Genomic DNA, 56,856 nt, shown 5'->3' with positions numbered 1-56,856 from the left:
AAATCCGCGTTCCTGATTGTCACTGAAATCAACAGATTCGCATACCCAAGTTTTTCTTTCCATTCCTGGAGTCGCTCACACGCTACCTCCGCCCAAACCGGATCTATCTCGTATCCACGAAGATCGATATGTTTTAGGTCAGTACCCCACTTCGCGATAGCTGCCTCAGCGGTCCACCGCAATAGTCGGCCATCTCCGCAAAACGGATCAACGATGGAGATTCGCCCATCCGTCAATGCGTATCCATCTATAAGCCCACGGGCAACCCGCTCCCCCATTTCATCCGGAGTAAAAAACTGACCCAACCGCTTTTGTTTTAGCCGATCAGCGTCATTTTCACCTCCCAAAACTCGCTGATGGTAGGCGGTACTCGCCCGCCCTATGACACCCTTCAAGGAGATATTCAAGGCCGCTGACTCACCCACGCTTACAACACCACCCACGAAGAAACTCCGGATTCCATTTTGCTTCTAGCCATATCCGGTAAATTTAACTTTAAAGCCGACGCGATCGGCAAAGCGTAGAACATAATTGCGAAGGATATGGAGTGGCAAGCACCTCACAGCCTCAAACGAGTACGAATCAAACTTCGCTTGTCGAATCAGCGTTTCAGAACTACATGGAGGCCATGGCAAATCACCCCGCCTACGCAGGCATGCCTGATTTGCGCAATGTCGATGGTTCCATACAATGGGAGGCCCCTTCTAATCGAAAAAGCGGGGCAAACATTCACACTCACTCAAAACGAACCGAGTGGTGGGAGAAAAAAGCAGTTGAGATTGGCATTGTTCCCGGCCAAGCAAGATGGATCTCACGAACCGCGAAAGCAATTCACCCAACCGGGAAGAAGCCCTGCAAAACCTGTGGTCAAACCATGCTGATTTCGTATGCTTACCCAAGCAAGACAACCCTGAAGAAAATCAGAGCCTTTCCTGAGCTGCGCGAAATTGCAGACGACCGCTTCGCCGACATTTATACAATCACTCAGCTGATATTCACCAACTCGGCCGCCCCGAACACGACGCTCAATACGCTTCTCAAGAATTCAAAATTCCTGTCGCTGCCTGAATTTTCGGATGCCGAAGAAGCAATAAAGTGGATCAAGGACATCTACGTCCCCTCGGAGCCGCGAAGTTTAAGCCCCGGAGCCATGTCAAACGCACCTGATCGTTTTGACGGGTTCCATTCAATAAACCTTTGTTGTAGGGAGAAGTCAGATTCCGGACGCTCTAGGAAGAACCTCGCTTCATACGCTACCGATAGGCGGGTATATGAGAACTGGAGCGACGGCAATTGGGTAGCTGCAAACGCCCTTATGGGTGAGGTCCGCCGAAACGACGAAATACAATCTCAGCATTGTTCAAACCGCATGAGAGTCGCCCATTCCGGGGTCATAACAGCTGACCATATCGGCCCAATTTCCCTGGGGTTTGCCCATCAACCGGTCTTCCGCCTTCTGTGCGATTCTTGCAATAGTGCGAAGAACAACCGTATTACTTTCGAAGATGTCCAAAACCTCCGTATTGAGGTTGACGCAGGTCACGATGTAACCAGTTGGTATAACTCTCGGCTTTGGCATGACTTCGAAAAGAGGATTGAGGGCCCCAAGGAAGCGCAGGTCTTCTATGCTCTTCTCCGTGACAATCGGTCTATCGCTTTCGACCTTCTCGGCGAAATACTCGACGCTGGCTTTCCTTTTTCTCTGTCAACCTTGCTCAACCCTGAGGTTGCCAATAGGAAATGGAGTCTTTCGGGATTTGATATCGCGAATGGGATTATCAGAGGTCACTTTTCATCCACAACGTCGAATGCAAAATATCGTCTAACCCAGCAAGAACGAATGATCCGAGTCTCGTTTACATCGCTGGTTGAGTACAAGGCAAAATCCAACCGCCACAGAGCTTCCCAGAACTCGCCGATCGAACTTCCGAGTTCGTCAAGAGTTTTGCGAAACGCGGAAAAGCTAGAAATGGCGTATCCAAACGGTTCGGCTTCACTCACCCGCCTACTAAATCCTGTCGATGCGAGTTCAGATCTGAGCGGTTATGAACCAATAGACACCCAGACGATTGTCGAAGAGCAGGCTGCTGCGAAAAAGTCGATTCCATATAGAGATTTCAAATCGAGCCTTGACGAATACATGGATACAGTCGCCTTACGCTTAATCGAAGTCTCTTCGATGAACCGATACACCCGCAAATTACCAGATGAAGGCCTTCTCCCCTAGTGCAGCCCGCGAAGACTGAATCAAGAAATCAATTACTCAAAAGTCCGGGCATGAAGGCAACTTCATGCCGGCTGTACTCCCCTACCTCCCCGGCGAAGGAGGTGTCGTGGCAGGTGAAGATCACGGCCTGGCCGGAACTAAGTCCCTCGGCGATGAGGGCGTGGGCGCGGTCGCGGGAGAGGGCGTCGAGGCCGACGTCCGGTTCGTCGAGAAGCACGAGCGGCCGGTTCTGAGCGAAGACCTGGGCGAGCTGAGCCAAGCGCAGGTGCGCGGCCGAGAGGTCGAGCGGGTGGGTTTCCGGGGCGAGGCCGAGCGCGGCGGCGGCGTCCGGGTCGCCGACGAACTCCCCCACCGTGGATTCGGCGAGTTGGTCGGCGGCGCGCTGCCGCGCGAGCGAGACGCCAAGGCCGTGGGTCGTCTCAAGCCCGGGGTTGCCGTCGAGGCCGGCCATCGCGCGCAGCAGCGTGGTCTTGCCGGCGCCGTTGTCGCCGCGCAGCCACACGGCCTGGCCGGGGCGCACGGTCAGGTGCATCGGGCCAGCGGTGAACTCCGGATCCTCGTTTGCGCGGAATTGCCACCACTTGCGGGTGGTACCGCCGCGGGTGGCGGTGATCTCGCCGAGTTCGATCGGCTCGCCGGTGGGCTCCACGCGCGGGGGCAGGCTGTTTTCGTGGGTGGGATGGGGTGAGGGAGACAGGATGCCGTCGATAAGCGAAAGCTTTGCTGCATCGAGTCGGGGGCGGTTGCCGAGGACCACGATGCGCGACGGCAAGGCTTCGAGTAGGCGGATGATGTGGGTGGCGGAGGTGGGGTCGAGGCCGGCGAAGGGGTCGTCGAGAAGCAAAAGCTCCGGCTCGAGGACCGCGACCGCCGCGATGGCCAGGCGGCGTGTTTGGCCGCCGGAGAGTTGTGCGGGGTAGCGCTCGGCGAGCTCGGTCAGGCCCGCGGCGCTGAGGACGCGCTCGCAGCGGCGCCGCATCTCGGGGATGGGAGTGCCGCGCTGCTCGAGGCCGAGGGCGACCTCCTCAACGACCGTGTCGCGCAGGTAGGACACGTGTGCGGTGGCGTCCTGCTGGACCACGGCCGCGCCCGGCCACTCGCGGTGGGCTTGGGTGGCGAGAGTGGTCAGGCCCGCGCCTGAGTTGCCGATGACCTGGACGGTGCGGTGCTGCTCGAGGGCATGCGCGAGTGGCGTTAGATCCATGCGACCACCACCACGCAGGCCAGCGGGATCAGGATGCGCGCGACTCGTTGCGCTGTGCTGTCGTGGACGGGGCGCAGGACGGTGCGGCGCCCGGTGAGGTCGTACCCCGCGGTCTCCAACGCCTGGCCGCGGGCGCCAGCTTGGGTGAGCAGCTCGGTGAGCACGGGCATGACGAGGTTGGGCACGACGGTTTTCAGCGTGATGGGGCGCTGTTTCAGGCGGTTGGCGTCGCGGACAGCGCGGATGCGTTGCGCGCCCTGGGGTCCGAGCTGCAGCGTAGTGCCCGCGATATAGCCGAGGCGGTTGCCGCCGGGCGCGGCCTGGAGGGCCTTGGCCAAGTCGGGCGTGCGTGTCCAGGCCACGGCCGCGAGCAGGCAGGCGATCAGCGCGGTGAAGCGGGCGGCGAGGTGGGCAGCGTCCGCGAGCCCGTCGGATGTCAGCAGCGGGGCGATACGGTGCTCCCCGTAGGGCGCGTGGATGAGCAGCATCGATACCGCGACGGGTGCGGCGAGCACTGCGGTGGCTGCCACGAGGGAGGGGTTGCGCGTGCGCCAGGTGCCGGCGATGAGCGCGATCGCGATGATGGCGAGCGAGGCCGCCGGGGAGTTGAGCCCCAACACGAGAATCCAGCCGGACGCCCCGGTGACCAGCGCGGTCAGCGGGTTGAGTCGTGGCTGGGTGGTCAACACGGCCTACGCGTGCTGCGGGGCGAATGCGGCGACGGTGCGCTTCGGCAACGCCTTGACGGTGGCGTACGCGACAAGCATGACGATGACCTTGTCCACTGGGTCGGAGATGAACGCCTGGGTGGTCACGGACGCGATGAGCGAGCCTCCCATCTCACGGAACAGGCTGACCAGCGCACCGGTGCCCACACCGGCGGTGCCGCCGTAGACGTAGGCCGCGACCGGGGCCGCCACCATGCCGCCGACGATGCCCAGGACGATGCCGAAACCGATCACCGTGCCGAGGTTGCGGAAGGCGTTGAAGCGGTGGATGAACACGCCCGCCAGCCAACCGACGAGCGCCGCCCCCGCCGCGAACGGGAGCGCCGCCGGGTTGAGCAGGCCCCACACCACGTTGTTCAACGCGCCGGTGGCCATACCTGCGACCGGGCCGGCAAGTGCTGCGACGAGCACAGTGCCCACCGAGTCCAGGTAGAGCGGTAAGCCGATAGAGCCGACGATCTCGCCGACCACCGAGTTGATGATGATGGCGATGGGGATCAAGCCCAGCGTGCGCGCGGGCAGCACCGGGATGACGGCGGCAAGCAGGAGGACGGTGCCGAGGCCGTAGCCAGCCAGCAACGCGATGCCTGTGCCGGAGCCGGTGACTTGATCCCAGTCCGACGGACGGACGAGCACGAAGTAGAGCCAGGTGGCGGCGATAATGGCGGCGCCGACGATGACCAGTGCGCGGCGGGCGGGGGTCCATTCGGCCTTGTGCTGGTCCGAGCTGGTTGCGTGTGACATGAAAACTCCGAGTGGTGTGCGGGGAGATGCGGCAAGGTCAGCCCGTCTCGCCTATGTCACCTCGGCGGGGCTACCGGTTCGGGAGTGTAGCAGGGCGTACGCGGGGCGCCGGTTAGTCGTCGGCGCGCTGGTGGCGCAGTTCGGCGATCTCGGCGTCGCCGGCCGCGACCTTCGCGTGGACCCCGCAGGCCCAGGCGAAGCGCTCCCACGCGGCGTCGACGTCTGCGCCGGTGACCAGGCGCACGTTGGGCTCGCGCTCCCAGATGCCGCGCAGGTCGGCCACGGACGTGCCGCGCATGAGCTCGGAGTCCGCCTCCACGTCAACGGTGGTCTCCTCGACGGCGGCGTCTACCAGGTCCAGGGCGATGAGCGCGGTGAGCAAGTCGTGGATTTGGGCCTGGTAGCCCTCCCCCACCTCGTCGTGGAACTCAAAGTAGAACCGGGTGATGTCCTCCAGGTACTCGGCGAGCGGCGAGCCGCCAAGCTTCTCGACGAGCTCCGCCAGCGCTGCCGGGGTAAGCAGCATCCGCTCCGTCACACCGAGCGAGCACAGGGTGATCGGGGTGGGCGTCATGGCGAAGACGTCGGCGGCGGCGTGCGGGTCCACCCAGAAGTTCCACTCCGCACTCGGCGTAGTGTTACCCGGGTAGTGCACCGCCCCGCCCATCACGGTGATGTGCCTGAGCTTGGCAAAGTGCTCCGGGTGGGCGTGGGCGAAGGCAGCCAGGTTGGTCAATGGGCCGGTAACAATCAGGTGGAGGTCGTCGGTGCCGCGCTCGATGGAGTCGATCCACAGCGTGTCCCAGTCGTGCTCCACATGGCGCGCGGGCGCCTCCGCGTAACCGAGGCCGGTGGCGCCGTGGGTTTCCGGCGTGGTGGTCAGCTCCACCTCGAGCGGTGCGGGCAAGCCGGCGGCGAGCGGAATGATGGGCAGGCCGCACAGCCCGAGGATCCACCCCGCGTTCTGGGCGCACTGGTCGGCGGGGACGTTGCCGGAGGTCGTCGTTACGCAGTCCAGCTCGATGAGGCCCGCATGGGCCGCGGCGGTGAGGAAGATGATGGCGTAGGTGTCGTCGATGCCGGGGTCGCAGTCCAGGATCACTCTCATTGCTTCGTTTCCTTTCCGGCGACGAGCCAGACGATAAGCGCGGCGGCGCACACCGCGCCGCAGACGCCGAACGCGGCGCGAAAGCCAGCGGCTTCGGCCACGGCGCCGACGAGGATGGGCGCGAGGATTTGGCCCGCGTCCTGCGTCATTTGGTACGTAGACAGCACTGTACCGCCGGAGCGGTCGTTGCCGATGATGTCTGCCAGCGTGGCCTGGGTGGCGGGGCTCATCAGGCCCGCGCCGATGCCAGCGGCGGCGGAGAGGAACACCAGGGGCCAAAAGCTTGTTGCCGTACCGAGCAACGCGGTGAAGAGACCCGCAGTAGCCAGGCCAGCGGCAACGAGCGGACGGCGACCGAGGTTGTCGGCGAGGCGGCCGGAGAACTGCAGGGTGACCGCCATGCCGAACGCGAAAGCGGTGAGCGCGAACCCGGAAGCCGCTCCCCCGCGCTCGAACACGGACGCCGCGAACAACGGCAGCACTGCGACGCGGGCGCCCATGTTGACAAAGCCGTTGGTGAACCCGGCTACCAGCAGCGCCTTGTACGTCGGGGTGCGCCACGCCTGGCGCAGCCGCATCTTCGGCTTCGCCGCAGGCAGCGGGTGGGACCCCGGTTTCGGCGCGGTTAGTGCGCCGACCGCAATTGCGGCACCCGCCACGGCCACGCCGTAGATCATGAATGGCGCACGGAAGCCCAAGAACGACAGCGCCGCACCGATGACAGGGCCGACGACGTTGCCCACCAAGAATGCGGAGGCGTACAGGGCGCTGGCGCGGCCGCGAATGCTCGGGTGTGTCACCCGAACGATGAGCGCTTGCGCCGACAGCGTGAACATGGTGGAGCCGAAGCCGGCGATGAACCGGAGGGCGACAATCTGCCAGTAGGCCTGCGCGAAAGCGACGAAAAACGTCGACGCAGCGACGATGAGTAGGCCCGTTAAGTAGATCGGGCGGGAGCCAAGCTTATCGACGAGCACGCCAGCGCCCGGCGCCCCAAGCAGCCTCGCGAGCGCGAACACCGAAATAACCGCACCGGCCGCCGCCATGGAGACGCCGAAACTGCCCGCGAATTGCGGGAGCACCGGGGCGATAAGGCCGTAACCGAGGGCGATGATGAATGCGGCGCCGACGAGCACCCAGATCGTATGCGGGATCTTCGGTTGTATCTGCTGCGTCGTTGCGTTTGGTGTGTCGGCGTTCATCGCTGGCAAGGGTACATCCACGGACGGGTATGTCCGGGTTTGGGAATGTGGCAAATATTTGCCACATCCGAAAAACCGCGTCAGGCACGGCCGTTCATTCGTTCATATGTTCGAACGTTTTCGAACTGATGTCGCAATGGCGCTGTACCTTGACCGCCATGAAGTTCACCACAACAAACCCGCTACGCAGCGTCAAACGGAATGACACGACCCTTCTCCCGGCTCACACGCCAGAGGCCCTCTCGGAGGAGATTCGAACGCGTCAGCCGGAGACAATCCAGTCCGCACAGGCCGTTATGCACCACCCGCGCTCCCTGTCCCGCCCCACTGCCACATGGCGCCCGCCGGTGCTCACCCTGCCAAGGGTGGCGAACGGGCCGCAGCTCACGCTGGCAGTCACCCGGCGGCGGGTCGGCCCACGGGCACGGGCGCGGATTCAGGGCTACGGGGGCGATCATGTGCCCGCCTACCTGCTTGAGGTGCGGATTGCGGACGCGACCGGGGCGCATGTCGACCCCGTGCTCGCCGAGGCCTGGGTCCGTGCGCTGATCCCGGACGACACCGCGCACGCAGTCCACGAGCTCACCGGGAGCCGCGCGGCGAACTACGTGTGGCTGGTGGACGGCACCTTCGCGCCCATCGCATCCCCTTCGTCGATGTTCGAGGGGCTCAGCGCGGCGTAGCCTGCCCCGGGGCTACACGCGGGCGGCGTCGCCGCTGTCGTCTTCGTCGACGCCCGGGATGTCGTCCTCGGACGCAGCAGCACTGGGAGCGCCGGAGCCGTTTGCGATGTCGTCGGCGAGATCGTTGTCCTCAGTTTCGTTGAGGTCGTCCTCTGCCTCAGCTTCGTCGTCGTCCTGGCCGAAGAGGTCGTACACCTCCGGCTCGTCGAAGTCGTCGTCGACGGGCAGCAGCTGGGCCTCCCAGTCCTCGGCCTGGTCGGCGGCGAGCGAGAGCACGTCGAAAAGCCGGTCGAAGTCGGTGAAGCTGCCCAACTCAAGGCGCTCGGCGTCGGCGAGCGCCTCATCGTGGATGACCTCGAAAAGACGCGCGCGGTCCTCGTCGGTGAGTTCGGCGTCGCCGTCGGACTCCCAGAGCTCGCTTTCCGCGTCGTCGAGCACGTCGTCGTAATCGTCCGGGAGGGCGACGAAGGTGACCGTGGCGTTCGGTGCCCCGTCGACGGTGTCGATGGTCACCTGCAGCTCCGCGTTCTCGCCGACCTCGGCGCGGACCTGCTGCGGGTTGAGGTGGTCCTGGAAAAACTCCAGGTCGCCGATGCGTTCGTCGGTGCCTTCGAGCAGGTCGCGCAGCACTGTGATCACCTGGTCGGTGGCCATGTGCTCCGCCACGGCAGCGACAGCGTCCTCCACGGAGAACACCACCGCCACCAACACGGCCTCGAAGTCCTCGTCGTCCTCGTCGACGTCCGCCGCGGCGATGTAGACGTTGGCGGCGGGCAGGTGCGGGTCAATCTCCACGAACTGGATCTCCAGCTCCGCGGTCAGGGGCACGAACATGGTGTCCCCGCCCACGCGGGACTCGATGCCGTCGCGGTCCAGCGCCGCAGCAATGTCCTCGAAAAAGCTCATGTCGGTGGTTCCTTCCACGTCGCGCCATCAGGCGTTGTGCGCCAGTCGGCCCACAACGCGCCCAAGCCTAGCTATGAAACCGCGCGCGTGCGTGTGATTTCAGGCGTCGCCCCACGCCGGGTGCGCGGCCCCGAGTAAGGAGGCTGCGGAGTTCATGAGGTCTTGTCTATGCAGGCCCCACTCGCGCATGTCAAAGCGTTCCCAAGCCCGTCGCTGCGGCGCCTTCGGGTCCCACTCCACGCGCATCCCGTCGTCGAACACGGCTGTTGCCCGCCCCGGCATCTCGTCGGAGCGGAAGCCGTACACGGGCCACTCCTCGCCCGGCGCGCCCGTGTGGAAGAACTTGCCCCAGTGGTACTGCATGACGCGGCTGACAGCCGAGAAACGCTCCGATGCATTGGACACGTCCCACTTCGAGGCCTTGGTGGAGTTCGGCTCGCCAAACACCGCGCCCAGGTCCGCGGTGTGCATCGCCCCGAGGCCGAGCCAGCGCATGGCCGCGGAGGCGTAGTCGAAGCGGTACATCCAGGTGCGGGCTTTTCTCCGGTGCGCGGTGGCCAGGATTACCGTCGGGGCCCAAAAGACGGCGTCGGCGATGAGGTCGGCGTAAGCGGCGCGCCCGCCCGCGTAGCCGTAGGCGCGCAATACCTCTTGGGCGTTGTCGGGGTCGAACGCCTCAAGCGCCCGGCGCGCGGCGCGCTGCCGGGATTTCGTGGTCTGGTAGATGGCTTTGGCAAAGCTTGCCTCGTCCGAGTTCGTGCCCACGATCAGCGGCACAGCGGCCTGCTCCCCGGCCTCGAACGTGTCGATGGGGTGGTCGGTGAGCGTCTCACCGTCGACTGTGGGCATGAAGCTGGTGTTCAACTGCACCAGTTCCTTGGTGTTTCGCTGCATGGATTGGCCCGCGCGCACGAGGTCCTCGGCGTTGGTTGTGCGTAGGTCCGCCAGCGTGGTGGTTCGCGGCAGGCCCATCCGGGTGACCAGCTCACGCACCCACATCGCCGCCTGCAGGCGCGAATGCACGCTGGCTGGCGGCGGCGACTGGGCCACTGCGCCGTGGAACAACCCCCGCGCGCCGGGGGCGCACATCAGGTGCACGACCGCCGCCCCGCCGGCGGATTCCCCCATGATGGTGACGCGGTCCGGGTTGCCGCCGAAGGCCGCGATGTTGTCGCGTACCCACTCGAGAGCCAGGATTTGGTCTAGCAGCGCCGGTGTGGCCACGCAGTCGTGGCCGAGCGAGCGAAAATCCAGGTAGCCCAGCACGCCGAGGCGGAAGTTCACCGAAACGTAAACCACCTGTGTGGCGTCTGCAAGCATGTGCCCCTGCAGCACCTTCTCGTGGCTCGCACCGGTGACAAACGTTCCGCCGTGGAAGTAGACCACCACCGGCAGTTCCTCGTCGGTGTCGGGGCGCACAATATCCAGGGTGAGGCAGTCCTCGGTCCCGATGACCATGTCGCGCCAGCCGAATGTGCCCTGCATGGCGGGCGGGGCGAAGCGGGAGGCGTCGTAAAGCCCCTGCCACCGCTGCGCCGGCTGCGGGGCCCGAAAACGCCCGGTGCCCGCGGTGGTTGCGCCGAACGGCACGCCACGCCAGGTGCGCATGCCCGAGCGCTCGTCCACCACGCCGCGGACGGCGCCCGCGGTGGTGTCGGCGACGGGATGTTCGGTGGCGCTCATGCGCCCCAGCGTAGACGGATGAGCGCCGGGCCCAACTATGCTGAACCGGCGTAAAAGACACCTGCGAAACCCGTGAGTGAAAGAGGCGGCCGTGTTTGGCACAAAGAAGAAAGCCCAGGACCTAGCGGTCCGCGACGAGATCGAGCAGGCGCGGCGGGAAGACCCATCGCAGCTGGAAAAAGACGCCGGCCCCCTTGGGCGGGCGTTTATCGGCGCGGTGGATAAGGCGGTGCAGCTGCAGACATCGACGATTCGTACCTACGTGAACTGGCTCCGCCGCCAGCACCCGGACGCATCACCGGCGCAAATCCAGCAGATTATGGACAAGCACCTGAAAAACACCGTCACTGGCACCGGTGCTGGCGTCGGTGCAACCGCTGCGGTTCCGGGCATCGGCCTGGTCACCGGCACTGCGGCCGTGGCGGGCGAGTCCGTGGTGTTTTTGGATCTCGCCGCGTTTTACGCCGTGGCCTCCGCCTACCTGCGCGGGGAGGATATCTCCGACCCGGAGCGCCGTCGCGCGCTGGTGCTGTCGCTGCTGATGGGCGCGAAGGGCTTGGCGATCGTCGACGCCATGCTGGGCGACGACGCCGGCACAATCCCCGGCAAATCCACCCTGGCGAAATTCTCCGGGCCGACCTTGTCCGAGACGAACAACGTGCTGCAGCGCGTGGCCATGCGCTCGCTAAAGAAGAGCCTGCGCCGCGCCTGGCTGGGTAAGCTCCTGCCGCTGGGCCTCGGCGCGATCGCTGGCACCGCCGCCAACCGCAAGCTCGCAGACGGCGTGATCTCCAACGTTCAGTCAGGCCTGGGCGCCGCGCCGGCCGCATTTGCTACCCCGCTGCCCGAGCGCGACGACGAGGAAACCAGCGCGGGGCTGAGCTTGAACCCGAAGGAGTTCGCGTCCTGGATCCTCGGCGTGTTCAACAACAGGGACAGGGCAGTAAAGGACAGCGGTGACAATTAACCGCCTGCTCACCCGGACCCTGCGCGCCAACCGCGCACCTGCGGCTGCGGCGTGTACCGCGGCGGCGCTCGCGGCGGTGTTTCAGGTGGCGGTGCCAGCGCTGACCGGCCGCGCGGTGGACATCGCCACCGGCAACGCCGAAGGGTCCGTGACCCGCATCGCCTGGCTGATGGTCGCGGTGGCCGCCGCCACCTATGCCTTCAGCTTCATCCGTCGCGTCACCGCGGGCCGGTTGGCCACGAGCTCCCAGCACTGGCTACGCACGGAGATTCTGCGCACCCTGCACCGCCTAGACGGACCCGGCCAAGACGACATCGTCACCGGCCAAATCGTCTCCCGGTCCATCTCGGATTTGAACCAGTACAACATGGTGCTGTCCAACCTGCCCATGTTGCTCACGCGCGTGGTGCAGCTCGCCGTCACCCTGGCTGTGATGCTGCGCATGGATGTGCCGTTGACCCTGATGTCGCTCGCGCTGCTGCCGCTGATCCTCTGGGAGGCCAACCGCTCCCGCAAAACGCTGTACGCGGCCACGTGGGTCAACCAGCACGCCACCGCGGAGTTGGCGGAGCACGTCGAGCAGACGGTCTCCGGCGTGCGCGTGGTCAAAGCCTTCGGCCAGGAGCAGCGGGAAATCGACCGTCTGGACCAGCTCGGCCGCCACCTCTACGCGGTGAAGATGCGCGCCGCGAAGCTCACCGCGCGTTTCCAGCCGGTGCTCTCGCAGCTACCCAAGGTGGCGCTGGTAGTCACCATCGTCGCCGGCGGCACGCTGGCCATCCGCGGGCAGATCACCATCGGCCAGTTCGTCGCGTTCACGGCGTACCTGACCTCGATGACATCGACCATGTCCATGCTGACCAACCAGTACGTGCGGCTGCAGATGGGCATGAGCTCGCTCGACCGCCTCGACGACGTGCTGCAGCTCGCGCCCGACACCGCCCCGGAAACCGCCGCCCCGGCCGACTCGAACGCCCCCGTCGGCCTGCGCTTCAACGACGTCCGCTTCGCCACGGGCGGCAACGACGTCCTCCACGGCTTCAGCCTCACCGTCCGCCCCGGCGAAACGGTCGCGCTCGTCGGCCCGCCCGGCGCGGGCAAGACCATGGCCGTCCAGCTCGCCGGCGGCTTCTACGAGCCGGACGCGGGGAGCGTGACGCTTCTCGACGGCAGCTCCGCCCTGCGCGAGCACGTCCTGTGCGTCTTCGACGACGCATTTTTGTTCTCCTCGTCGGTGCGCGACAACATCGCGATGGGCTCTCCCCTGCCGCCCGAGGAGCTCGACCGCGCGGTGCGCGAGGCCGCGCGCCTGGCGTGCGCGGACGAGTTCATCCAGCGCCTGCCGGACGGCTACGACACCAAAGTGGGCGAGCGCGGCCTCACCCTGTCCGGCGGCCAGCGCCAGCGCATCGCGCTTGCCCGCGCGCTCATGGCAAAGCCGGACGTGCTCGTGCTGGACGACGCGACGAGCGCCATCGACGCCGTCACCGAAGCGACAATCCTGGCCAACCTGCGCGAGGCACTCGCAGACATCGCGGTGCTCACCGTGGCGCACCGGCAGTCCACCGTGGACCACGCGGATACGGTGGCGGTGGTGCGGGGCGGAGCCGTCGTCAAGCTCGGCCCGCGCGACGAGGTCACCGCGAGCACGCAGTACCGCGCGACGATGTCCGCCGATGCCCCCGCGGCGCTTCCGCAGGCCCCAACGCAGGCGGACCTGTGGCCCGAGGTCACCGCACCGGAAAAGGAGCGGGTGATCGTGCCCACCTCGGGCCGGGCGTCCACGGTCAACGCCACGCCGGCGCTGCTCGCGCGTGTGGAGACGCTTCCCGCCGCCACCGAGCAGCCGGGGCTCACCGAGGAGCGCCTGGACCAGCTGCGTACCCCGTCGAGCGCGTTCCACGTGCGCGACCTCTTCCGCGCGGTGCGCTGGCTCATTGCCGGCACGGTCGCGCTGCTGGTGGTCGGGGTACTGGCGGACCTCGCCTTCCCCACCCTGGTGCGCGCGGCGGTGGACCGCGGCATCGCCAACGCCGACCAGGCCAGCCTGATCCGCACCGGGCTGATCGCGCTCGCCGTGGTGGTTGTCGCGTGGGCGTCCTCGGCCGCGATGACCGTGCTGTCCTCGCGCTCCGGCGAGCGCCTCCTGTACGGCCTGCGCCTGCGCTCCTACGCGCACCTGCAACAGCTGGGCCTGAGCTTTTTCGAGTCGCGCCTGTCCGGCACGATCATGACGCGCATGACCACGGACATCGACACGCTGTCCAGCTTCCTGCAGACAGGCCTTGCCCAGGCGATCGTCGCGGTCGGCTCGCTCGCCGGCGTCACCGTCATGCTGGTGGCCACCGACGGCGAGCTCGCCCTAGTCGCCTTCGCCGCCGTGCCGGTCATTGTGGTGGCAACCGCCTTATTTCGGCGCTACTCCAAGCGCTACTACGCCGAGGCCCGCGCGCAGATCTCCGCGGTCAACGGCGAGTTCGCCGAGCTCATCGGCGGCATCCGCGTCACCCAGACCCACCTTGCGCAAGACCACTTCGAAGACCGCTTCGCCGGCCTGAGCGACACCTACCGCCGACTGCGCATGCGCTCCGTGCGCCTGGTCGGCTTCTACTTCCCCGGCATGCAGTTCGTCTCGCAAGTCATGACCGCGGTGATCATCGGCGTAGGCGCCTCCCGCGTCGCGGACGGCACCCTGTCCGTCGGCGTGCTCGTCGCGTTCACTATGTACTTGAGTCAGCTCTACGGCCCCATCCAGCAGCTCGGCCAAATCTTCGACTCCTGGCAGCAGGCCACCGTGAGCTTCGACCGCATCCGCGAGCTGCTCGGCGAGCGCACCACCGTTCCCGACACCGGCCGGCGCGGAGGCGCCAGCGAGGCCGCGGCCGGGGAGCTTTCGCTTCTCGACGTCACCTTCGGCTACACCCCCGACAACCCCGTCGTCGCCGGGATGGATTTGCGCCTCGAGCCGGGCACCACCGTCGCCTTGGTGGGCCCGACGGGCGCGGGCAAGTCGACCGTCGTCAAGCTGCTCGCTCGCTTCTACGACCCGGTTCGCGGCGTGGTGCGGGCCTCCGGCACCGACATCGCCGAGTTCCCGCTGGCCGAATGGCGCCGCGCACTGGCCCAGGTGCCGCAGGAGTCGTACCTCTTCCCCGGCACCGTCGCCGAGAACATCGCCTACGGCGCGCCGGGCGCGACCGACGAGCACGTACAGGCGGCCGTGGAGCGCATCGGCGCGCTCGGTGTCATCGGCACCATCCCCGGCGGATTCAACGCGCGCGTGGGCGAACGCGGCCGGGGCTTGAGCTCCGGGCAGCGCCAGATCATCGCGCTGGCGCGCGCGGAGATGCTGCAGCCGAGCGTGCTGCTGCTGGACGAGGCCACGGCCACCCTGGATCCCGCCACAGAACGCGCCGTGCTCGACGCCTCAGACCGCGCGATGGTGGGCCGCACCTCCGTGGTGGTCGCCCACCGCCTGGCCACGGCCGCGCGAGCTGACCGCATACTCGTTGTGGATGATGGACGTATCATCGAAGACGGCTGCCACGAGTCCCTGATCTCCGCAGACGGAAGGTATGCCCATATGTGGTCCGCCAACCGATAACGGGGGTGAAACGCAGGGACCCCGTGGAGTGGAACAATACAAGTTAGCGCGCTACCAGCGCCGACGATTACAGTCAAAGAGACGTTCCGCGAAATCAATGGAGAAGGAAGGCGAGAACCTGCCGTGAGCAGCGAAAACACGTTCGGCCAGAACAGCTGGCTGGTTGACGAGATGTTCCAGCAGTACAAGGACGACCCGAACTCGGTGGACGCCGAATGGCGTGAGCTGTTTGAGAGCAAGGGCGCACCGAAGACTGCGAAGGGCACGTCGACCGTCACACCTTCCGCAGAAGGCGCAAGCGCCCCGAAGACCGACCCGAAGGTCGCGCGCACCACCGGCGCCCCGAGCCAGGACGGGCGCGAAACCAAGGTGGACGAGGCGGCGGCCAAGGTGGCCGCGAAGCCGAAGCGCTCCACTGCCCCGGCAAAGACCTCCCCGCTAGACAAGATCGCCCAGGTCGACGTCGAGCCGGGCGAGTTCCAGCTCAAGGGCGCGTTTAAGGCCATCGCCAAGAACATGAACGAGTCGCTCGAGGTGCCGACCGCGACCACCGTGCGCGACATGCCGGTCAAGCTCATGTTTGAGAACCGCGCGCTGATCAACGACCACCTCAAGCGCACCCGCGGCGGCAAGGTGTCGTTCACCCACATCATCGGCTACGCGATTGTCCAGGCCACCAAGCTGCACCCGGACATGAACAAGAACTACAAGGAGGACGGCAACAAGTCCTTCGCCGTGCAGCCGGAGCACATCAACCTCGGCCTGGCCATCGACCTGCCGGGCAAGAACGGCTCCCGCTCCCTGGTCGTCGCCGCCATCAAGGAGTGCGAGACCAAGTCCTTCTCCGAGTTCGTCGACGCGTACGAGGACATCGTGGTGCGCGCCCGCGACGGCAAGCTCACCATGGACGACTTCTCCGGCGTGACCATCCAGCTGACCAACCCGGGCGGCATCGGCACCCGCCACTCCATCCCGCGCCTGACCAAGGGCCAGGGCACCATCATCGGCGTGGGCGCGATGGACTACCCGGCGGAGTTCGCCGGCGCCTCCGAGGACCGCCTCGCCGAGCTGGGTGTGGGCAAGCTGGTCACGCTGACCTCCACCTATGACCACCGCGTGATCCAGGGCGCGGAGTCCGGCGAGTTCCTGCGCGACATCTCGCAGCTGCTCATCGACGACAAGTTCTGGGACGAGATCTTCCGCTCTCTGGAGATCCCCTACGCCCCGATGCGCTGGGCGCAGGACGAGCCGAACACCGGCATCAACAAAGACACTCGCGTCATGCAGCTCATCGAGGCGTACCGCTCGCGCGGCCACCTCATCGCGGACACCAACCCGCTGCACTGGCACCAGCCGGGCCTGCCCAAGCCGGACTCCCGCGACCTGCTCATGGAAACCCACGGCCTGACCCTGTGGGACTTGGACCGCGTCTTTCACGTCGGCGGCTTCGGCGGCAAGGAACAGATGACGCTGCGCGAGGTCATGTCGCGCCTGCGCGCCGCCTACACCCTGAAGGTGGGCACCGAGTACTCCCACATCATGGACCGCGACGAGCGCGAGTGGCTGCGCGACCGCGTCGAGGCCGGCATGCCGAAGCCGACCGGCCCGGAGCAGAAGTACATCCTGCAGAAGCTCAACGCCGCGGAGGCCTTCGAGAACTTCCTGCAGACGAAGTACCTGGGCCAGAAGCGCTTCTCCCTGGAGGGCGCCGAGACCCTGATCCCGCTGATGGACGCCATCATCGACACCGCTGCGGGCCAGGGCCTGGAAGAGGTCGTCATCGGCATGCCGCACCGCGGCCGCCTGAACGTGCTGTTCAACATCGTCGGCAAGCCGGTTGCCACCATCTTCAACGAGTTCGAGGGCAACATGCGCGCGGCCCAGCAGGGCGGCTCCGGCGACGTGAAGTACCACCTCGGTTTCGAGGGCGAGCACATCCAGATGTTCGGCGACGGCGAGATCAAGGTGTCGCTGGCCGCCAACCCGTCCCACCTCGAGGCCGTTGACCCGGTGCTGGTGGGTATGGCCCGCGCGAAGGCGGACAAGATCAAGGACGAGAAGGGCCGCGAGGACCACCCGGTTGTGCCGCTCATGCTGCACGGCGACGCCTCCTTCGCCGGCCTGGGCGTGGTCCAGGAGACCCTGAACCTGTCCCGCCTGCCGGGCTACACCGTCGGCGGCACCATCCACATCGTGGTAAACAACCAGATCGGCTTCACCACCACCCCGGATTCCGGCCGCTCCACCTTCTACGCCACCGACCTGGCTAAGGGCTTCGACTGCCCGGTCTTCCACGTCAACGGCGACGACCCGGAGGCCGCCGCATGGGTTGCCCAGCTGGCTGCGGAGTACCGCCGCGAGTTTGGCAAGGACGTCTTCATCGACCTCATCTGCTACCGCCTACGCGGCCACAACGAGGCCGACGACCCGACGGTGACCCAGCCGGTGATGTACAACCGCATCGAGTCCCACCCGTCCGTGCGCACCCGCTACACGCAGGATCTCATCGGCCGCGGCGACATCACCGAGGACGACGCGAAGAAGGCCGCGCAGGACTTCCACGACCAGCTGGATTCCGTCTTCTCCGACGTGAAGGCTGAAGAGGGCAAGCCGAGCGAGCAGACCGGCATCACGGATTCCCAGAAGCTCACCCGCGGGTTGGACACCTCCATCTCGGAGGAGCAGTTCAAGCGCCTCGCCGACGCGTACGCGAACCTCCCGGACGACTTCACGCCGAACAAGCGCCTGAAGTCCGTGCTGAAGAAGCGCGGCGGCTCCTTCACCGACGGCGACATCGACTGGGGCTGGGGCGAGCTGCTCGCCTTCGGTTCCCTCGCCGAGCAGGGCAAGTTCGTCCGCGTCGCCGGCGAGGACTCCCAGCGCGGCACCTTCACCCAGCGCCACGCGGTGCTGTACAACCCGGATAACGCCGAGGCGTACAACCCGCTGGATTACAACGCGCAGGAGGCCGGCAACGGCGGCCAGTTCCAGGTGTACAACTCCGCCCTGACCGAGTTCGCGGGCATGGGCTTCGAGTACGGCTACACCCTGGGCAACAAGGACGCCGTGGTGGCCTGGGAGGCGCAGTTCGGCGACTTCGCCAACGGCGCCCAGACCATCATCGACGAGTACATCTCCTCCTCGGAGACAAAGTGGGGCGAGCTGTCCTCCCTCATCGCGCTGCTGCCGCACGGCTACGAGGGCCAGGGCCCGGACCACTCGTCCGCCCGCATCGAGCGCTACCTGCAGCTCGTGGCGGAGGGCTCCATGACCATCGCCCAGCCGTCCACCCCGGCGAACCACTTCCACCTGCTGCGCCGCCAGGCGCTCGGTGAGATGAAGCGTCCGCTGATCGTGTTCACCCCGAAGTCCATGCTGCGCAACAAGGCAGCCGTCTCGCAGCCGGCGGACTTCATCGAGGTGGAGAAGTTCCAGTCCGTCATCGACGACCCGAACTTCGTCGAGCGCGGCAACAAGGTCATCGGCGACACCGACAAGGTGCAGACGATCCTGCTGTGCTCCGGCAAGATCTACTGGGACCTGGCCAAGAAGAAGGAAGAGGACGGCCGCGACGACGTCGCCATCGTCCGCGTGGAAATGCTCCACCCGATCCCCTTCAACCGCCTCTCCGACGCGTTCAAGAACTACCCGAACGCGAAGCAGATCCGCTGGGTCCAGGACGAGCCGGCCAACCAGGGCGCGTGGCCGTTCTACAACGAGCACCTGCGCGACCTGATCCCGGACATGCCGGAGATGGTCCGCGTGTCCCGCCGCGCCCAGTCCACCACCGCCACCGGTGTGGCGAAGGTGCACCAGCAGGAGGAAAAGCAGCTCCTCGAGGACGCGTTTGCAAAGTAGCTTGACGACGGCCTAACGGCCCCACCCGCCAAGCACCAAGGGCCCCGGGAATTCCCGGGGCCCTTCCTCGTGTGTAGGCGCTACCGCGCGCCGGATTGGTCGGCGGAGTCGCCGGCCGCAGCACCGCTGTCGTCCGGGTCGGCGACCTCGTCGGCGTAGACGTCGATGTGGGCGTACTCCATCATCCACTCGGCCAGCGCGTCCTCCACGCTGGAACCGTCCTCGACCTCGTCGACCATCTCCTCGATCCTGTCGGTAGCCATCACGCGGGTGATGAAGTTCAGGCGGTTGATTTCCCCCCGGTCGAACATGCCCGCCGTGAACAACGGGATCACGTTCTGCGGCAGGTCCCCGGCGCCGCTGCAGCCCTCTGCTGGCGACGGGTCGACGGTGCGCACCGACGCCGGAAGCGCCGCGACGGCAGCATCGTACACGGTCTCCGGCATTCCTTCGGCGCCGGCCTCGGCCTCCTCGGCCAGCTGCTGCGCGGCCGCGGTGTTGGTCTCCACCACGAGCCGGCCCGTGCACGCCACCACGAAGTCCACCGGCTCCTCCTTCAGCGCGCTCAGGGTGTCGTCGGTGGCGAAGTCGGCGGGGATGACGCTGGCGGGCCGGCCAAGCTGCTGCAGGATGTGGCGGTAGATCTCGCCCAACACCACCTGCTCCGGGTCGTCTGCGTCGATGCCGATGGCCACCGGGTCTTTGCCGGTGTGCTGCAACCCCGCGGCCGAGCACCCGCCGAGTGCCAATGCGGAGGCCGCCAGCGCGACAAACGCGCGGCGGGCGTTACGCATCGGGGTTGGCGGGCGAAGCGTCGTCGTGAGGCAGCTGCCCGGCGATGAGGTCGCGCGCACGCGGTGCCTCGTCCGGCTCGCAAAGCACGTCGTAGCGTCCCGCCACGATCGCCGTCGCCGAGGAGAAGTCGCGCTTGCCGCCGGTCAGGGCGTAGGCGACGGCGGCGAAGACCACACCGAAGATCGCGCCCATAATGAGCGTGGTGGTGAATATGACCCATCCGCTGCCGGGCTCGGTGAACAAGGACAGGATCAGGCCCAAAAACAGGCCCATCCAGAGGCCGGAGAGGGCGCCGGTGCCCAGCACCTTGCCCCACGTCAGGCGGCCGGTGATCTTCTCCACCTGCATGAGATCCACGCCCACGATGGACAGCTTCTCCACCGGGAACTGCGTATCGGACAGGGCATCCACCGCCTGCTGCGCCTCCGCGTACGTTTTGAAGCTGCCGACAGGCCAGCCGGTGGGCACTTCGCGCGCCACGCCGCGGGCGGGGTTATTCATGGGTGTTGTCATGCTCACCAGTGTATCGGTAATGCCTCGCCGCACCGTTATACTTCTCGGTGAGATGGCTACTGAACACACGATTACAGAAGCGGACGTCCTTACCGCCCTCGCGCGCGTGGAGGACCCCGAGATTGGCAAGCCGATCACCGAGCTGGACATGGTCGAGTCCGTGCGCATCAACGGCGCAGACGTGGCCGTGGGCATCTACCTCACCATCGCGGGCTGCCCGATGCGCGACACCATCGAAGGCAACGCGCGCGCCGTACTGGAAGAGCTCGACGGCGTGGGCGAGGTCAGCGTCGACCTGCACACCATGAGCGACGAGCAGCGCCGGGCACTGGCGCTGAAACTGCGCGGGGAGCAGACCGGGCCGGTGATCCCGTTCGCCGACCCGGACACGCGCACCCGCATCTACGCTGTGGCCTCGGGCAAGGGCGGCGTGGGTAAATCCTCCATGACCGTCAACCTCGCCACCGCGCTGGCCGCGCAGGGCCTGACCGTGGGCATCGTCGACGCCGACATCTACGGCCACTCCGTGCCCGGGCTCATGGGCTCGGACGACAAGGGCCCGACCGTGGTGGACGAGATGATTATGCCGCCGATCGCGCACGGCGTGCGCCACATCTCCGTGGGCCAGTTTGTGGAGGGCAACGCGCCGATCGTGTGGCGCGGGCCCATGCTCACCCGCGCCATCCAGCAGTTCTTGGCGGACGTGTACTGGGGCGACCTGGACGTGCTGTTCATGGACCTGCCGCCCGGCACCGGCGACGTGGCCATCACAGTGGCGCAGCTCGTCCCCAACGCCGAACTCCTGATCGTGACCACCCCGCAGGCCGCGGCCGCCGAGGTGGCCGAGCGCGCCGGCACCATCGCGCAGCAGACGGACCAGAAGATCGCGGGCGTGATCGAGAACATGTCCGGCATGACCATGCCCGACGGCACCGTCATGAACATCTTCGGCGAGGGCGGCGGCGAGCAGGTGGCCGAGCGCCTCACGCAGCTGACGGATTCCGACGTAGCGCTGCTCGGCTCCATCCCACTCGACCCGACGCTGCGCGAACACGGCGACACCGGCACCCCCGTTGTCATCTCCGAACCGGACTCCCCCGCCGCGAAGGCCATCCGCGCGGTGGCCGACCAGCTGAAGGTCCGCCGCGAGTCCCTCGCCGGCAAAAACCTCAACCCGCGGGTTAAGTAATGTCCTCCCAGGAAAAGCCCTTGCTTTGCGACGGCCGCTCCGCCTGATCCCGCCGCGGCTGCTTCCGCGCCCCCGGCGCCGGTCGAGGCCCCGACTTCGTGGGCTCCGGAGCGGTCTGCATCGGGCCGGGTTGTGCCGGGCCGTCCACGGCTTCGTCTTCAAACAGCACCTTGGCCATGGCGCGACGCGGACCCATCGCCGCGTACTGGGTGACGGTGCCCAGCGGTTTCTTGATCTCGTCGAAGCCTTCCAGCTCGCCGTTGAGCTCCGCTTTCGCGTTATTGATCGCCTTTCTCGCGGCGTAGATGGCCGCGCGCACGTCCTCGACGACCGACGGCAGGCGTTCCGGCCCGATCACGATGAGCCCGATGATCAGGATGAAGAAGATTTCGCCCCAGCCGATGTTGGAAAACACCTACGTCACCCTACTCTCCGCGCCGCTTGAGGGCTCCCAAGGATGACTGCACCGACGAGTGCAGCGCAGAACCCAACCGGCCGAGCCTCCCGCGCGGCGCGCTGAAACGGTCGCCGCTGACGTCGCTCCCGCCCGTCGCGTCGCTGCCGGGCTCATCCGCGCACAGCCCCGCCAAGCGCTCCACCAGCGAGGCCGGGGCATGCACGTCGGAGTCACCCACCACGCGCAGCCGGTTGGCCGCCTTGCGTTGGCAGTCCACCTCCGCGCGGCACTCGTCGCACGCTGCTAGGTGCTTTGCGGCGCGATGGAAGGCCGAATCCGACAGCTCACCGTCGACGAAGGCGGCGACCGCTTCGGGGTTGAGGTGGTCGGTGGATTTGAATTCGCGTTTGGCCATGCGGATCACGTCGCTTGTCTAGCGGGTGCGGATGAGTTCCTTCGCGTGGGCGTCGTTGAGCGCCTGCGCCTCGAGGGACTCGCGCAGTTGCGCGCGGCCGCGGTGGATGCGCGAGCGCACGGTGCCCATCTTCACTCCGAGGGTCTCGCCGATCTCTTCGTACGTCATCCCCACCACATCGCAGAGCACGACGGCAACGCGGAAATCCGGCGCGAGGCCGTCCAGCGCGCGTTGCAGCGCCGGGTCCAGGTTGGCCACGTTGTAGGCCTCCTCCGGCGTCATGTCAGTGCCGGGGACGCGCTCGTAGTCCTCCGGCAACGCCTCCATGCGGATCTTGGCGCGGCGGCGCACCATGTCTAGAAACAGGTTGGTGGTGATGCGGTGCAGCCAGCCCTCGAAGGTGCCCGGCTGGTAGTTCTTCAAGCTGCGGAACACGCGCATGAAGGTCTCCTGCGTCAGGTCCTCTGCGTCGTGCTGGTTGCCGGAAAGGCGGTACGCGAGGCGGTAGACGCTATCGGCGTGCTCCTTCACCAGCTCCGACCACGTGGGCATGGCCCCTTCGCCAGCGTCGAAGGCGGCCGTGCCAGACAGTGGGGTTTCCTCGACGCTCATGCGGACCATTGTCGCAGACCGTGCTGCCATGCACCAGCTCCTCTCCTGTGAACTTCCTGGCTGCGCTCGCCCCGCTATGATTGCCGGTGTGAGTGAGACCGCATTTACCCAACTGAGCACCTACATCGCCGCCCGCCGGGACCACGTCTCGGAGACGGTGGGCGACGCCCTGCGCCAGGCGCGCGAAGAGGCCGAGGAAAACGGCGTAGCCACCCCCAGCCCCGTCGTGGGCGACCTGCTCACCGTGCTGGCGGCTAGCAGCGAGGCCTCCCAGGGCGCCGTCGCCGTCACCCCCGCCGCTAGCGTCGCCGGTCTGCACATCCTCGCGGGCCTGCGCGAGAAGGCCACGTTAACCTGCATCGAGCCGGAGGCGGCGTTGCAGGCGGGCGCTAAGGGCGCGTTCCGTGCCGCGGGCTTCGCGCCGTCGCGGGTGCGCTTCCTCACCTCCCGTCCGCTCGACGTCATGGGACGCCTCGCCACCGGTGCCTACCAGCTCATCTACGCCGACGTTGCCGCCGTGCAGCTGCGCCCGCTCATCGACGCCGCGTGGCCCCTTCTCGCCCCGGGCGGCACGCTCGTCCTCGCCGGTTCGCTGCTCGACGGCACCGTGGCCGACACCACGCGCCGCGACCGTGAGACGGAGGCGGCGAGGGAGGCGGACGCTTTCGTTGACACGCTTGCGCTCGACGGCGCCGCCATTGCGCGCCTGCCTCTCGACGGCGGGCTGACGCTCGTGACCAAGCGGCGCTAAATCACCTCGCCCTTGCCCACGCAGACGACGCCGTTCGGAGAGACGGTGAAGCGCTCGCGGTCGCGCTCGAGGTCCACGCCGATGATTTCGCCGTCGGAGACGTAGACGTTTTTATCCAGGATGCAGTGGCGCACCACCGCTCCCCGGCCCACGCGCACGCCCGGCATCAGTACCGAACCCTCGACGGTCGCGCCTTCCTCTACGCGCACGTCCGTGGACAGCACCGAATTGCGCACGGTTGCGCCCGAGATGATGGAGCCGGACGCGACGATGGACTCCTGCGCAATGCCGCCCATGACGAACTTCGCCGGCGGCAGGTTGCCGTCCTCGGTGGCGTGGATGGGCCACGCCTTGTTGTACAGGTTGAACACGGGGTGAGAAGAGATCAGGTCCATGTGGGCCTCGTAGAACGAGTCGATGGTGCCGACGTCGCGCCAATAGCCGTGGTCGCGCTCGGTGGCCCCGGGGACCTCGTTGCGCGAGAAGTCGTAGACGTTTGCCTCGCCCTGCGCCACGAAGTACGGGATGATGTCGCCGCCCATGTCGTGGCTGGAGTCCTCGTTTTGCTCGTCTTCCAGCAGCGCCTGGATGAGCGCCTCGGTGGAGAAGCAGTAGTTGCCCATCGACGCGTAGGTCACCTCCGGGTCGTCCGGGGTGCCGGGTGGGTCGGCGGGCTTTTCCAGGAACTCGGTGATCGTGCCATCGTCGTCCGACTGAATGCAGCCGAACGCGTGCGCCTCCGAGCGCGGCACCCGGATGCCGGCCACGGTGGCGGACTTGCCGGACGCGATGTGGTCCTCCACCATCTGCGAGGGGTCCATGCGGTACACGTGGTCCGCGCCCAGGACAAGGACGTAATCCGGGGCGTCGTCATAAATAAGGTTCAGCGACTGCACGATCGCGTCCGCCGATCCCGAATACCACCGCTTGCCGCGGCGCTGCTGGGCCGGCACGGAGGCGATGTACTGCTGCGTGGGCCCAGAGACGTTCCACGCGGTGGCCACGTGGCGGTCCAGGGAGTGGGACTTGTACTGCGTCAACACCGCAATGCGCATGTAGCCCGCGTTGACGAGGTTGGACAGGACAAAATCGATCAGACGGTAGTTGCCGCCGAACGGCACGGCGGGTTTGGCGCGGTCGGCGGTGAGGGGGAACAGGCGCTTGCCCTCCCCGCCGGCCAGGACGATGGCGAGAACTCGTGGCTGGCTCTTCATACGCGCAAGGCTAATGAGAATTTTGGGCCCGTGCAGGGAATCGCGCACGTGCGTAGGCTCGGCGGGCATGAAAGTCGGAATGTTCACCCGCGAATACCCGCCGGAGGTCTACGGCGGCGCTGGCGTGCACGTCACGGAGCTGACGCGTTTCATGCGTGACATCGTGGACGTGGACGTGCACTGCATGGGCGCCCCGCGCGACGAAAAGGACGTCTACGTCCACGGCGTCGACCCCGCACTCGAGGACGCCAACGGCGCCATCAAGACGCTGTCCACCGGCCTGCGCATGGCCGACGCCGCTGGCGGGCTGGACGTGGTGCACTCGCACACCTGGTACGCGGGCCTGGGTGGCCACCTCGCCGCGGCGCTACACGAGATCCCCCACGTGGTCACCGCGCACTCGCTGGAGCCGGACCGCCCGTGGAAGCGCGAGCAGCTCGGCGGCGGCTACAACGTCTCGTCCTGGTCGGAGAAGAACGCCTTCGAGTACGCCGATGCGGTCATCGCCGTGTCTGCCGGCATGAAGCAGGCGGTGCTCGAGACGTACCCGCGCATCGACCCGGCGAAGGTGCACACCGTCTTAAACGGCATCGACCCGCAGAAGTGGTTCCCGGATACCGGCACGATCGCCGAGGAGCTTGGCGTCGACCCCGACAAGCCCGTGGTCGCCTTCGTAGGACGCATCACCCGCCAGAAGGGCGTGCCGCACCTGCTGAAAGCTGCCCAGCACTTCGATGACGACATCCAGCTCATTCTGTGCGCAGGTGCGCCGGACACCAAGGAGATCGCGGCGGAGACCGAAGGGCTCGTCGATACGCTGAAGGCGCAGCGAGACGGCGTCTTCTGGGTGCAGGAGATGATGCCGCCGGAGAAGGTTCGCGAGGTCTACTCGCTCGCCGATGTCTTTGTGTGCCCGTCTATCTACGAACCGTTGGGCATCGTGAACCTCGAAGCGATGGCTTGCGGCACCGCCGTGGTGGCCTCGCGCGTGGGCGGCATCCCAGAGGTCGTCGTCGACGGGGAGACCGGCATACTAGTGGACTACAGTGCCGACGACGCCGCCGGCTTCGAGCAGGGCTTGGCCGATGCCGTCAACGCCGTCGCGGGAGACGCCCAGCGCGCCGCCGCCATGGGCGATGCCGGCCTGACGCGAGCCAAGACCGAATTCTCCTGGGCAACCATTGCGCAAGACACCGTGAATATCTACAAGGGGCTGATGAGATGACCGTTTACCGTCCGGAACTACACGCGACCGCAGAGCGCGGCATCCTCGAAGGCCCCGCTGGCATCTACCGCACCGGCGGGCCGGACGACCGCGTCTGGCACATGTTCTACCAGTACCGCCCCACACCGGACGCGCCGAGCCGCTGGGGCCACGAGATCAGCGAGGGCGACTCCTTCAGCTGGCTCGAGTGCGACGACGTGATCGCGCCCGTCGGCGGCGAAACCGCCGTGCGTGCGGGCAGCGTCGCGTCTGCGGGCGAGGGCGTGGACTTGTATTTCACCTCAGCGACCGCGGCCGGCAACACCATTCAGATCGCGCACGTGGCGCACGTCGATGAGCTGTGCTCGGAGACGGATGAGGCGGAGGACGAGGAGGTCTCGAAGGCCGTCACCCGCCTCGGCGCCGTGGTGGAGGACGCCGCTGGCGCGACCAACTTCCGCTCCCCCTGCGTCGTGCCGAACTGGGACGCTGGCGTGGACCGCGAGCACGCGCACGAAGGATGGCTCATGCTGGCCGTCTCCGGGCCCGAAACTGCGCCCAAACCGGTCGTGCTCACCTCCGACGACGGTCGCGACTGGAAGTTCGAAGGCGCGCTCGAATTCGACGGCGACACGGGCATCGACCTCGACGCCTCCCTGGTCGCGCCGCGCATCGTGCGCCTGCGCGACGAAGTGGGCGGCGAGATCCGCGACGTACTGTTCATCACCCTCGAACGCGATGGCAAAGACACCGCCGTCTACGCCGTCGGCGAGCTGCGCGGCCACCGGTTCCGCGTGGACACGCCGTTTACCCTCCTGGACCACGGCCACGACTTCACACGCCCGCGCAACACCACCTACAACCTATCCGAGACGGCGAAGCTCTACGAGCGCGCCTACCTCTACGGGTTCATGACCAACACGGACCGCAACGGCGACCCGACCCGCGAGCCGAACTGGGACGCGGAAGGATGGGCCAACGCGCTGACCCTCCCGCGGCGAGTCACGCTGCAGGGCGGACGCCTGTACCAGGTACCCGCCGTGGGCTTGCCTGACGCGGTGGACAGCACCGACCGCGCCCGCATGTGGGCCGGCCTGTGCGAGATCGCGCCGGGCTCCTCCGTCACAGTGGAGGTTCTCGACGGCAACGGCGAGCCGGGCGTGGTGATCACGCACGCCGGCGACCAGCTCACCCTGGATCGCCTCGACGGCTCCCCCGCCACCGCCACCTTGAACGACGAGGACGAGGACAACATCACCGTCATCGTCGACGGCTCGACCATCGAAGTCTACGCGGGCGGCGGCAGCGTCGTTATGTCCTCGCGGGTGTGGCTGGACGGCAACTGCTCCGGTATCCGCACCCGCGCGCACGACGGCGCGGCCATTTACAACGAGTGGCGCCGCGGCTACATGGGCTAGCCGCCTCTCGACGCAAAAACGCTGCCGCCCCACCCATCGCACTGGGTGGGGCGGCAGCGTTGTTGTGTTAGGCCTTGCGCATGCGGACGAGCTGCGCGCGGGCGGTGACCTCCATCTGCTCCGGCAGTTCCGCCAGGCGCGCCTGCAGCACCTCCGGGTCTAAGTGGCGCGCGGACGGGCTCATGCCCACCTGCGCGGCGATGACGTCGCGGCCGAGTTGCATGGGAAATTCGATGAGTTCCGGGTCCGCCGCGGGTGCGAGGTGGCCCGCGGACTGGGCAACGAGCCGTTCGATCTTGCCGTCCTCGACGCCGAGGATGCCTAGGGGTTCGCGTAGCTCGTCGAGGTGGCCTTGGTCCGCGACGAGCATGACTGCCTCCCCGCCGTCCACCAACACGCGCGCGAACTCCGCCGGGTTGCGCGGTGCGAACACCACTGCCAGCGCGTGGACGGAGCCGGTGCGGATGGGCAGCTGCTCCCACACGTCCGCCACCACGGCGCCCACGCGCGGGTGGGATTTAGCCAGGTGCTTGGCGGCCGGGACGGACACGTCGAGGCCCACGCCGCGCGCGCCCTCGATCAGGTCGAGCGTGTGCGCCAAGTAGTAGCCGGTGCCCGCGCCGGCCTCCATGACAACTGGATCGGCGTCGCCGGCGGCGCGCTCCACAACGTCGGCAACCGCGTCGGAGACGGCCTCCACAAACGGTGCGAAATGCCCGTTGGACAGGAACGTTTCGCGGGAGTTGACCATCTCCAGCGAATCGCCCTCGTGCCCGATGCCCTTGCCGGCCGCCAGGGTGACGTAGCCCTGCTTGGCCACATCATAAGAATGCCCCGATTCGGAGACGAGACGGGTAAATCCGTCCGCGCCCCGAAGCGGGGTAAGGTCTGCCGGGTCGGCCAGCACGTCCACAATGTCGTTGAGCATGTGGCGATACTACCGCGTTAGGCTCCTGCTGCCTCCGTGAGCAGACGGCCGAGCTCGCCAGCCTCTTCCTTGGTCAGCTCCACCACGAGACGGCCGCCGCCGTCGGACGGGATGCGCATCACGATCTTGCGGGATTCCTCCACCGCTTCCATCGGGCCACTGCCGGTACGCGGCTTCATTGCTGCCATTCGCTTACGCTCCTTTTACTTCGTGATGACGGACTGCGGACGATCCTACCTGAGCATCCCGCCTATCGACGGGCCCAAGGCGCCCACCCGCCAACTGCTCCAGCAGCGCATCCACCTGATCCATGCGGTATCCGCGGTGCACCACTTCGAGCTGGATGTCGCCGAAGTTGCCCTCTTCTACGGCGCGCCGGTTGGCCTCTTGCACCTCCGCTGTGGGCGGCATGGGTGGCAACGCTTCCCCGCGGCCGAAGACCGAGGCGAACACGCGTACACCAACGATGCTGAGCGCCGCGAGGATGAGGATGAGCACGGTCCAGGAGAACATGGCGGTCAGTTTAACCGTCGACCCAGGCGGGGCGCTCGCGCACCTCGGTGTCGCCCACCCCGGCGCGCGCGAGGATGGTGCGCGCCACCACGTCGGCCATCGGGCCCAGTTGCGCGAGCGGCCGGTTCCGGTGCTCGCGCGGGCTCAGTTCGGCCTGGGCGATGGCGGCGGGGGTGTGGGCGGACGCGACGTCGATAAGCAGTCCCGCCTCTACCCCGTAGCCCGCGACAAACGGCATCCGTAGTGCGGTGGAGCGGCGGATGGCGTACTCGCCCGCGAGGGGTTGGCGGATGTGCGCGAGCTCGGGGAACAAGGCCCTCAGCAGCGGTTTCGCGGTGAGCTCGGTGACGCGGCCGCCGGCGTGGGCGCGCTCGTAGGCGGCTTTGACCAGGTGGACGGTGTCGTCGCGAAACGGCGCGGCGAGCGCGTCGACCCACCACGGCTCGAGCGATGTCACATCCGCGTCGATGAACACGACGACGTCACCGCTGGCCGCCTTCACGCCGCGCCACAGCGCCTCGCCCTTGCCCGCCCACGGCTCGCGCGGATCCACCTCGCGCCACGGCACCACCCACGCACCGGCTGCGGCGGCGCGCTCGGCGGTGGCGTCGGTGGAGTCCGGGTCGACGACAAGCACCTCGTCGGCGCACGACTGCAGGCACGCCTCGACGACCCCGGCCACGGTGTCTTGCTCGTTGAGCGCCGGGATCACCACGCTGACGCTCACGCGAGCCCCCGGACGGTGTACAGCGGTGCCATGTCACCCTGGATCGCGGCGGTCATGCGGATCACGTCCAGGGTGGCCTCCACCTCGTGGACGCGGAAGGCTGCCACACCGTGCGCCACGGCCCAGGCGGTGGCCGCGAGGGTGCCGGGGACACGCTCGGCAACGTCCGCGCCGCCGATGCCGCGGTTGACGGTCTCGCCCACGAAATCCTTGTTGGACAGCGCCATCAGCACCGGCCAGCCGGTGGCCACCAGCTCGTCCACACGGCGCAGCAGCTCCAGGCCGTGGTAGGTGTTCTTGCCAAAGTCGTGGGTCGGATCGATGAAAATTTTCTCCTCGGGCACGCCCAGGTGAACAGCCCGCTCAGCCAGCGCGGTGGTCTCTGCGATGACGTCGGCCACCACGTCGTCGTAATGCACCCGGTGCGGGCGGGTGCGCGGTGTCACTCCGCCGGTGTGCGAGCAGACGTAGCCCACGCGGTTCGCGCCGGCCACCTCCACGAGTTCCGGGTCGAAGCCGGCCCACGTGTCGTTGACCAAGTCGGCACCCGCGTTGATGGCCGCCTCGGCCACCTGCGCCCGCCAGGTGTCCACGCTGATGGTCACGCCCGGGTGGCTTTGGCGGGCCAGCTCGATCGTGGGCACGACGCGTTCGATCTCGGCGGTGACGGACACGTCGTCGCCAGGCCCCGCCTTCACACCACCGATGTCGATGATGGTGGCGCCGGCGGCCACGGCGGCGTCGATGCGCTCGAGCGCCTTCTCCGCCGCGAACGTGGCGCCCTTGTCGTAGAACGAGTCAGGCGTGCGGTTGACAATCGCCATGACCTGGGCAAGCGGCCTACCCATTGTTGAGGCGCTGGTCCGTCATCTCGCTGTGGGCGTCCACGATGTGGGCCACGGCCTCCTCCACGGAATCCGTGACCAGGTACAACTTCTCGTCGCCGGGCGTGATCAAACCGCGGGCGAGCAGCTGGTCTTCGATCCACGCCGTCAGACCAGACCAGAACTCGGTGCCGATGAGCACGATCGGGAAATTGGTCACCTTGCCGGTCTGCACCATGCACAGCACCTCGAAGACCTCGTCTAGCGTGCCGAATCCGCCAGGCAGCGCGATAAACGCCTGCGAATACTTCAAGAACATGGTCTTGCGGGCGAAGAAGTAGCGGAAGTTCAGCCCCAGATCCACCCAGTCGTTGAGGCCCTGCTCGAAGGGCAGCTCGATGCCCAAACCCACCGACAGGCCGCCGGCGTTGTGAGCGCCCCGGTTCGGCCCCTCCATGAGCCCTGGCCCGCCACCGGTGATCACGGCGTAGCCGGCATCCGCCAACGCGCGGCCGACCTCGTGGGCCTGCTCGTACTCCGGGGTGCCCTCCCCCAGCCGCGCCGAGCCGAAGACGGTGACAGCCTTCGGCAGCTCGGACAGGGCGTCAAAGCCGGCGACGAACTCGGACTGGATGCGCATCACGCGCCACGGGTCCTCGTGCTTCCACTGCCCGTCGGCGTGGCCGGCGGACTCGAGCAAGCGCTGGTCGTGCGTGGAGGTTTGACGGTCCTCACCGCGCAAGGCGATCGGGCCGCGCAGCTTGCGGTCACGGTCCGGGCGGGGGATGTTCAGCGGGGCCATATGGAACTACTCGCTTTCGTTGGCGCTCAGGTACGACGTCAGCTGCTCGGAGACCTGCGTGATCTGGTCCACTGGGCACTGCTCGTCCTTCTTGTGGGCGAAGCCGGGGTCGCCGGGGCCGAAATTGACCGCGGGCACACCCAGGCTAGAAAAGCGCGCCACGTCCGTCCATCCGAACTTCGCGCGGAACTGCCCTCCCACCGCCTGCACCAGCCCGGCAGCCACCGGGTCGCCCAAGCCTGGCAGCGCGGCTGGGGAGATGTCGTCGTAGGTCAGCGTCAGCTCGTCGTCAAGCTGCAGCGCTTCTTCTAGGTGCGCCTTCGCGTCGTCCACGGAGCGGTCCGGGGCGTAGCGGAAGTTGACGATCAACCGCGCGTGGTCCGGGATGGTGTTCGTGGCCACGAACCCCTCCAGGCCCACCACGTTGAGCCCCTCGCGGTACTCGCAGCCGTCGATGACGACGCTGCGCGGCTCATACGCGGCGATGCGGGTGAGCACGCCGGCAAGGTCGTGCGCGGCGTTGTGGCCGAGCCAGCTGCGCGCGGAGTGAGCGCGAGTGCCGTGCGCGTCGACGAAGACGCGGATGGAGCCCTGGCAACCGGCCTCGATGATCGCACCGGACGGCTCGCCGAGGAGCGCAATATCGCCCTCCAGCAGCTCCGGGTGTTCGCGCTCCAAGTGGAACAGGCCGTTGTGCTCCTGCGCTACCTCCTCGCCCTCGTACGCGATGACGGTTAGATCGTGCGCGGACTTGCCCGGGGCCGCCAGGCGCGCAAACGCGTTGAGGTAGCAAGCCATGCCGGACTTCATGTCCACGGAACCGCAGCCGTGGAGGGTCCCATCGACGAGCCGATGGGGCGTGTTGTCCGCGAGCGGCACCGTGTCGATGTGCCCGGCGAGGACCACCCTGCTCTCAAGCCCGAAATTCGTGCGCGCGACCACGGTGTTGCCGAAGCGCTCCACCTGCGCGTGCTCGAGGCCGCGCAAGGCTTGCTCAATCGCGTCCGCGATCGCCTCCTCATGGTGCGAGGGCGACTCGATATCCACGAGCGCCGCGGTGAGGTCAACTGGGTCAGCGAAAAGATCTAACGTAGTCACACCGCGATCCTACGTTCGCCGCATCCGTGTGTGTCAGCGTTGCCGAGTGCAGCGGCATATACAGACCGGCATATAAAGACCAGCGCCCAATCCGCGGAGTTTAAGGTGTTTCCCATGTCGACACCTGTTTCCCCTGTCGCGGACTCCAACGCGCTCGCGCGCGGGCTGAAGACGCGCCACCTCACCATGATGGGCCTCGGCTCCGCCATCGGCGCCGGCCTGTTTCTGGGCACCGGCGTGGGCATCGCCGCCGCTGGGCCTGCGGTGCTGATCGCGTACGTCATCGCCGGGTTCATCACCGTCTGCTTCATGCAGATGCTCGCCGAGATGGTCGCCGCGCGCCCCTCCTCGGGCACGTTTTCCACCTACGCCGCCCAGGCGTTCGGCCCGTGGGCGGGGTTCACCATCGGCTGGCTGTACTGGTTCATGATGATCATGATCATGGCCGTCGAGATCACCGGCGCGTCCGCCATTGTGGCCACGTGGTTCGGTATCTCGCCCTGGATCCCCGCACTGGCCGCGATCGTGGTGTTTACCGTGATCAACTTCTCCGCGGTGAAAAACTTCGGGGAATTCGAGTTCTGGTTCGCGCTGATCAAAGTCGCCGTCATCGTCGCGTTCCTCATCATCGGCGTGGCGCTGTGGCTCGGGTTGCTACCCGCGGGCGGCTTCGTGGGCTTGAGCAACGTCAGCGAGGTGGGGTTCATGCCCAATGGCTGGTCCGGCGTGGCCACAGCGCTTCTCGCAGTGGCGTTCGCGTTCGGCGGCATCGAGCTCGTCACCGTCGCCGCCGCGGAGTCCGAAGACCCGCAGGCTGGCGTGCACTCCGCCATCCGCTCCATCATCTGGCGCATCTCGGTGTTCTACATCGGGTCCGTGCTGTTGATTGTGCTGCTGCTGCCGTTCGACCAAATCGGCGGGGCGGACTCCGCGGCGGATTCGCCATTTACCGCAGTGCTGGAAATGGCCAACATCCCCGGCGCTGTAGGAATTATGGAGGCCGTCATCGTGGTGGCGCTGCTCTCGGCGTGCAACACACAGATCTACGGCTCCTCGCGCTTCTTGCAAAACCTCGCGGTTCGCGGCGACGCACCTGCCTCGTTCGCGCGCACCGACACCCGCGGCGTGCCGGTGCGCGCCGTCATCGTCTCGGTCGTCTTCGGGTTCGCTGCAGTAGCACTGCAGTACTGGAACCCGCCGGGCCTGCTCGCCTTCCTGCTTAACGCGGTCGGCGGCTGCCTGATCGTGCTGTGGATCGTCGTCGCGCTGTCCTTCGTGCGCATCCACCCGACGCTCGTGGCCACGGGCGAGATCACCGAAGTGCGTATGTGGGCACCGACCGTCCTGCCGTGGGTCATGATCGCGCTGTCCGCCGGCGTGATCGCGCTCATGCTTGCAGACCCGGACGGCCGCTTCCAAATGCTGGCCGTCGCGGTCGTCGTTGGCCTCATCGCGCTGGCAAGCGCAGTACATGGAAAGAGGGAACGGTAAATGGCCGAAGGAACGTCGATTAGCGAAGGCGATTTGGGCTCAGGCCTGAAATCGCGCCACCTCACCCTCATGGGGTTGGGTACCGCGGTGGGAGCCGGGCTGTTCCTCGGCGTCGGCGTGGGCATCCGCGCGGCCGGGCCCGCGATCCTCATCGCGTACGTGATTGCCGGGCTGATCGTCATCGCGGTGATGCGCATGCTCGGCGAGATGGCGGCCGCCCACCCCTCCTCGGGCTCTTTCGCCACCTACGGGCGCATGGCGTTCGGCCACTGGGCCGGGTTCTTGCTCGGGTGGATCTACTGGTTTTTGCTCATCATGGCGTGCGGCGCCGAGCTCACGGGCGCGTCCGCGATGATGGCGGGTTGGTTCGACGTGCCGCAATGGGTGCCCGGGTTGATCGTGGTGGCGGTGCTCACCGCCGTGAACCTCGCGCAGGTGAAGGGCTTCGGCGAGTTCGAGTACTGGTTCGCCATGATCAAGATCGCCGTCATCCTGGGGTTCTTGGTTATCGGCGCGCTGCTATGGCTCGGCGTGCTGCCCGCCAGCGGCTTCGTCGGTTTCGGCAACGTCCGGGAATCCGGGTTCGCCCCCAACGGCATCAGCGGCATCGCGGCGGGACTTCTGGCGGTGGCGTTCGCGTTCGGCGGCATTGAGGTGGTCACCATCGCCGCCGCGGAGTCCGAGAACCCGGCAGATAACGTCAAGCGGGCCGTGAACTCGATCATCTGGCGCATCGCGCTGTTCTACATCGGATCCGTGGCCGTGATCATCCTGCTGCTGCCGTACGCCGCCATCGACGGAGCCGATTCCGCCGCTGACTCCCCGTTCACCGCCGTGTTGGAGATGGCCAACATCCCGGGGGCGGCCGGCTTCATGGAGGTGGTGATCGTGCTCGCACTGCTGTCCGCGTTCAACGCGCAGATCTACGGCACCTCCCGCCTGGGCTACCAGCAGGCGCTCGAGGGCGACGCCCCGCGCTGGATGGCGGCAACCAACGCCGCGGGCGTGCCGCGCAACTCGGTGCTGGTGTCCGTGTTTTTCGCGTTCGTGGCCGTCGGCCTGCAGTGGTGGAACCCGCCCGGGATGATCGACTTCATCATGTCCGCCACCGGCGGGTGCCTCATTGTCACCTGGATCATGATCACGTTGAGTTTCATCAGGCTCCACCCGCGCATCCGCTCCTCCGCCGTGCGCGTGCGCGGCGCGTCGTGGGTGCCGTGGGTGACACTCGCGGCACTGCTGGGGTTGACGGTGCTCATGCTTTTCGACGACGCTTCGCGCTCCCAGGTCATTAGCATCACCATTCTCTCCCTGGCACTTGTGGCCCTGTCGTTCCTCACCCGCACCAGGGGTGCCGTAAGGTGAGCGGCATGACTTCTCCAACCTCTGCATATGCACGTGGCGTAGCCACCATCACCCACGACGGCACCGTCCTCGACGTTTGGTACCCGGCACCGAAGATCGACGAGGCCACGGGAGAGACCGGGACCCGCCGTTTGGAGGAAGCGGACGCTCGCTTCGCTGACCTGGTTGGTCCGGACGAGGCCCGCGGCGTGGCGCGTGTGGCCGTGGAGACGACCATCGCCGACCTGGCTGAACCGGCGGTGGACGCCTACGACGTTTACCTGCGTCTGCACCTGCTGTCGCACCGGCTGATCCGCCCACACGGCGCCAACATGGACGGCGTCTTTGGCCTGCTGTCGAACGTGGTGTGGACCAACTACGGCCCGTGCGCCGTCAGCGATTTCCAGCTCACCCGTGGCCGTTTGGCTGCCAACGGCCCGGTTGTGGTGTTCTCCGTGGACAAATTCCCGCGCATGGTGGACTACGTGGTGCCGTCCGGTGTGCGCATCGGCGACGCGGACCGCATCCGCCTCGGCGCGCACCTGGCCGAGGGCACGACTGTCATGCACGAGGGGTTTGTAAACTTCAACGCCGGCACGCTCGGCGCCTCGATGGTTGAGGGCCGCATCTCCGCGGGCGTCGTCGTGGGGGACGGCACCGACATCGGTGGCGGCGCTTCTATTATGGGCACCCTCTCCGGCGGCGGCAAGGAAGTCATCTCGCTCGGCGAGCGCTGCCTGCTCGGTGCCAACGCAGGCGTGGGCATTTCGCTTGGCGACGACTGCATCGTCGAAGCCGGCCTCTACGTCACCGCCGGCACCAAGGTCGTGCTCACCGCGCCGGTAGCCGAGGCCCTGGGCAAAGAAGCCGGCAGCACCGTGAAGGCGCTGGAGCTTTCCGGTGCTAGCGGCCTGCAATTCCGCCGTAACTCCGTATCCGGCGCCGTTGAAGCCGTACCTGCAAAGGGCATTGAGCTCAACGAGGCTCTGCATGCCAACTGACCTCGATGGTCACCCGCTTGTCGACGGGGATTTGACCCTGCTCCCCTGGCGGGATGTCACGTCGATTCCGGGGGTGCGTGACGACCTCGTTGCAGCCAGCAACGACCCCGAGATGGTGCGGTGGACCACCGTGCCACACCCCTACACCGCAGCGCACGCCGACGAGTTCCTCGGCGCCCCCACCCCAGGTACTGATCGGTGGGCCTACGTGGTGGACGGGCGATACGCGGGCAATATCGAGCTGCGCCCTAACGGGATCCTGGGTTACAACACCGCCCCGTGGGCCAGGGGCCGGGGCCTGACTCTCCGGGCGGTCCGTTTGGTCACACAGCGGGCGGTCGCCGACGGCGTGCGTCGCCTGGAGATCCACGTGGCCGTAGGAAACGCGGCGTCACCCAGCGTGGCGCAAAAAGCCGGCTACACGTACGATGGCCGCTTGCCCGAGCCCGCGCGACAGCGGGGCTACGTGGACGAACTAGTCCGCTACGTACTGCTCGCCGAAGACGCCCCGAAGAGGACGGACATCGCGCCGTAAGGGTGGTAACTGTTGGGCACCAGCCAGCCGTGCGGCGAAACCCACATCGGGGTGCCACCAACCCGTCGCACGCTCCCGCGGGTGTTGGCGTGCGCGGGTACATCGTGGTTGATCTGGTTGTGGTAGTGGCAGACCGGCGCCAAGTTGGACATATTCGTCTCCCCGCCCTGGGACCACGCTTGCATGTGGTGGATCTCGCAATCGTCGGAACCGTGGCGGCATCCCGGCCACGGGCACACGGTCAGCGTCATTCTCGCCAAGTCCCGCTGCTTGTCGTTCGCGTAGCGCGATCGGTGGTACAGGTTCACTGCACCCTCCGACGGGTGGAAGAGGGCGACCTCCCCAAACCCGGGTTGCATCGCGAGATACTCGGCGCCGGTGATGGTCGTGCCGTCAGTGAGACCGAGGATCACATCGTCCCCCTCGCCGCGGAGAATCTTCACGTGCTGATCGAGCCCCACCACCACAATCGGTCGACGAACACCGCGGGGCACCCCGCCGCCGCTGCCCCGGATGAGATCCAAGAACCTGCGCAGCATTTGCGGCCCCGGAGGCTTCGAAGGGTCGATCCCGTCGCGCAGATAGTGCTCGATGTCCGCGATGTCGTGTTCATCAGCGGTGACACGCATCGTCCGCGTCCCATGCACCGACCTGCCCACCGTGACCTGCAGCTTCGGCTTCGTCCGCGCGGACTTCAGAATGAGCCGATCCGCCTTCGCTTTGAGCGCCTGATGGGTGGAAGCGGCCTCGAGCAATTTCCGGCGCACGCGCCACCGCTCAGCCTCGTTGGGGATCAGTCTCAGCCGGTCTTCGATGTACACCAGCTGACTCAGGGGGAACTCTTGGGCCGCTTGCAAGCCCAGCCGCTGCTGCTTCGCCCACCTTGTCGCGCCGTAGTACACCGCGTGCAACGCGGCCCACTTTGTGGCCACGTTCGGGATCACGCCGGCAGCGACGGCGGAGCGTTTGTCAAAGCCGACAAGCACGCCGATTGAGGGCTGCGTGTCAAGGAATTCTTGGAATGGCGTCATGCCTGAAGACGCTAGAGTGGCGGACGCACCAAGAAAAGACCCCAAGCGGAAATGTGGATAACTCCGCCAGAAAATTCCACAAATTGCAGCTAGATTACGGTTTTGGGTTTTCCGAAAGCCCAGAATTTGTTGATGATGAAGTTCACGGGCATCGCAATGAACGTCGAAATCGCCTGGGCCCAGTACGACTTGGTGCGCAGGCCGGTTGAGTCGTCGAACACGCTGTCCGGCAAGCCGATGGGTGTCGTCGGGTTCATCAGCAAAGTCATACACGTCAGCGACACGGCGAACGCGAGCGCACCCGTGGCGAGGAAGGGGAAGAACCCGCGCAGCCACGAGCGCCCGTGCACGCCCCGGAAGGTCCACGAGCGGTTGAGTTGGTAGTTCCACGTGTTAGCCAGCAGGAACGCGAGTGTTGACAGGACGTGGTACCACCGCACGTTCCACCGGGTCGATCCAAGCTGGGCAACCACGTCGTTGGCGTGGAGGCCCAGGCCGTTTTCCAGCCCCTTGTTGGCCAGGTAGAACACCACGAAATTCACAAGTACGCCGGAGCCGCCGACGATGCCGAAGCGCACGAACTGCCGCAGCCCCGTTGCAAACCGCACCGCGGTGCTACCGCCAGTTGGCGCCGGAACCGGCGTGACGTGTTGGTCCAGCGCCACAGGCGACCTCCTTGGAAAACTACGCAAAACTTTCGTAAGTGTAGTCCCGTGGGCGGGCGGTTAAGAAACCAGGCGCGCCGCGGCTTCTGCGATTCGCTCGTCGGTTGCCGTGAGCGAGATACGCACGTGGCGTGCCCCCGCGGGGCCGTAGAAGTCTCCGGGGGCAGCCAGAATGCCGCGCTCCGCCAACCAATCGAGTGTCTCGCGGGAGCTCATCGCTTCTCGGCGGCACCACAGGTACAACCCGGCATCAGAGTCGTCGACCGTGAAGCCCGCCTCCGGCAGCGCCTGCAAGAGCGTCAGTCGGCGCTGGGCGTAGACGGAACGCTGCATCTGTTCGTGCAGGTCGTCGCCGAGGGCTGCGACCATAGCGGCCTGGATGGGCCCGGGCACGATGAGGCCAGCGTGCTTACGCACCTCCAGCAGCTCCTGCACCAGCGCCTCGTCGCCGGAGATAGTGCCGGCGCGGTACGACGCCAGGTTGGAGGTCTTGGACAGTGAGTGCAGCGCAAGCAGACCCGTGGTGTCGCCGTCAGTGACGGACGGGTGCAAGATGGACACCGGCTCGGCGGACCAGCCGAGGTAGAGGTAGCACTCGTCGGAGGCGATGATCGCGCCGGTCTCGCGTGCGAACGCTACCCACTCCCGCATCTGCTCTACCGAGAGCACTCCCCCGGTCGGGTTGGACGGCGAGTTCACAAACACCAGCGCGGCGCCGCGCGGGGCTTCAGACGGGTTGTCACACCGCACGACCTTGCAATCGGCCATGAGTGCACCGACCTCGTAGGTGGGGTACGCGACCTCGGGGATGACCACCGTGTCGCCGCGCAGGCCGAGCAGCGTGGGCAGCCACGCCACGGCCTCTTTCAAGCCGATGACCGGCAGCACCGACTTCTCGTTCAGCTCGGGGATGCCGAAGCGGCGCTCGAGAGCGTCCACGATGGTCCGGCGCAACTCCGGGGTGCCCGCGGTTTGCGGGTAGCCGGGCGCCGCAGCGGCCTCGGAGAGCGCGAGTTGGATTGACGGCGCCACCGGGTCCACCGGCCCGCCGACGGAAAGGTCAATCAACCCTCCCTCGTGCGAGGCTGCACGCTCGCGCACGTCCGCGATCGTGTCCCACGGGAAGTCGGGCAACCGGGAACCGAGTAGGGTGCGAGCCAACGGCCTAGTCCTGGTTCTGCGGCGGCAGCGCGGCCACAAACGGGTGGTCGAAGTCCTGCGGGCCGGTCTTGGCCGCGCCGCCCGGGGAGCCGAGCTCGTCGAAGAAGCCGACGTTGACGTCGTAGTACTCGCTCCACTCGTCGGGGGTGTCGTCCTCGTAGAAGATGGCCTCGACCGGGCAGGCCGGTTCGCAGGCGCCGCAGTCGACGCACTCGTCGGGGTGGATGTACAGCATGCGCTTGCCCTCGTAGATGCAGTCAACGGGGCACTCTTCAACGCAGCCGCGGTCCATGATGTCGACGCACGGCTGAGCAATCACGTAAGTCATGGCAACAGTATGTCACTTCCGGTGAATCATGGGCCAAACGCCACCCGCTACCCCGGCGAGCAATAACGCCAGCGACCAGCTGGTCGGCGGGAGCAGCGCCAATGAAACCAAAAACCCGGCCACCCACACCGCGAGCGGGAGCAGGGCCCACTTAGACGACCACAAGCGCGCGGTTTTGGTCACGACAGCGTTGAACAGCAGCGCCGCAACGACCCACAGCCAGTTGAGGTAGACGGCCTCGAGCAGCAGCGACACGAGCGCGCCGATGCTCAGCCACGCCAGGCCGGCGATTGCTTCGCGGCGCGTGAAGTCGTCGCGCACGACGGGCTCGGTCATCGCGCGATTCCGGCGAGGGGCGAAGCTGCGTCGTCAAGCGGGAGTCCCGCGCCCAACTGGTAGTGCTCGACGCGCTGGATCGGCTGCGCGATGAGGTTGGAAAGCGCGTAGTACACCACGGGGCCCGACGCGAGCGCAGCGTGCGGGTTGACGTCGGTGGTGCGCCCGTCCGCGATCCACAGCTGGGTGGCGTGGGCGCGCATCGCTTCGACCTTGGCGCTGTAGGCGGCGTCGTCCAGCTCAACGCGCAGGTCGGACGAGTCCACGCCGTCGAGCTCGCCATCTTCCGGCAAGCGCCAGCCTGCGGGTGCCTCGGCCGGCATCAGCGCCGCGGTTTCCTCCGCCAGCCGCACCGCCCAGAGGATCCGGGGAACCTTCACGCGTTGGGCCGCGGCGTGCGTGATCTCGTGGGCGCGGATGTGGTCCGGGTGGCCGTAACCGCCGTCGGGGCCGTACGTGAGCACGAGATGGGGCCGCTCCGCCGCAAAGATCGCCGCGAGCTTCTCGACGGCAGCTTCGCCCGAATTCACAAACGCCCGGGGATTCCTGCTCGCCGGGGAGCCCTCCATGCCCGAATCCCGGAAACACCCGGCGCCGCCGAGGAACGTGCCGCGCGCGCCCATTGCCCGTAGCGAGCGCTGCAGCTCCTGGATGCGGAACCCGCCGAGCTGGTCGGCTTGATCCGCCACCAGCTGCTGGTACGGCTCGCCGATGACCTCACCCTCCTCGCCGAGAGTGCAGGTCACCACGAGCACATCCGCGCCACGGGCGGTGAGGGCGGCGATGGCGCCGCCGGTGGTGATGGCCTCGTCGTCGGGGTGGGCGTGCACGGCCACAACGCGGTAGCCGGCCAGATCTCGTGCGGTCATGGAACCTCCTGGATTGATGTACGCCGACCCACTGTATCGGCCAGTTTCCACGCGGCTGCAGAGGACAACCCTCCGGGCCACTCCCCCGCCGCCGTTCCCCGGGCGGTGATCCCGCCGGCGGTGGCGGCGAGTCGGGTTTCGTGCAGCAGGGGAACCCACAGCACCTCCTGGCTTTCCAGCTCTGCAACGCGCTCGGTGGCGGCCGCCAGTTCGAGATCGCCGCCGAGGATACGGGCCGCGAGCTCGTCCCCGCCCGGCGTGCAGTACCCGGAGAGGTTGCCGGCGCGGCCGGTATCCGGCGGGCACGCGATCTGGCTCGCTAGCGCCGCTTGCCTGCCCTGTTCGGCTCGCCAGTGCACGACCATGTCGACCTCGCCCGACGGAAGCCCCTGGCCTGCGATAGAGCCGAGGTCCTTCGCCACCGTCTTTGCGGGCACCCCTGCGTTGTTGAGGATGTCCACCATGGACCGCGCCGCCGCCGAGGCAGCCGGGTCGGCGGCGTCCGCAGCGACGCGCAGCACTTTGCCCTGGGCGGCGAGCTGTTGAAGCAGCGCGAGTGATCCGGAGGTGGTCGGCGCCGCGGCATCCACGTCGGTGGTGCGGCGGGCGGCGATGTGGGCCAGCAGGGGGACGTCGAGAAGCGAACGCACCTCGGCGCGCGCCTGAGAGCTCAAACCGCTGGTGGTGGAAAGGGTCACGCCGAGTGTGCGGCCGCCGGGGAATGTGCGCAGCTGCGCGCCCGGAATTAAGCCCAGGACGTCTTTGGTGGTGTCCTGTGGCGCCATATCCACAAACGCGAGCTGGCCGCTGCGCAGCTGGTCTGCGACTTGGATGGTCTCGCGCGCGGCGACAAGCGTGAGAATGTCAATCGGCGCCGGCTCCGGCCCCCAGAACCGGTCGTTGCGGTTGAGCGTCACCGTGCCGTGCGCGCGGTCGACTTCGCGCACCAGGTAGCGGCCGGCAGACGCCGGGACGGTGTTGCGCAGCGCGACCGCGAAGTCGGCGGCATCCGCGTCGAGGAGGTGGGACGGCAAAAGGTGGTGGAACAGCACCCGCCAGTCCCCCACGGGCTGTGCGAAGTCCACATCCACGACCTTGCCGCCGGGGCCGCTGACGCGGACGTCCGCGACGGCGCGGTAGACGGCCGGGTCAACCACGCCCGGGGTGCGGGTCATGCCCCGCCACAGGTAGGCGAAGTCGGCGCCCGTGATCGGGGTACCGTCGGACCACTGCGCGTCGGGGGTGATGATGTAGCGCACGGTGAAGGCGGCTGGCGAGGTCGCCAGGACAGAGGCACCGACGAGCAAGTTGGTGTCCATGGCGCCGTCGGGCCCAAAGGCGCTGGGCAAGGTGAGATCCGCGATGCCGTGCACCACCGCGGACTCGTCGCTTGCAAGGTGCGGGTTGAAGCCCGCCCGCACCGGGTCTACGGCCACCTCCGCCTGCGGCCTGCTCGCAGGCTCCGCCGGCGTCGGCTCTTCCGCGGGCGCGTCGGTTTCCCGCGCGGTCGTGGTCGTCTCCTGTTCCGCCTCAACCAATGGCGGCGGACCCGGATTCGCGGCGCAGGACGCGAGGAGGCCGAGCACGGAAAGCGCCGCCACAGCCCGGGTGGCTGGACGGCGCGTTCTACTCAGGTGCATGAAGGAACAGGCTAGCTGTTCTTCTGCTTCGCGCGGGAGCGGGCGCGGCCGCGTTCAGTGGCGTTGAGGATGATTTTGCGCACACGCATTGCCTCGGGCGCGACCTCGACGCACTCGTCGTCGTCGCAGAACTCGATGGCCTCGTCCAAGGAGAGGGTGCGCGCCTTCTGCAGCGTCACGGTGGCGTCCGCGGTGGCGGAACGCATGTTGGTGAGCTTCTTTTCCTTGGTGATGTTCACGTCCATGTCCTCGTCGCGGGAGTTCGCGCCGACGACCATGCCCTCGTAGGTTTCCGCGCCCGGCTCCACGAAGAAGTCGCCGCGGTCAGCGAGCTGCTGCAGTGCGTATGCGGTGACCTGGCCGGAACGGTCGGCCACCAGCGAGCCGGTCGGGCGGCCCTTGATCTCGCCGGCCCACGGTCGGTGCTCGATGGAGTAGGAGTTGGCGATGCCGGCGCCGCGGGTTTCCGTGAGGAAGGTGGTGCGGAAGCCGATGAGGCCGCGGGACGGCACGTCGAACTCCATGCGGACCCAGTCGCCGGAACCCGCGTTGGACATCGAGGTCATCTGCCCCTTGCGGTTGGCCATCAGCTGCGTGACCGCGCCCTGGTGCTCCGCGGGCACGTCGATGATCATGTGGTCGTACGGCTCGTAGGTCTTGCCGTCGACCTCCTTGGTCACCACCTGGGGCTTGCCCACGGTGAGCTCGAAGCCTTCGCGACGCATCGTCTCGATGAGCACGGTCAGCGCCATCTCGCCACGTCCCTGCACCTCCCAGGCGTCCGGGCGGTCGGTCGACAGCACCTTGATGGAGACGTTACCGATGAGCTCCTGCTCCAGGCGGGCCTTGACCATGCGCGCGGTGAGCTTGTCGCCGCCGTTCCGGCCGGCCATCGGCGAGGTGTTCACGCCGATGGTCATGGAAATGGCTGGGTCGTCGACCTTGATGCGCGGCAGTGGCTCCACGTGCTCGGGGTCGCACAGTGTGTCGCCGATCATGATGTCCTCGACACCCGAGATCGCCGCAATGTCGCCCGCGACCACGTCGCCCTGCGCGGGAACGCGGTCCAGGCCCTCGGTGACCAGCAGCTCGGCCACCTTCACGTTCTTGACCTGCTGGTTGCCGTCAGCGTCGTAGTGGACCCACGCCACGGTCTGGCCCTTCTTCACCGCGCCCTTGTACACGCGGATCAGCGCGATGCGGCCCAGGAAGGAAGAGGAGTCGAGGTTGGTCACCTGCGCCTGGAACGGGGCGTCCACGTCTGCGGACGGCTCCGGCAGCACGTCGTAGATGACGTCGAACAGCGGCTGCAGGTCCTCGTTGGCCGGCAGCTCGCCGTTGCCCGGGTTCTCCAGGGAGGCGCGGCCCGCGCGACCGGAGGTGTACAGCACCGGCAGTTCGAGCAGGTTCTCCGCGGCCTCGGCGGCCTCCGGGTCTTCGAGGCCAGCGCCGAGCTCCAGAAGCAGGTCCTGGGCCTCCTCGACCACCTCGTCGATGCGGGCGTCCGGACGGTCGGTCTTATTCACGCAGATGATCACCGGCTTCTTCGCCTCCAGGGCCTTGCCCAGGACGAAGCGGGTTTGCGGCAGCGGGCCTTCGGATGCGTCGATAAGCAGCACGACACCGTCAACCATGGACAGGCCGCGCTCGACCTCGCCGCCGAAGTCGGCGTGCCCCGGGGTATCGATGACGTTGATGACCAGATCAGAGCCGTCTTTGCCCTTGCCGGCGCGGCGGATGGCGGTGTTCTTGGCCAGAATGGTGATGCCGCGCTCGGACTCGAGCTCGCCGGAGTCCATCACACGGTCGCCGTGCTCGCCGTGGTCGCCGAACACGCCGGACTGCTCCAGCATGGCGTTGACCAGGGTGGTTTTACCGTGGTCGACGTGGGCGACGATAGCTACGTTGCGAAATTCAGGGTGCGACACTCGATAGATCCTTTAAGGGTTGGCGGAAATAACGCCTAAACGATACCCCCGCTCCTCACCGACCGCATTACCCACCACCCTGATACCAAGGCCGAGTTCGCGCACGCTATTGGTGCAGCAATTTACCAGCTCCGCTTGAAGTTGGTGCGCATGTGACTAATGTGGCGCGAGTGAACAAGAACCGTTCCCTCGTCCGTTCCGTGGCCGCGGCGCTCTGCGCGGCCGGTTTGGTGGTGGCCGGAGGCGTCGCTAAGCAGCCTGCCAGCGCGCAGCCGTTCCTCGACCCCCTTGGCCGCCCGACGCCCGAGACCGTCGCGCGCGTCAACGCTTTCGCGGACCAGCCATACGTGCCGGCGGAGGTCGGCAACACCCTCCGCACCGCTGTGCAGTTCTTCGCCGGCACCGGCGAGCTTGGCGGCCCAGCGTTACCCGCCGACGCGCCACAATTCACCCAGTTCTACTGGCCCACCGTCTCCGGCAACTGCATTGGGCAGGGACTGCACTCCACCGCTTCCGCCATCGCGGTGCCGGGACCTGCAGCCTCGCCCGCCCCCGGCGCAGGCCCGGGCCAAACGACGTTCGTCTTCACCGCACTGGGAACTCCCGCAGCGGCACAAGAGCAGGGCCAGATGCAGGTGTACTGGGTCAACCTCACCTCGCTGCGCACCGGCGTAACGCCACTGGGCAACTACGGGATAAACCCCGCGGGACCAGCCACCCTGTCCGCCACCGCGGACACGGGATCCGGGCAAGTCCTGGCAGTTGCGCACGGCAGCGTGCGAACTATCGACAACGTGTGCCCCTTCGCACCGACCGCAGCATCTATAGACGTGAGGTAACCAATGGCCGCCGATCTGCACCCCGTGAAGCAGGAGACGTTCGACACCGCAGCGAACATCAACACCGACCCAAAAGGGTTCTTGCGCGAGGTGGACACGTTCCGCGTCACCGACTTCGGTCTGTACATGGGCCGCGGCGCCGACCACCCGGAGTTCGGCTACCTGGAGAGCTGGCTGCTGCCGGAGCTTGGGCTACGGGCAAACATCTTCCACTGGCGCGAAGGCGCCGGGTACGAGCATGACTTCTACTTCGATATCGCCGACATCGACGTTGATGGCGACGTGTGGCGCACCCGCGACCTCTACGTCGACATCGTGTCACTGACCGGCAACCCCATCGATGTGCTGGACATCGACGAGCTCGCGGCCGCAACGTCCGCGGGTCTCATTACAGCCGAAGACGCAGAGAAGGCTATCGACGTCACGCTCACCGCCGTCGAGGGCATCACGCGCCACGGCGACGACGCTATGGAGTGGCTGCGCGCCCAGGGCATCGAGCTCACATGGGCAGACGAGGTCGAGCTCACTCCGGTTGGGTAGTTCACCCGCTATTTACCCCACCTACGGGTGGGGTTTTTGCTTGCCACGAATAACATTCATGGATTTCCCAGCGAAGTTTCGCTGCAGAGCAGTGAGAAATTTGCGTCTTGACGTGCAGATTTCTGGCACCACGCTGCAGATACTGGCAATTCCCTGGGTATAAAACGCAAAATACTTCGCCAAATCGATGTGAACCAGGTGACACGTGAGATAGGTTGTGCTCAACCTGATTCACGCCGTGTTCACCTCACCGTGTGCCAACAGTGTGCAGGGATCACCGGGAATTGCCCGGCACCAGTGCCCTCCGCGGGCAACCGTCGCATAGCAATCTGTGTACGGATGACTTATGAAAGGAACCTGACATGAGCAAACGCCTCCGCGTCGCGGCTCTCGCTGGCCTCTCCTCCATCTCGCTCGTTCTCGCCTCCTGCTCCTCGGATGACAACACCGAGGGCACGACCGCAAGCGGCAACCAGGAGACCACCAACTCCCAGGCCGACAACGCCTCCGACAACGGCGACAAGCTCGAAGTCAAGGCCGCTGGCGACTACAACCCGATGGAGCGGGACCAGATCCAGGACGGCGGCGAACTGACCCTCGCCATCACCGAGATCGCCGAGCAGCAGAACGTGTTCCACGCGAACATGAACCTGTACACCCGCACCCTGTGGTCCAAGTACAACCCGCAGCTCTCACTGTTCGACGGCGACGGCACGTACCACCCGAACCCGGCGTACCTGACCGACGTGCAGGACGAGGTCGTCGACGGCAAGACCGTGGTCACCTACACCATCAACCCGGAGGCCCAGTACAACGACGGCACCCCGATTGACTGGACGGCCTACGAGAACACCTTCAAGTTCAACAACGGCACTGACCCGGATGTCCAGGTCAACTCCACCGACGGCTACGAGCTCATCGAGTCCGTCGAGCGCGGCGAGGACGACAAGCAGGCCGTGGTCACCTTCAAGCAGGCGTACCCGTGGTGGCAAGGCCTCTTCGACACCTTGGTGCCGCCGCAGGTCAAGGACGCCGACACCTTTATGAACGCCTACCTCAAGCAGGTCCACCCCGAGTGGGGCGCGGGCCCGTTCAAGGTGGAGAGCGTCGACTTTGAAACCGGCACCGCCTCCTTCGTCCCCAACGAGAACTGGTGGGGCGAGAAGCCGAAGCTGGACAAGATCTCGTACCGCCAGATGGAAGACCAGGCGTCCCTCAACGCGTTCCGCGCGGGTGAGATCGACGCAACCGGCGTTGGCACCCGCGACCGCCTTGCCACGGCGAAGGAGATGGGCGACGACGTTGATATCCGCACCGCCCTGCGCCCGTCGACGTTCCTGATGACCATCAACGCCACCGCACCCGGCCTCGACGACATCCGCGTGCGCGAGGCCATCATGCGCGGCATCGACCGCGAGCAGCTCGCCGCGATCCGTTTCCAGGGCCTGGGCTACAGCGAAGAACTGCCCGGCTCCTTCACCCTCTTCCAGACCCAGGACGGCTACGAGGACAACTTCGGTGAGGTCATCCAGTACGACCCCGAGAAGGCGAAGGAGCTGCTCCAAGAGGCAGGCTACGACGAGGCGAACCCGCTGACCGTGCGCTACGTCACCCTTGGCGATTCCCCGATGGTGCAGGCGACGACCTCCGCCCTGCAGGCGATGCTGCGCAACATCGGCGTGGACGTGCAGGTGGAGGAGCGCCCGAGCTCGGACTTTTCCAAGGTCACCGCTGAGCGCGACTTCGACCTGTTCATGTCCGGTTTCAGCTCCTCCGATCCGTTCGGTGTTGCGTACTTCGGCCAGATCTACGGCTCCGACTCCGAGCTGAACAAGTCCGGCACGGGCTCGCCCGAAATGGACCAGAAGATCGAGGAGCTGCAGCAGATCTCGGACCCGGAAGAGCAGATCGACCGCGCCAACGAGCTGGAGAAGGAAGCGCTGCAGGAATTCGGCATCATGCCCTACGCCAACGGCCCCGAAATCGTTGCTGTGAAGAAGGGCATGGCCAACTTTGGCGCCAACTCCTTCGCTGTGCTGCCGATCGAGAACGTGGGCTGGGCGAAGTAGCCACCCAGCAAACACCCTGGTGAATCACCCACAGTGAGTGCGAGCCCGCCCAGCTGACACGCTGGGCGGGCTTCGGCACTTGGCTCACCAGCCACCGCACGCGAACCGCACACCCGCTGAGACCGGAACCGAGAGAGCACATGTTTCGATACCTGCTTCGGAAGACGCTGAGCTGGGGCCTGATTGTCTTCCTGGCCACCAACCTCACCTACTTCCTCGCCAGCTTTTTCCTAGACCCGCGAGCCAATTACTTCGGCCGCCGCCCTCCCCTGCCCGATGACCAGATCGACGCGCTGCTCGAGCCGCTGAACTTGAGCCCGAACACCCCGCTGCTCGAGCGGTGGTGGACCTGGCTGACCGGTGTCCTCACCCGCTGGGACTGGGGGAAATCCCCGCTCGGCGACTCCGTCAACGAGCAAGTGTCCTACCGCATTTGGGTCTCTGCCCAGCTGACGCTGTTTGCCACCCTGCTGTCGATCGTCATCGGCGTGGCCCTCGGCGTGTACACAGCGTCGCGCCAGTACAAGCGCGCCGACCGCGTGTGGCAGGGCATCTCCATCATCACCATGAACATCCACGTGGTGGTGGCGTCTATCGCGGTGGTGTGGTTCGGCCTGAAGGTCAATGAGTGGACCGGGAAGCGCATCTTTTACGTCACCGGCGCCTCCAACCCGGATGTCCAAGGCTTCGGCCCGAAGATGGTGGACTACGCCCAGCACCTGGTGCTTCCCACCCTGTCCTTGCTCATCATTTCCTACGCAGGGTACCACTTCATGCAGCGAACCCTGCTGTTGGACAACCTCAACGCTGACTACGTACGCACCGCACGCGCGAAAGGCTTAACTAAAGCCAAAGCGGTCCGGCGCCACGCCCTTCGCACGTCGCTGATCCCCGTGGCCACCTCGGTGGCGTTCTCCGTCCCGGGCATCTTCACCGGCGCCGTGATGACCGAGCGCATCTTCGCCTGGCAAGGCATGGGCCAGTACTTCATTCAGACGATCGCCCGTAACGACGTTCACGGCGTCGTTGTCGTCGCCGCCTTCGGCGCGGCAATGACGGCGGTCTCCGCCATCTTGGCCGACCTCATCGTCGTCGCCCTCGACCCGCGCGTGCGCGTGAGCTAAGGAGCACAGCACAATGGCACCAAATTCCCCACGCAGCGAATCCCGCAAGCTGAAAGACCCGCGGGCGCACAGCTCAACCAGCTTGGGCATGCACGCCAACATGCCTGTCAACGACATAGCAGCGATCTCCGAAACCGGCCGCCAGGCCGACGGCGTGATGAGCGATGAAAAGGACGCGCCACCGGCACGCCCGAAGCGCGGCAACAGCGTCGAGGACCAGCAGACTATGCGCGCGACCCGCAAGTCGCGCATCTACTACCGACGCTTCATGCGCAACAAGGCCGCGGTGGCCGGCCTAGTCATCTTCTTCCTTCTGGTGCTGCTCGCGCTCTTCGGCAAATTCCTTAGCCCCTGGGACTACCAGGAGCCGGACTTCATGAATTTGTCCACGGGCCCGTCCTCGGAGCACTGGTTTGGCACCACCGACTCCGGCAACGACTTGTTTGCCCAGGTTGTGCACGGCCTCGGGCGTTCCTTGACCATCGCGGTCCCGGCGTCGATCGCCACGACGATTATCTCCGCCATCGTCGGCGCCGGCGCCGCGCTCTACGGCGGCAGCGTGGAAAAGGTCGTCTTGGCCGTCATCCACTTCCTGCTGGCCGTGCCCACCTTCCTCATCATCGCCCTGCTGGTCTCCGGCTCCGGCGGCGATTGGAAGGTGTTGACCGTCGTGCTTATCGCGTTCGGCTGGATGTACTCGGCGCGTGTGATCTGGTCGCTGTCCCTGTCCATCCGGGAGAACGACTACGTGCGCGCAGCGAAGTTCATGGGTGTGTCCCGCCCGCAGACGATCGTGCGCCACGTCATCCCCAATGTGGCCTCGCTGCTGATCATCCAGCTCATGCTCGGCATCGTCTCCACCATCATGTCCGAGACCGCCCTGTCCTTCCTCGGCCTGGGCGTGAAACTGCCGGACGTGTCCCTGGGCACGCTCCTGCAAACCGGCACCGCGACCCTGATCACGGCGCCGTGGCAGTTCTACTTCCCGGCACTGATCCTCACACTGCTTACCGTGTCCATGGCGTTCATCGCAGACGGCCTGCGTGACGCGCTCGATCCGAACTCGAACTCCGGAGGCTCCGCAGCATGACAACCAGCATCCACAACCCCGGCGGCACCGGCTTCGGCGGCGCCGCGCCTGCACCGACGGGTGATCCGGTGCTGTCCGTTCGCGACCTCCACGTCTCCTTCCCCTCGGAGGCCGGCGTGGTCCGCGCCGTGCGCGGCGTCGATTTCGACCTCTACCCCGGCCGCACGCTCGGCATCGTGGGCGAATCCGGCTCGGGCAAGTCTGTCACGTCCCTCGCAGTGATGGGCCTGCTGCCTGAGTACGCCAAGGTCACCGGCTCCGTGCAGTTCGACGGCGCCGAGCTGCTGGGCAAGTCCGACGCCGACATGTCCAAGATCCGCGGCAACGGCATCGGCATGATTTTCCAGGATCCGCTGTCCGCCCTCACGCCCGTCTACGACATCGGCACCCAGCTCGTGGAGGCCATCCAGGCGCACAACAACATTCCGAAGTCGAAGGCGATGGACCGCGCCGCGGAGCTGCTCGACCTGGTGGGCATCCCGGAGCCGAAGAAGCGGCTGCGTTCCTTCCCCCACGAGTTCTCCGGCGGCATGCGCCAACGCGTGGTCATCGCGATCGCCATCGCCAACAACCCGAAAGTGCTCATTGCGGACGAGCCGACCACCGCGCTGGACGTGACCATCCAGGCCCAGATCCTCGAGGTGATCAAGACCGCGCAGCGCGAAACCGGCGCAGCCTGCATCATGATCACCCACGACATGGGTGTGGTGGCCGGCACCGCGGACGATGTGCTGGTCATGTACGGCGGCCGCCCGGTGGAGCGAGCCGAGGTCCACCAGCTGTTCCGCAACCCGAAGATGCCGTACTCGGTAGGCCTGCTCGGCTCCACGCCGCGCGTGGACCAGCCGTCGAGCGAGCCGCTGACATACATCGACGGCAACCCGCCGATGCTCATCGACGTCGCGGACCGGTGCCAGTTCGCCGACCGCTGCCCCATCGCCATCGACGAGTGCTTGGCCAAGGAGCCCGCGCTGGTCCCGGACCAGAGCGGGACCGACGACCACCTCGTTGCCTGCATCCGCCGCGACGAGATCGAAGACGGCAAGATTGACGGCCAACCGCTGTTCCCCGCCCCTGTCTTGCCGGAGAACAAGTACGCGGGGACTCCACGCGAGGACCGCGAAGTCACCCTCGAGGTGGAGAACTTGCACCGCGAGTTCCCCCTGACAAAGGGCGCGCTGGTCAAGCGCCGCATCGGCACGGTGCAGGCCGTGAACCACATCTCGTTTGACGTGCGCGCCGGCGAGTGCATGGCGATCGTCGGCGAGTCCGGCTCCGGCAAGACCACCACCCTGCTGGAGATCATGAACCTCGAGCCGCCTGCGGACTCCCGCATTGTCATCTGCGGCCAAGACGCGTCGTCCATGAGCGCTGCGCAGCGCCGCGCGGCCCGCAAGAACATTCAGATGGTCTTCCAGGACCCGATGAGCTCGCTCAACCCGCGCATGACCGTCAAGGAAATCATCCAGGAGCCGCTGGACGCCCTCGGCTACGAAGGCGACAAAGACGCGCGGATTTCCGACCTCATGCGCACCGTCGGCCTTGACGCGAAGCAGCTGGACCGCTTCCCCGGCCACTTTTCCGGCGGCCAGCGCCAGCGCATCGGCCTGGCCCGCGCCCTGGCCACTCACCCATCCGTCATCGTGCTGGATGAGCCGGTATCTGCGCTGGACGTCTCCATCCAGGCAGGTGTGATCAACCTGCTGGATTCGCTTAAGCGCGAACTTGGCCTCTCCTACATCTTCGTCGCCCACGACCTGTCGGTCGTGCGCCACCTGTCAGATCGGGTCGCGGTGATGTACAAGGGCGACTTCGTCGAGTTTGGCGACACGGACGACGTCTTTGACAACCCCCAACACCCGTACACCAAGGCGTTGCTGTCGGCGATCCCGATTCCCGACCCTGACGCGGAGCGCTCGCGAGTGCGCACGGTGTACTCGCCCGAGGAGGTCACACCCTCCTAACCACCACGTCCACCGGCATGGTGGGCAGCAACCGCTCTTGCTCCGCCCACATGTCCCACCACGGCGCGTAGCCCGGGTCCCGTTCCAAGGCCCGGGCTTTGCGCGTCTCCGCAGCCGCGGTGACCCGCACCGTATCCACGTCCCCGCGCGCTCTCGCCGCGCTTATCGACGCCTCCGTGATCGCCCCAACGCCCTCAACCACGAGGTCAGCGCCGGGCACGAGCGGCACCCACTCGGAGCGCGCATGCCGTTCCCAATCCCAGCGCCAGTACCCGGGGTTCACCGGGTCGAGCACGTTCTCGGCGACCATGCGCGCGCCGTCTTCCAGTCCGCCCCAGCCCGGGTAGAAGTCGTCTAAATGCACCACCTGGATGCGGAGCGCCATGCCGATCTGGTTGGCCAGGGTGGTTTTGCCGGCGCCCGAAGGACCGTCGATAAGCAGTGTGTATGTCATCGCACCGCCCACACCGGGCGGAGGTGACCGGTCGCCCACGCGAGGGCGAGAGCGGCGAGGGCGACGAGGACGCACACGGCCATCACGACCCAATCGCGGGCGTGGAGCCTCGACGTGCGCGCCCATGTGCGCTTGTGCGGGCCGCCGAAACCGCGGGCCTCCATGGCGGTGGCCAGCTTGCCGGCGCGGCGCAGCGACATCACCAGCAAGCCGAACGACAGTGAGAACCAGTATCTGATCTTGCCCTGGTCGGCGATGCCGCGGGCGCGGCGGGAGCGGCGCATGGCGTCGAGGTCGTCGCGCAGCAGCGTCAGCATGCGCAGTGCCGCGACGGTGCCGATGACGAAGCGCTCGGGCAGGTGCAGGACCTGGGCGAGGCCGTCGCCGAGGTCGGTCGGGTCGACGTCCGCGGACAGCACCACCACGGGCAGGGCGATGGCAAGCACCCGCAGAATCACCGCCCAGGCGAGGGAAACCGAGAGCTCTGTGACCTGCACCAGCCCCCACTGGAAATAGGTGTCCCCACCCGCCTGGCCGTAGAGCGCCATCGGGATGCCCGCCAGGGGCGCGACGATGAGGATTGGCAGCGCGCGCTTGAAGAAACGCCCGTAGCCCATCCCGCACAACGGAACCATGACCAGCGTGAAGGCGAGGACAAAGGTCGCGGAGACCCAGTCGATGGTGAACATCAATGGCGTGGTCAAAAGCGCCAAGCCCAGGATGCGGGTGACGGGGTTAATGTCGCGCAAGACGTTCATCAGTCACCGCCCTCGGCGTCTACGCGGGCAACGACGTGCTCGACATGGTCGCCGAGCGAGGCGATGAACGCTTCGTCGTGGGTGATCGAAATGACGGTCACGCCCTGCTGGGTCAGCTCGCGGATGAGGCCCACCAGCTCGACGAACGTGCGGTCGTCTTGGCCAAAGGTGGGCTCGTCCAGGATGAGCAGCTGCGGCGCGTTCACCAGCGCTGTGGCCACGGAAAGCCGCCGTTTCTCCCCGCCCGACAGCGTGAAGGGGTTCGCGTCCACCAGGTGGGCGAGTCGCAGGCGGCGCAGAAGGTCGTCGATGCGTTCCTGCGGCGCGCCGGACAGCGCCATCTCCTGGCGCACCGTGGGGGTGACGAACTGGTGCTCCGGTTCCTGGAAGACGTAGCCGATGCGGCTGGCCAGGTGGGCCGAAGACCACTCGATAGATGGCGTTGTCAGCCCTTGCCGGATGGTCTCCGAGTACTCCACGCGGCCTTGTTCGGGCGGGGTGAGGCCCGCGAGCACCTGCACGAGTGTGGTTTTTCCGGAGCCGTTCTCGCCGGTGATGACCGTCGAGCATCCCTCCGGGGCGCGCACCGTCCGCGGCGGGCCGAAGCGGGTGAGCAGGTTGTGCGTGGCCACAGCCGCGGGTGTGCCCGCGGGCGCCTCCTTCGCCGGCGGCAGCGCAGGAGGGTCCGGCAATTCCTCGGCGGTGATGCGCACGAGGCCCGCGGAGTCTAGGCGGTAGTAGGTGTCCACCACGTCCGCCCAGTGCTTCGGGCGGTGCTCCACCACGATCAGGGTGGCACCCGTGCTAGTACACACGCGGTCGACAGCCGCGATCACCTCGTCGCGGCCGCGCGGGTCCAGGTTGGCGGTGGGCTCGTCCAGGATGAGAATGTCCGCCCCCATGGCAATGACGCCGGCCAGCGCCAGACGCTGCTTCTGCCCGCCGGAAAGGTGTGCTGTCCGCTGGTCCAAGGGCACGTCCAGCCCCACCGCGTCCAAAGCGCGTTCCACGCGGGGCCAAATCTCCTCGGACGGAACGCCGAGATTTTCAGCGCCGAACGCGACGTCGTCGCCCACCCGGGACAGGATGGTTTGCGCCTCCGGGTCCTGCAGGACCATGCCCACTGTGCCGTCGACGTCGAGTGATCCGGAGCGGCTGCCGTCCTCCGAGTCGTCGACAAGCTGCGCAATCACCGCGAGCAGTGTGGACTTGCCGGAGCCCGATTCGCCTGTGATGAGGACCCGCTCGCCGCGCTCGACGTCGAGGTCAACGTGCTGGAACGCGGGCTGGGGGCGTGTCGCGTGCTGGTACGCGAGATCCCTCGCGCGGATAGCCAGGGCCATCTACGCAGTTGAGCTGAAGCGCTCGCGGCCCGCGCCGAAGCGGTCCAGCGCGCCGGTCTGGGCGAGCGCTTTGACCAGGTAATACCCCACCACCCCGGCGAGAATCGCGCCGGAGATGATCAGGCAGGTGAGGTAAATCAGGTTGAACTGCAGGCTCATGGCCAGGTTCGCGGAGGTGAACAGCTCCAGGATGAACGCACCGATGCCGGCGCCTATACCGGCAAGCGCGGCCACCGGCAGGTTGAACCGTCGGTACGCGAAGATGAGAAAGACGAGCTCCGCGCCGAGCCCCTGCGCCAGGCCGGAATAGAGGGTCTCAATGCCCCACTGACTGCCAATGAGCGCCGACACGGACGCGGCGACAACCTCGACGAAGATGGCGGCACCCGGTTTGCGGATGATCAACCCGCCCAACACGCCACCAATGAGCCAAATGCCCACAGCCAGACCGCCCAGGCCAGGCGTCAGGGTATCCAGCGCTTTGAAGCCGGCGTAACCGATGCTGTTCCATACCCAGAACAGCAGGCCGCAGGCCACGCCGAGGACGGCCGCGGTGACGATATCGATCACGCGCCAAGAGTTGTTCTTCGGCGCGGTGTTTGCGGGCACAGTCATGTGCTCATTCCTTCCTATCGCCGGCATTACCCGGATCAGGTTCAACGGTTCGCCGAAACGTTCCGGCATCTCAGCCACCACTCTGTGTTCTGTGGCAGCACCCGCGGGTGGTTCAGTTGTGCACGGAAGATGCTACATCATCGGCTGGGCGTGTCCGGCTCGGAGGCTGTGAAGGATTGCCCCGGTCCGTTGTCGCGCTGCCACTGCACCACAAGCCCGTCTCGGGCACCGAAGCGCACGAGGTGCGAACCGACGACACGCTCAAATCGCTCGACCGCGTCGCTGGTGCCGTCGATACGCATGTGCAGCACGCCCTCTCCGGCAGAGAGGGTGCACCGGGCGCCCTCGATCCCGTCGTGCGCCTGGAAGTTGATGGCCCCCTCGCGGTCGGCATCGTTCCATTCTGCCTCAACCTTCCTGCTGAAGTGGGAGGCGAGCTGCTTGCCGTATCGCTCAGGGCGGGTCGTTGTCACGTTGGCCTGAGATGTCTGCATGCGATGGACCCTAGCAAAAGTTAGGCACACCTCAATCGGCGCGGGCAAGACGCATCCGGCAAGTTCCGTATACTGACTGAGTTACTCTTGTATCAAACCCACGAGGAGAACCCATGGCCGGTGGCCTACTCGCGCTACTCGACGACGTCGCCCTCATCGCCCGCCAAGCCGCCGCGAGCGTTGACGACATCGCCGGCATGACCGCAAAAACTTCTTCGAAGGCCGCCGGCGTGGTCATTGACGACGCCGCGGTGACCCCGCAATACGTCTCAGGCGTCACCCCGTCGCGCGAACTGCCGATGATCTGGCGCATCACCAAAGGGTCGCTGCGTAACAAGCTCGTCTTCATCCTCCCCATCGCGCTGCTGCTTAACGCGTTTGCGCCGTGGGCGCTGACCCCCATCCTCATGCTGGGCGGCACCTACCTCGTCTTTGAGGGCGCGGAGAAGATCGTGCACAAGCTGTCCTCGGATAGCGACGAGCAAGCGGAACAGGCCGCGAACAAGTCCGAGCAGGACGAGGACAACCTGGTCAACAGCGCGATCCGCACCGACCTGATCCTGTCTGCGGAAATCATGATCATCGCGCTCGACGAGGTCAAAGATCAGCCCGTCTGGATGGAGGCCGCGGTGCTGATCGCGGTGGGCATCTTCCTCACCGTCGCGGTGTACGGCGCCGTGGCGCTGCTGGTGAAGATCGACGACATCGGCCGCGGCATGATTGAGCGCGGCAACGCGCCCAAGCTGGGCAGGGGCTTGGTGAAAGCGATGCCCTACGTGCTCAGCGCCATCGGCGTCATCGGCACCATCGCCATGCTGTGGGTCGGCGGCCACCTCATCGTGAGGGGACTGGACGAGGTTGTGGGCTGGCACTGGCCGCACGAAATCATTGCCAAGGGCCAGGAGGCCGTCGGTGGCGGCGCG

54 protein-coding genes and 1 riboswitch (2 of these 55 only partly in view) are annotated in these 56,856 nt (G+C 66.5%); of the genes, 20 read left to right on the top strand and 34 right to left on the bottom strand.

The features are described 5' to 3' along the window. A protein-coding gene (locus tag HF989_RS01385) for an N-6 DNA methylase (RefSeq protein WP_343033519.1) crosses the window boundary here: on the bottom strand, positions 1-425 show its start. 1,171 nt of this gene lie to the left of the window's left edge; only the first 425 of its 1,596 coding nucleotides appear in the window; the start codon lies at positions 423-425; its stop codon lies beyond the left edge, outside the window. 122 nt (positions 426-547) lie between these two features. Here HF989_RS01385 and HF989_RS01380 point away from each other — a divergent pair, with 122 nt between their 5' ends. After that, positions 548-2,227: an Alw26I/Eco31I/Esp3I family type II restriction endonuclease gene (locus HF989_RS01380; RefSeq protein WP_168683567.1), complete on the top strand. Its 1,680-nt coding sequence runs from the start codon at positions 548-550 to the stop codon at positions 2,225-2,227. 28 nt (positions 2,228-2,255) lie between these two features. Here HF989_RS01380 and HF989_RS01375 read toward each other — a convergent pair whose 3' ends face one another. The 5 genes from HF989_RS01375 to HF989_RS01355 form a co-directional block, all read right to left on the bottom strand. Then, complete coding sequence (locus HF989_RS01375) at positions 2,256-3,431, bottom strand: ATP-binding cassette domain-containing protein (RefSeq protein ID WP_168683566.1); 1,176 nt, start codon at positions 3,429-3,431, stop codon at positions 2,256-2,258. Further along, positions 3,422-4,120 (bottom strand): energy-coupling factor transporter transmembrane component T family protein, encoded by a 699-nt coding sequence (locus HF989_RS01370; protein ID WP_343033507.1) that lies wholly within the window; start codon positions 4,118-4,120, stop codon positions 3,422-3,424. Before HF989_RS01370 ends, HF989_RS01375 begins: the two co-directional genes overlap by 10 nt. 3 nt (positions 4,121-4,123) lie before the next feature. Next, a complete protein-coding gene (locus tag HF989_RS01365) occupies positions 4,124-4,903 on the bottom strand; it encodes an ECF transporter S component (protein WP_246233729.1) in 780 nt (259 codons plus the stop codon). 112 nt (positions 4,904-5,015) lie between these two features. Continuing rightward, positions 5,016-6,011, bottom strand: coding sequence for a nucleoside hydrolase (locus HF989_RS01360; RefSeq protein ID WP_168683565.1), 996 nt, complete (start codon positions 6,009-6,011; stop codon positions 5,016-5,018). Beyond that, positions 6,008-7,213 carry an MFS transporter gene (locus tag HF989_RS01355; RefSeq protein WP_168683564.1) on the bottom strand — a complete coding sequence of 402 codons (1,206 nt, stop codon included), beginning with the start codon at positions 7,211-7,213 and terminating at the stop codon, positions 6,008-6,010. The genes HF989_RS01360 and HF989_RS01355 overlap by 4 nt, the downstream gene beginning before the upstream one ends. A gap of 158 nt (positions 7,214-7,371) precedes the next feature. Between HF989_RS01355 and HF989_RS01350 the strand changes: the two genes are divergently transcribed. Further along, entirely contained in the window at positions 7,372-7,896 is a 525-nt protein-coding gene (locus HF989_RS01350) for a hypothetical protein (protein ID WP_210728888.1), read from the top strand. A gap of 12 nt (positions 7,897-7,908) precedes the next feature. On the opposite strand, the gene HF989_RS01345 is transcribed toward HF989_RS01350, so the two are convergent. Then, positions 7,909-8,802, bottom strand: a complete 894-nt coding sequence (locus HF989_RS01345) for a hypothetical protein (protein ID WP_168683563.1) — start codon at positions 8,800-8,802, stop codon at positions 7,909-7,911. Positions 8,803-8,901: 99 nt separating this feature from the next. Then, entirely contained in the window at positions 8,902-10,485 is a 1,584-nt protein-coding gene (locus HF989_RS01340) for a carboxylesterase/lipase family protein (protein WP_168683562.1), read from the bottom strand. A gap of 91 nt (positions 10,486-10,576) precedes the next feature. Here HF989_RS01340 and HF989_RS01335 point away from each other — a divergent pair, with 91 nt between their 5' ends. From HF989_RS01335 to HF989_RS01325, 3 genes are all read left to right on the top strand, one after another. Beyond that, positions 10,577-11,452, top strand: coding sequence for a hypothetical protein (locus HF989_RS01335; protein WP_210728887.1), 876 nt, complete (start codon positions 10,577-10,579; stop codon positions 11,450-11,452). Then, complete coding sequence (locus HF989_RS01330) at positions 11,442-15,056, top strand: ABC transporter transmembrane domain-containing protein (protein WP_168683561.1); 3,615 nt, start codon at positions 11,442-11,444, stop codon at positions 15,054-15,056. Before HF989_RS01335 ends, HF989_RS01330 begins: the two co-directional genes overlap by 11 nt. A 123-nt stretch (positions 15,057-15,179) precedes the next feature. Continuing rightward, entirely contained in the window at positions 15,180-18,914 is a 3,735-nt protein-coding gene (locus HF989_RS01325; protein WP_168683560.1) for a multifunctional oxoglutarate decarboxylase/oxoglutarate dehydrogenase thiamine pyrophosphate-binding subunit/dihydrolipoyllysine-residue succinyltransferase subunit, read from the top strand. A gap of 80 nt (positions 18,915-18,994) precedes the next feature. On the opposite strand, the gene HF989_RS01320 is transcribed toward HF989_RS01325, so the two are convergent. Further along, positions 18,995-19,708 carry a type 2 periplasmic-binding domain-containing protein gene (locus HF989_RS01320; RefSeq protein WP_168683559.1) on the bottom strand — a complete coding sequence of 238 codons (714 nt, stop codon included), beginning with the start codon at positions 19,706-19,708 and terminating at the stop codon, positions 18,995-18,997. Beyond that, on the bottom strand, positions 19,701-20,222 hold the full coding sequence (locus HF989_RS01315; RefSeq protein ID WP_246233728.1) for a general stress protein: 522 nt from the start codon (positions 20,220-20,222) through the stop codon (positions 19,701-19,703). The genes HF989_RS01320 and HF989_RS01315 overlap by 8 nt, the downstream gene beginning before the upstream one ends. Before the next feature lie 52 nt (positions 20,223-20,274). Here HF989_RS01315 and HF989_RS01310 point away from each other — a divergent pair, with 52 nt between their 5' ends. After that, entirely contained in the window at positions 20,275-21,411 is a 1,137-nt protein-coding gene (locus tag HF989_RS01310) for an Mrp/NBP35 family ATP-binding protein (protein ID WP_168683558.1), read from the top strand. Here HF989_RS01310 and tatB read toward each other — a convergent pair. From tatB to sigE, 3 genes are read right to left on the bottom strand one after another with little or no spacing between them, the layout of a single operon-like run. Then, positions 21,404-21,826, bottom strand: a complete 423-nt coding sequence (tatB, locus tag HF989_RS01305) for a Sec-independent protein translocase protein TatB (RefSeq protein ID WP_168683557.1) — start codon at positions 21,824-21,826, stop codon at positions 21,404-21,406. The two genes, HF989_RS01310 and tatB, sit on opposite strands and share 8 nt — an antisense overlap. A gap of 10 nt (positions 21,827-21,836) precedes the next feature. Beyond that, complete coding sequence (locus HF989_RS01300) at positions 21,837-22,223, bottom strand: anti-sigma factor family protein (protein WP_168683556.1); 387 nt, start codon at positions 22,221-22,223, stop codon at positions 21,837-21,839. 18 nt (positions 22,224-22,241) lie between these two features. Further along, positions 22,242-22,865, bottom strand: coding sequence for an RNA polymerase sigma factor SigE (gene sigE / locus HF989_RS01295; protein ID WP_210728886.1), 624 nt, complete (start codon positions 22,863-22,865; stop codon positions 22,242-22,244). Between the two features lie 46 nt (positions 22,866-22,911). Between sigE and HF989_RS01290 the strand changes: the two genes are divergently transcribed. Further along, positions 22,912-23,586, top strand: a complete 675-nt coding sequence (locus HF989_RS01290; RefSeq protein WP_168683555.1) for an O-methyltransferase — start codon at positions 22,912-22,914, stop codon at positions 23,584-23,586. On the opposite strand, the gene glgC is transcribed toward HF989_RS01290, so the two are convergent. Continuing rightward, on the bottom strand, positions 23,583-24,800 hold the full coding sequence (gene glgC, locus HF989_RS01285) for a glucose-1-phosphate adenylyltransferase (protein WP_168683554.1): 1,218 nt from the start codon (positions 24,798-24,800) through the stop codon (positions 23,583-23,585). The two genes, HF989_RS01290 and glgC, sit on opposite strands and share 4 nt — an antisense overlap. 67 nt (positions 24,801-24,867) lie before the next feature. On the opposite strand from glgC, the gene glgA reads away from it, so the two are divergent. After that, positions 24,868-26,025: a glycogen synthase gene (glgA, locus tag HF989_RS01280; RefSeq protein ID WP_168683553.1), complete on the top strand. Its 1,158-nt coding sequence runs from the start codon at positions 24,868-24,870 to the stop codon at positions 26,023-26,025. Beyond that, a complete protein-coding gene (locus HF989_RS01275; protein WP_168683552.1) occupies positions 26,022-27,422 on the top strand; it encodes a GH32 C-terminal domain-containing protein in 1,401 nt (466 codons plus the stop codon). The genes glgA and HF989_RS01275 overlap by 4 nt, the downstream gene beginning before the upstream one ends. 67 nt (positions 27,423-27,489) lie before the next feature. Here the strand turns inward: HF989_RS01275 and HF989_RS01270 are convergent, their stop codons facing one another. The 7 genes from HF989_RS01270 to dapE are packed head-to-tail and all read right to left on the bottom strand — an operon-like array spanning position 27,490 to position 32,314. Beyond that, on the bottom strand, positions 27,490-28,350 hold the full coding sequence (locus HF989_RS01270) for a class I SAM-dependent methyltransferase (RefSeq protein WP_168683551.1): 861 nt from the start codon (positions 28,348-28,350) through the stop codon (positions 27,490-27,492). A 17-nt stretch (positions 28,351-28,367) separates the two neighbouring features. Further along, on the bottom strand, positions 28,368-28,538 hold the full coding sequence (locus HF989_RS01265; protein ID WP_168683550.1) for a DUF3117 domain-containing protein: 171 nt from the start codon (positions 28,536-28,538) through the stop codon (positions 28,368-28,370). A 4-nt stretch (positions 28,539-28,542) separates the two neighbouring features. Beyond that, positions 28,543-28,863, bottom strand: a complete 321-nt coding sequence (locus HF989_RS01260) for a cell division protein DivIVA (RefSeq protein ID WP_210728885.1) — start codon at positions 28,861-28,863, stop codon at positions 28,543-28,545. A gap of 10 nt (positions 28,864-28,873) precedes the next feature. Next, complete coding sequence (locus tag HF989_RS01255) at positions 28,874-29,590, bottom strand: glucosyl-3-phosphoglycerate synthase (protein WP_168683549.1); 717 nt, start codon at positions 29,588-29,590, stop codon at positions 28,874-28,876. Then, positions 29,587-30,438 (bottom strand): dihydropteroate synthase, encoded by an 852-nt coding sequence (gene folP, locus HF989_RS01250; protein WP_246233727.1) that lies wholly within the window; start codon positions 30,436-30,438, stop codon positions 29,587-29,589. The genes HF989_RS01255 and folP overlap by 4 nt, the downstream gene beginning before the upstream one ends. Then, the gene (locus HF989_RS01245; protein WP_168683548.1) at positions 30,431-31,216 is read right to left on the bottom strand and encodes an LOG family protein; all 786 of its coding nucleotides are present in this window, start codon (positions 31,214-31,216) and stop codon (positions 30,431-30,433) included. Before HF989_RS01245 ends, folP begins: the two co-directional genes overlap by 8 nt. A 6-nt stretch (positions 31,217-31,222) precedes the next feature. Beyond that, positions 31,223-32,314, bottom strand: coding sequence for a succinyl-diaminopimelate desuccinylase (gene dapE, locus HF989_RS01240; protein ID WP_168683547.1), 1,092 nt, complete (start codon positions 32,312-32,314; stop codon positions 31,223-31,225). A gap of 114 nt (positions 32,315-32,428) precedes the next feature. Between dapE and HF989_RS01235 the strand changes: the two genes are divergently transcribed. The 4 genes from HF989_RS01235 to HF989_RS01220 are packed head-to-tail and all read left to right on the top strand — an operon-like array spanning position 32,429 to position 36,685. After that, a complete protein-coding gene (locus HF989_RS01235) occupies positions 32,429-33,805 on the top strand; it encodes an amino acid permease (protein WP_168683546.1) in 1,377 nt (458 codons plus the stop codon). Further along, positions 33,806-35,170, top strand: coding sequence for an amino acid permease (locus HF989_RS01230; RefSeq protein WP_168683545.1), 1,365 nt, complete (start codon positions 33,806-33,808; stop codon positions 35,168-35,170). A gap of 5 nt (positions 35,171-35,175) precedes the next feature. Continuing rightward, positions 35,176-36,150: a 2,3,4,5-tetrahydropyridine-2,6-dicarboxylate N-succinyltransferase gene (dapD, locus tag HF989_RS01225; RefSeq protein WP_168683544.1), complete on the top strand. Its 975-nt coding sequence runs from the start codon at positions 35,176-35,178 to the stop codon at positions 36,148-36,150. Beyond that, positions 36,140-36,685 (top strand): GNAT family N-acetyltransferase, encoded by a 546-nt coding sequence (locus HF989_RS01220; protein WP_168683543.1) that lies wholly within the window; start codon positions 36,140-36,142, stop codon positions 36,683-36,685. Before dapD ends, HF989_RS01220 begins: the two co-directional genes overlap by 11 nt. On the opposite strand, the gene HF989_RS01215 is transcribed toward HF989_RS01220, so the two are convergent. From HF989_RS01215 to typA, 8 genes are all read right to left on the bottom strand, one after another. Further along, positions 36,634-37,716 (bottom strand): HNH endonuclease signature motif containing protein, encoded by a 1,083-nt coding sequence (locus tag HF989_RS01215; protein ID WP_168683542.1) that lies wholly within the window; start codon positions 37,714-37,716, stop codon positions 36,634-36,636. The genes HF989_RS01220 and HF989_RS01215 overlap by 52 nt on opposite strands. Before the next feature lie 89 nt (positions 37,717-37,805). Then, positions 37,806-38,375 (bottom strand): GtrA family protein, encoded by a 570-nt coding sequence (locus HF989_RS01210; RefSeq protein ID WP_246233755.1) that lies wholly within the window; start codon positions 38,373-38,375, stop codon positions 37,806-37,808. A gap of 66 nt (positions 38,376-38,441) precedes the next feature. Next, positions 38,442-39,542, bottom strand: coding sequence for a succinyldiaminopimelate transaminase (gene dapC, locus HF989_RS01205; RefSeq protein WP_168683541.1), 1,101 nt, complete (start codon positions 39,540-39,542; stop codon positions 38,442-38,444). Between the two features lie 4 nt (positions 39,543-39,546). Then, positions 39,547-39,870, bottom strand: coding sequence for a ferredoxin (fdxA, locus tag HF989_RS01200; protein WP_168683540.1), 324 nt, complete (start codon positions 39,868-39,870; stop codon positions 39,547-39,549). A gap of 12 nt (positions 39,871-39,882) precedes the next feature. Further along, on the bottom strand, positions 39,883-40,206 hold the full coding sequence (locus HF989_RS01195; RefSeq protein WP_168683539.1) for a hypothetical protein: 324 nt from the start codon (positions 40,204-40,206) through the stop codon (positions 39,883-39,885). Further along, complete coding sequence (mshB, locus tag HF989_RS01190) at positions 40,203-41,075, bottom strand: N-acetyl-1-D-myo-inositol-2-amino-2-deoxy-alpha-D-glucopyranoside deacetylase (protein ID WP_168683538.1); 873 nt, start codon at positions 41,073-41,075, stop codon at positions 40,203-40,205. The genes HF989_RS01195 and mshB overlap by 4 nt, the downstream gene beginning before the upstream one ends. After that, complete coding sequence (locus HF989_RS01185) at positions 41,072-42,715, bottom strand: ABC transporter family substrate-binding protein (RefSeq protein WP_168683537.1); 1,644 nt, start codon at positions 42,713-42,715, stop codon at positions 41,072-41,074. Before HF989_RS01185 ends, mshB begins: the two co-directional genes overlap by 4 nt. Positions 42,716-42,726: 11 nt before the next feature. Then, positions 42,727-44,643, bottom strand: a complete 1,917-nt coding sequence (gene typA, locus HF989_RS01180; RefSeq protein ID WP_168683536.1) for a translational GTPase TypA — start codon at positions 44,641-44,643, stop codon at positions 42,727-42,729. Between the two features lie 170 nt (positions 44,644-44,813). Between typA and HF989_RS01175 the strand changes: the two genes are divergently transcribed. The 6 genes from HF989_RS01175 (at position 44,814) to HF989_RS01150 (ending at position 52,269) form a co-directional block, all read left to right on the top strand. Then, the gene (locus tag HF989_RS01175; RefSeq protein ID WP_168683535.1) at positions 44,814-45,482 is read left to right on the top strand and encodes an Rv1157c family protein; all 669 of its coding nucleotides are present in this window, start codon (positions 44,814-44,816) and stop codon (positions 45,480-45,482) included. A 3-nt stretch (positions 45,483-45,485) separates the two neighbouring features. After that, entirely contained in the window at positions 45,486-46,022 is a 537-nt protein-coding gene (locus HF989_RS01170) for a ribonuclease FAU-1 family protein (RefSeq protein ID WP_168683534.1), read from the top strand. A 362-nt stretch (positions 46,023-46,384) separates the two neighbouring features. Further along, positions 46,385-48,091, top strand: a complete 1,707-nt coding sequence (locus HF989_RS01165) for an ABC transporter family substrate-binding protein (RefSeq protein ID WP_168683533.1) — start codon at positions 46,385-46,387, stop codon at positions 48,089-48,091. A 140-nt stretch (positions 48,092-48,231) separates the two neighbouring features. After that, positions 48,232-49,215 carry an ABC transporter permease gene (locus HF989_RS01160; protein ID WP_168683532.1) on the top strand — a complete coding sequence of 328 codons (984 nt, stop codon included), beginning with the start codon at positions 48,232-48,234 and terminating at the stop codon, positions 49,213-49,215. A 13-nt stretch (positions 49,216-49,228) separates the two neighbouring features. Next, positions 49,229-50,305: an ABC transporter permease gene (locus HF989_RS01155; protein WP_168683531.1), complete on the top strand. Its 1,077-nt coding sequence runs from the start codon at positions 49,229-49,231 to the stop codon at positions 50,303-50,305. Next, on the top strand, positions 50,302-52,269 hold the full coding sequence (locus HF989_RS01150; protein WP_168683530.1) for an ABC transporter ATP-binding protein: 1,968 nt from the start codon (positions 50,302-50,304) through the stop codon (positions 52,267-52,269). Before HF989_RS01155 ends, HF989_RS01150 begins: the two co-directional genes overlap by 4 nt. On the opposite strand, the gene HF989_RS01145 is transcribed toward HF989_RS01150, so the two are convergent. The 5 genes from HF989_RS01145 to HF989_RS01125 form a co-directional block, all read right to left on the bottom strand. Continuing rightward, positions 52,256-52,723, bottom strand: a complete 468-nt coding sequence (locus HF989_RS01145) for a nucleoside/nucleotide kinase family protein (RefSeq protein WP_168683529.1) — start codon at positions 52,721-52,723, stop codon at positions 52,256-52,258. The two genes, HF989_RS01150 and HF989_RS01145, sit on opposite strands and share 14 nt — an antisense overlap. Then, the gene (locus tag HF989_RS01140) at positions 52,720-53,481 is read right to left on the bottom strand and encodes an energy-coupling factor transporter transmembrane component T family protein (RefSeq protein WP_168683528.1); all 762 of its coding nucleotides are present in this window, start codon (positions 53,479-53,481) and stop codon (positions 52,720-52,722) included. The genes HF989_RS01145 and HF989_RS01140 overlap by 4 nt, the downstream gene beginning before the upstream one ends. Further along, positions 53,481-54,824 carry an ABC transporter ATP-binding protein gene (locus HF989_RS01135; RefSeq protein ID WP_168683527.1) on the bottom strand — a complete coding sequence of 448 codons (1,344 nt, stop codon included), beginning with the start codon at positions 54,822-54,824 and terminating at the stop codon, positions 53,481-53,483. The genes HF989_RS01140 and HF989_RS01135 overlap by 1 nt, the downstream gene beginning before the upstream one ends. Continuing rightward, the gene (locus HF989_RS01130; RefSeq protein ID WP_210728884.1) at positions 54,825-55,439 is read right to left on the bottom strand and encodes an ECF transporter S component; all 615 of its coding nucleotides are present in this window, start codon (positions 55,437-55,439) and stop codon (positions 54,825-54,827) included. It abuts the gene before it with no gap. Further along, positions 55,433-55,554, bottom strand: a riboswitch (TPP riboswitch). (Overlaps the previous gene by 7 nt.) 22 nt (positions 55,555-55,576) lie before the next feature. Then, a complete protein-coding gene (locus HF989_RS01125) occupies positions 55,577-55,933 on the bottom strand; it encodes a DUF2218 domain-containing protein (RefSeq protein WP_168683525.1) in 357 nt (118 codons plus the stop codon). 113 nt (positions 55,934-56,046) lie between these two features. On the opposite strand from HF989_RS01125, the gene HF989_RS01120 reads away from it, so the two are divergent. After that, positions 56,047-56,856: the 5' portion of a DUF808 domain-containing protein gene (locus HF989_RS01120; protein ID WP_168683524.1), read on the top strand. 99 nt of this gene lie beyond the right edge of the window; the window shows 810 of its 909 coding nt (coding positions 1-810); its start codon is at positions 56,047-56,049; its stop codon lies beyond the right edge, outside the window.

Source organism: Corynebacterium mucifaciens, from assembly GCF_012396315.1.
Taxonomy (GTDB): Bacteria; Actinomycetota; Actinomycetes; order Mycobacteriales; family Mycobacteriaceae; genus Corynebacterium; species Corynebacterium mucifaciens.
Note: the sequence above shows the minus strand (reverse complement) of the source record. Positions and strands in the feature narration are given on the sequence as shown.

Excerpts from the sequence above, each read along its gene's own strand:
- HF989_RS01125 (WP_168683525.1), bottom strand. The coding sequence starts at position 55,933 with ATGCAGACATCTCAGGCCAACGTGACAACGACCCGCCCTGAGCGATAC.
- HF989_RS01265 (WP_168683550.1), bottom strand. The coding sequence starts at position 28,538 with ATGGCAGCAATGAAGCCGCGTACCGGCAGTGGCCCGATGGAAGCGGTG.
- HF989_RS01365 (WP_246233729.1), bottom strand. The coding sequence starts at position 4,903 with ATGTCACACGCAACCAGCTCGGACCAGCACAAGGCCGAATGGACCCCC.
- HF989_RS01345 (WP_168683563.1), bottom strand. The coding sequence starts at position 8,802 with ATGAGCTTTTTCGAGGACATTGCTGCGGCGCTGGACCGCGACGGCATC.
- HF989_RS01155 (WP_168683531.1), top strand. The coding sequence starts at position 49,229 with ATGGCACCAAATTCCCCACGCAGCGAATCCCGCAAGCTGAAAGACCCG.
- HF989_RS01165 (WP_168683533.1), top strand. The coding sequence starts at position 46,385 with ATGAGCAAACGCCTCCGCGTCGCGGCTCTCGCTGGCCTCTCCTCCATC.
- folP (WP_246233727.1), bottom strand. The coding sequence starts at position 30,438 with ATGGGTAGGCCGCTTGCCCAGGTCATGGCGATTGTCAACCGCACGCCT.
- HF989_RS01310 (WP_168683558.1), top strand. The coding sequence starts at position 20,275 with ATGGCTACTGAACACACGATTACAGAAGCGGACGTCCTTACCGCCCTC.
- HF989_RS01270 (WP_168683551.1), bottom strand. The coding sequence starts at position 28,350 with ATGCTCAACGACATTGTGGACGTGCTGGCCGACCCGGCAGACCTTACC.
- HF989_RS01160 (WP_168683532.1), top strand. The coding sequence starts at position 48,232 with ATGTTTCGATACCTGCTTCGGAAGACGCTGAGCTGGGGCCTGATTGTC.
- HF989_RS01355 (WP_168683564.1), bottom strand. The coding sequence starts at position 7,213 with ATGAACGCCGACACACCAAACGCAACGACGCAGCAGATACAACCGAAG.
- HF989_RS01320 (WP_168683559.1), bottom strand. The coding sequence starts at position 19,708 with ATGCGTAACGCCCGCCGCGCGTTTGTCGCGCTGGCGGCCTCCGCATTG.
- fdxA (WP_168683540.1), bottom strand. The coding sequence starts at position 39,870 with ATGACTTACGTGATTGCTCAGCCGTGCGTCGACATCATGGACCGCGGC.
- mshB (WP_168683538.1), bottom strand. The coding sequence starts at position 41,075 with ATGACCGCACGAGATCTGGCCGGCTACCGCGTTGTGGCCGTGCACGCC.
- HF989_RS01300 (WP_168683556.1), bottom strand. The coding sequence starts at position 22,223 with ATGGCCAAACGCGAATTCAAATCCACCGACCACCTCAACCCCGAAGCG.
- HF989_RS01275 (WP_168683552.1), top strand. The coding sequence starts at position 26,022 with ATGACCGTTTACCGTCCGGAACTACACGCGACCGCAGAGCGCGGCATC.
- HF989_RS01245 (WP_168683548.1), bottom strand. The coding sequence starts at position 31,216 with ATGGCCCCGCTGAACATCCCCCGCCCGGACCGTGACCGCAAGCTGCGC.
- HF989_RS01215 (WP_168683542.1), bottom strand. The coding sequence starts at position 37,716 with ATGACGCCATTCCAAGAATTCCTTGACACGCAGCCCTCAATCGGCGTG.
- HF989_RS01135 (WP_168683527.1), bottom strand. The coding sequence starts at position 54,824 with ATGGCCCTGGCTATCCGCGCGAGGGATCTCGCGTACCAGCACGCGACA.
- HF989_RS01260 (WP_210728885.1), bottom strand. The coding sequence starts at position 28,863 with ATGTTCTCCTGGACCGTGCTCATCCTCATCCTCGCGGCGCTCAGCATC.
- HF989_RS01350 (WP_210728888.1), top strand. The coding sequence starts at position 7,372 with ATGAAGTTCACCACAACAAACCCGCTACGCAGCGTCAAACGGAATGAC.
- glgC (WP_168683554.1), bottom strand. The coding sequence starts at position 24,800 with ATGAAGAGCCAGCCACGAGTTCTCGCCATCGTCCTGGCCGGCGGGGAG.
- HF989_RS01195 (WP_168683539.1), bottom strand. The coding sequence starts at position 40,206 with ATGACCGAGCCCGTCGTGCGCGACGACTTCACGCGCCGCGAAGCAATC.
- HF989_RS01185 (WP_168683537.1), bottom strand. The coding sequence starts at position 42,715 with ATGCACCTGAGTAGAACGCGCCGTCCAGCCACCCGGGCTGTGGCGGCG.
- HF989_RS01145 (WP_168683529.1), bottom strand. The coding sequence starts at position 52,723 with ATGACATACACACTGCTTATCGACGGTCCTTCGGGCGCCGGCAAAACC.
- HF989_RS01235 (WP_168683546.1), top strand. The coding sequence starts at position 32,429 with ATGTCGACACCTGTTTCCCCTGTCGCGGACTCCAACGCGCTCGCGCGC.
- HF989_RS01140 (WP_168683528.1), bottom strand. The coding sequence starts at position 53,481 with ATGAACGTCTTGCGCGACATTAACCCCGTCACCCGCATCCTGGGCTTG.
- HF989_RS01375 (WP_168683566.1), bottom strand. The coding sequence starts at position 3,431 with ATGGATCTAACGCCACTCGCGCATGCCCTCGAGCAGCACCGCACCGTC.
- HF989_RS01290 (WP_168683555.1), top strand. The coding sequence starts at position 22,912 with ATGATTGCCGGTGTGAGTGAGACCGCATTTACCCAACTGAGCACCTAC.
- dapD (WP_168683544.1), top strand. The coding sequence starts at position 35,176 with ATGACTTCTCCAACCTCTGCATATGCACGTGGCGTAGCCACCATCACC.
- sigE (WP_210728886.1), bottom strand. The coding sequence starts at position 22,865 with ATGGCAGCACGGTCTGCGACAATGGTCCGCATGAGCGTCGAGGAAACC.
- HF989_RS01230 (WP_168683545.1), top strand. The coding sequence starts at position 33,806 with ATGGCCGAAGGAACGTCGATTAGCGAAGGCGATTTGGGCTCAGGCCTG.
- HF989_RS01220 (WP_168683543.1), top strand. The coding sequence starts at position 36,140 with ATGCCAACTGACCTCGATGGTCACCCGCTTGTCGACGGGGATTTGACC.
- HF989_RS01340 (WP_168683562.1), bottom strand. The coding sequence starts at position 10,485 with ATGAGCGCCACCGAACATCCCGTCGCCGACACCACCGCGGGCGCCGTC.
- HF989_RS01150 (WP_168683530.1), top strand. The coding sequence starts at position 50,302 with ATGACAACCAGCATCCACAACCCCGGCGGCACCGGCTTCGGCGGCGCC.
- glgA (WP_168683553.1), top strand. The coding sequence starts at position 24,868 with ATGAAAGTCGGAATGTTCACCCGCGAATACCCGCCGGAGGTCTACGGC.
- HF989_RS01170 (WP_168683534.1), top strand. The coding sequence starts at position 45,486 with ATGGCCGCCGATCTGCACCCCGTGAAGCAGGAGACGTTCGACACCGCA.
- HF989_RS01130 (WP_210728884.1), bottom strand. The coding sequence starts at position 55,439 with ATGACTGTGCCCGCAAACACCGCGCCGAAGAACAACTCTTGGCGCGTG.
- HF989_RS01360 (WP_168683565.1), bottom strand. The coding sequence starts at position 6,011 with ATGAGAGTGATCCTGGACTGCGACCCCGGCATCGACGACACCTACGCC.
- HF989_RS01315 (WP_246233728.1), bottom strand. The coding sequence starts at position 20,222 with ATGACAACACCCATGAATAACCCCGCCCGCGGCGTGGCGCGCGAAGTG.